The following is a 55,139-nucleotide window of genomic DNA, read 5'->3' on the forward strand; positions in this document are numbered from 1 at the left end:
CCGCTTTACGATCGCGACGCTTGGTGACAAAGGCATCGAGAACCTCGCCTTCGTGGTCGACAGCCCGCCACATGTAATGGGTTTCGCCGTTGATCTTCACAAAGACCTCGTCCAGATGCCACTGGTGGTTGGAGTAGCAGCGCATCCGTTGGATCCTGGCTTTGCGGATTTCAGAGGCGAAAAGCGGGCTAAACCGCATCCACCAAAATCGGACGGACTCATGGCTGACATCGATGCCGCGCTCGTGCAGGAGGTCTTCGACATTGCGTAACGAGAGCGGAAATCTGACGTACATCATTACCGCCAGCCGGATGATTTCACGGCTTGTTCGAAAGTAGCGAAACGGATTGGGCTTACTCATTCAGGAAGGGTAGGGGCCAGCGAGGTCGCTCGCAAGCTCATCCCTCTGACACTGCCTTTCGAGAGCTTTTCGAACTCGGCGCGGTGCGTCTTTGATTTTGTCAATCTCGACCCAAACAACTTCCACTGGCGGGAAGGGATCATTTGTGCCGTGGCTCGGCGTCGAGTATTTGATGTGAACAGACATGGTCTCTCCGTACGCGATGTTGATTTCTGCGATGGAGAGAAGCGCCCTGGACGGCATGCTTCGACCATCGCGTTCAGGGCGATGAAGTCGGAAGCTTGCTGTATTCGAGCTTCGAGTTTTGTACCTTTTCAATCGCAAGATTGCCCGAAGATGTCAACAGCTAAAAATAGCGTAACTTATTGAACATAGTAGACAAACGGCCTGAAGGTCCTTAGTAATGTCCTCACAGTTTGGGCTGGACTTGGCGCGCGAACAGAGCGTCATTGCCATCAGGGCGATGCGGTTCGAAGGGCGGTTGTGAATGGTCGGAACAGGTAGGGTCTGTGCCTTGGGCGGCTCGCTTCTGGCAGATGCCGGCGTGCGACACGGCGCATGCGCTGAGGTATAAAGAATGCTAATCGCCGGCAAGGGCCCGACACGGAAACCGGTCATAAGCGCGCTTCGGCGGCCCGCCGCAATCTGTCAAATCGGCAGAATGGTGATCTTCGATCTGCCGAGGTTCGCGACGTGCCTGCGCCAAGAGTACTTGAGAGGAAGGCCGGCGTCCACCTTGGTTGACCTTCAAAGAGCTCCAGAAAGTAAGCCTTGACCATTCCCTGCAAATTCCCTGCTCGGACAGCCAGGGAATTTCTCGTAACTGCCTGATATCACGAAGCGTTCCTCGGGTTTTTTCTCGTTGTTCGATGAAATTTGAGAAATTTCCCTGCAAAATTCCCTGCGACCAGGGAAATCTCAGCAAAACCGAAGCGCGCCATTTGGCCGACTGAGACGCGGCCCGATGTTGCGCGGGAAATCAGGGAAACGGTGCGTCTCTGTTTTCAGATGCCGTCTGCAAGACCCGGAAAACACACGGGAATTCACAGGGGAAATGCACACGGGAAATGAGACTGGTCTGGGTGGCGGTGCTGTCAGACGGATTCGAACTCGTCTCGCCTTGGACAGTAACGCTGCCCTTTATGCGACGCAGAGTTGCCGCCACTCGGCGAGAGCGGCGGCTCGGTTCCGTTTGAAATTCTGTCTGCTGTAGAGGCTTCGCTCCGAATTGAACAAGTTGTGGATTGAAGAGTGAACGGCGGCAAATTTCTGTAGATTTCGCATGCGCCGGAAGCGGGACATGGCACGCTCTCTTCGTCGGAAGGGTAGGTGTGAGTTCTCGATCCTATTGTTCAGCCAGCGCCCTGTACGCTGCCGATCGGCGTTTCCGATTTCTTTCATCGCCGCCCCATAAGAGCGCAACTTATCGGTGACGATGCGGTCTGGCTGCCCGTAGCGTTTCATCAATTTTCTGAGGAATTTCAATGCGGCCTTGCGATCGCGACGCTTGGTGACAAAGGCATCAAGAACCTCGCCTTCGTGGTCGACGGCCCGCCACATGTAATGGGTTTCGCCGTTGATTTTCACGAAGACCTCGTCGAGATGCCATTGCCAATTCGAGTAGCAGCGCATCCGTTGGGCCCTGGCTTTGCGGATCTCAGAGGCGAACAGCGGGCCAAACCGCATCCACCAAAAGCGGACAGACTCATGGCTGACGTCGATCCCGCGCTCGTGCAGAAGGTCCTCGACATTACGTAACGAGAGCGGAAATCTGACGTACATCATTACCGCCAGCCGGATGATTTCACGGCTTGTTCGAAAGTAGCGAAACGGATTGGGCTTACTCATTCAGGAAGGGTAGGGGCCAGCGAGGTCGCTCGCAAGCTCATCCCTCTGACACTGCCTCCACAGGCCCTAGAAGAGCTGTTCAGCCGAGACAGAGATCAGTTTCCGCTCCGTCAACGTAAGCAATCGGCAGTGGTCATCATTTACCAGGATCATGTCCTCGAGCTTTATCATCCCGGATTCAGCGTCGCAGACGTGGAGTTCGATGGCGAGAACCATGCCGGCAGTGATATCGTCTTCGCCTCCGCGGGACAAAAAAGGCGGTTCGTTCAAGTCAAGGCCGACACCATGACCGACGAAATGCGCCATACTGCCATCAGAAAACTTGAGGAATGGGTCGAGTATGCCCGCACATTCTGCGTGATAGCGGGCACGTTCAAAGACTTCTCCTGAGGTCATGCCAGGCGAGATATCTGAAATTAGCTCATCCGAAACCCACAGGAGGGCTTGGTGTAACTCAAGGGTTCTTTGCGATGGTTGCCCCACGCAATATGTACGTGTTTGATCCCCATGATATCCCCCGACGCAAGTAGGGATATCAACTATGACCAAGTCTCCAGATTGAATTGTACGGTGCGACGCCCCGACTGGGATTGCTGGAGTCAATCCACATCCCGAAACTGTAAATACGACTCCGCTCATTTCTTGACGGTTTTGTCCGGAAGCTAACGGTCCCCGTCCCATCGTGAAGTCCGTTTGTCGAACAAAATACACGCCTTCGTGTCCCGCACGGCGTTGTCCGTCCTCTACGATTGCCGACGCTTCGAGTTCGGTCATCCCTGGCCGCCATAATTCCAACGCCGCTCTATGACCCGACTCCAGCGCTTGAGCAGCTCTTTCAATGTACGCTATCTCCAGTGCGTCTTTGCTCATTCTCTGTTTGAGGATGTCGGACGAAACATCGACGATCTGAGCCGGTTTTAGGACTTCGCGGATTTTTCTATAATCCGGAACAGTCATTACATCGAGCTCAGCGCCGATTTCCATGTCGCGTGTGATCTCTCCGAGGCAGTCGTGCGCAATATCGGCAAATCTGCTTTTCTTGGAAATTCGGTCGCGTGGAAGGGTGCAGTGTCGCTGGGCGAAATCTAGTCCGGATCGAAGGAAGAAATGAAAAGTACTCGGGGAAACGAAGAGCCATCCCGGCTGAGAAGTCCCTGTGAAATAGAAAATGTCTCTGCTCAAGTGAAGGAAGGCGGCTGCCAGGCCTCGCTGCCGAAGTCTCTGCTGTAGTGCGGTAATCCTCTCACTATGGGCGGTCATTCTTCTCTCCTTCATCGGCGTTGAACTTTGAGAGTTTTGTTTCTCCAAGCAGCACCAGATTGTCGTCATGCAGAATTGAAAGGCAACTGTACCGGTAAGAACGTGAGCATTGAGGTGGCAGGCGCTGTTGGCGCAGCATAGGGCCGCCCAGCCTGCGACTTGTTAAGGCGTTGCCACATGGATTTCTCCAGAAAGTCGTTCCTGAATTTCATCGCAAAGTAAGCGTTGACTTAATCTAGGAGCCGACTTAAGAAAACATATGTTTGTTTAGTTAGGCTTGTCAAATGACAATCGCGACACGCTCCAATAATCGTCTCGAGTTTCTGCTCGAAAGTTCGGCTGAGCTTTTTTCGAAACGCGGGTATCAAGCTACGACGATGCGGGACATTGCTAAGAAATGCGGAATGCTTCCGGGTTCGACCTACTACCATTACCCAAACAAGGAGGCTTTGCTCGTAGCAGTCTATGAAGAGGGCGTGAGGCAGTTGAGCGAACGCGTTCAACGCGAGATTGCACCAGCTTCCGACCCATGGGACCGGTTGGAGCTTATGCTCGCTGCGCATATAGACATGATTATCGAGCCGACGGCCTATGCCAGTGTGATCATCCGCATCTTGCCAGACGACGTGCCCTCGGTGCGTGATGATCTCGTCCGGCTGCGTGACAAGTACGAAGTTGTCCTTCGTGATCTCTTGGGTGCGCTTCCGTTGGCCGAAGATGTGGATAGTCACCTGCTGAGACTTATTCTGATCGGGGCGGTCAATCACATCCCTGTCTGGCACAAGCCGGGCGGGGAGAGCCCTAGACAAATCGCGCGGCAACTAATTCGGGTTCTTTGCGGCCCCATTCAAACACATCTGGGGGAGAACAATGATGTCCTATCCTGAACGCGTTCTGGTTACGAAAATCGGATTTGACGGGCATGACAGAGGCAGTCGAGTTGTGGCGGCGTATCTGCGCGACGCGGGGATGGAGGTGATTTACACCCCGCCGTGGCAGGAGGTCGCGGCAGTGGTGAAGCTCGCGATGCAGGAAGATGTCGATGTCGTGGGCGTAAGTTCGCTCGCGACCGATCATCTTATCATGCCGGATCTGATCGCCGCGCTACGCGAGGCGGGCCTAGGACATGTTCGCTTGATCGTGGGCGGAATTGTCCCGCGAAACGAACAGCCCGAACTGTTATCCGCTGGTGTCAGCGCGATTTTCAGTCCCGGCGCAACTAGCGAAGAGATTGTCAACACTGTCCGCACATTGGCCGTTGAGGCACGTGCGGCGCGCGAAGACGCGGAGGTCGTGTAATGCCCAAAACAGCTTCAAACACCAATGCTGCAAGCCTGGAAAAGATGCAGGCAGGCTGGAAGGTTCGCTACGACGGCGAGATCGGTCGGGATCGAACTGTCGTGAACCGATCAGGCATCGAAGTGCGTCCGCTCTACACGCCGCTTGACTGGTCAGATTCACGCTACGTCGAGGACCTCGGCATGCCGGGCGAGCTACCCTACACGCGGGGCATTTATAACACCATGCACCGGGGACGCACGTGGACGCAGCGGCAGCTCATCGGGCTGGGTACTCCGCAGGACTACAACAAGCGCGTCCGCATGTTGCTTCAACAGGGCGCGTCAGCGATTAGTCTTCTGCCTTGCAACTCCGGATTCCGCGGGATCGACTGCGATGAGAGCCCGGTTCCGCTGCTCGGTACCTGCGGTACAGTCATCAATACGGTCGACCACATGGACGCCGCGCTTGACGGTGTGCCGATCGACGAGATCTCTACAGCAATGAACGATCCCACGCCCTTCACGCTTTTCGCCTTCTTGCTTGGCGTTGCGAAGCGCCGTGGCGTGCCATTCGACAAAATCACCGGCACTGCGAACCAATCCGACTACATCTCGCATTTCGTAGCCAATCACATGTTCTACCGTCTCAGCCAGCCCGGTGCACGGCGCGTGTTCGTGGATCACGTCAAGTTTTGCCGTGAGCATGTTCCTAACTGGAACCCGGTGTCGGTAGTGGGTCAGCACATGCAACAAGCCGGCGCGACGCCAGCGGAAACCATGGGGCTGACGCTATCGACCGCGATCCAGTACGCAGACGATTGCATCGAAGCCGGGATGGATCCCGACAGAATCCTGCCGCGCTTCACCTATTTCTTCGACATCTCCATTAGCTTTTTCGAGGAGGTGGCGAAATTTCGAGCTGGACGACGCATCTGGGCGCGTATTGCACGTGAGCGCTATGGCGCTAAGGATCCTCGATCGTGGAGGTTTAAGTTCCATGGTCAGACCTCCGGCGTGGATCTAACGCAACAACAGCCCCTTAACAACATTGCGCGAGTGACTGCGCAGGCGATTGCAGGAATCTTCGGAGGTCTGCAATCCATGCACACCGACGGGTTCGATGAGGCGATGGCTTGTCCAACAGAAGACGCAGCGCGTATCGCCGTCGCAACCCAAAACATCCTGCGCGAGGAAGCGCATCTGTGCGATGTGATCGACCCTTTGGGCGGCTCTTATTATGTAGAGTCGCTTACCAACGAAATGGAAGAGAAGATCCTTAAAGTCATGGATGTGATCGAGGATGCGGGGGGCATGTATAAGGCCTCGGACGCCGGGATCGTGCAACGCATGATTGGCAAGTCCGCGTTGGAATATCAGAACCGGATCGAGACTGGTGCTGAGGGCGTGGTAGGCGTGAATTGTTACAAGTCCGAGATCGAGGACCGAGAGGTTGAGACATATCGGCCGAACCGCAAGGCAATGGAGGCCCAGGTCGCGGCGTTTAAGGCGTTCAAAGCTAACCGAAACCAAGCTGCGGTAGACATGGCGCTGAACAAATTGGCACGCGCAGCAAACGGCACTGAGAACGTTTACGAGAAAGTTGTGGAAGCTGCAGATATCGGTGTGACCCACGGTGAGATCATTGCGTGCCTTCGCGGTGAGTTGGGCTTTGGCCACCCGCTGATGGTCGCCTGATGGCAGACAACCGCAAGGCAAAGCTTGAGGCGCTTGTTGAAAGGCTCCGCGCGGGCGATCCGCGTGCTCTGGGTAGGGCACTGACAATAGTTGAAAATGGCGGTGCTGCTGCCATGGCCCTGACCGAAGCGCTTTCCGGTTCATTTGGTAAGGCTCTCATCGTGGGTTTCACTGGTCCGCCGGGCGCCGGAAAGTCGACGCTTGTCGATACTTTGATCCATGAATGGCGAAGAGAGGGGCGTTCAGTAGCTGTGCTGGCCGTGGATCCGGTGAGTCCGGTCTCGGGTGGCGCCGTTCTGGGAGACAGGACGCGCATGGGCGCGCATAGCCTCGACGATGGCGTTTTCATCCGTTCAGTCTCCGCGCGCGGCCATCTCGGTGGCCTATGTGCAGCGGCCCACGACATGGCAGACGTCATGGATGCCGCAGGTTGGCCATTGATCCTGATAGAAACGGTCGGGGCAGGGCAGTCGGAGACCGAGATTGCTCAGGTCGCTGACTTAAGCGTTGTGGTCTGTGCGCCCGGTCTTGGTGACGAACTGCAAGCGATCAAGGCGGGGATCCTGGAAATTGGGGATATTCTCGTGGTGAATAAATCGGATCGGGAGGATGCGGACGAGACTGCCAAGCACCTCGAGGGGATGCTTTCGCTCCGTTCCGGCCCAAAGAGAGAGGTTTCCGTACTGAGGGTTTCCGCGTCAACCAGAAGTGGCGTTTCTGCCCTAAAGGATGCGGTTGATCAGCGCCTCACTACAGCCGGTGCCGATAGACAAAACAAGCGCACCGCACGTAAGAGAGTGCTCGCCGTTCAACGATTTGCAAACCGTATTACTGCCGGAATCCCTGACGAGGATTTCGCGGCGATGGGGGCAGTAGAGGTGGATCGGGCCATAATGCGTGCGATCGGTTCAATGTCCATAGAGACGGAGGAATGAATGACACTTGAAAATGATTGGACGCTCCGGGCTACGGGCCATCATGTCCTTGATTTTCCGGCATCTGTATCGGGACGGGGTCGTGCGCAAAAAACTGGTCTGCAGGAAAGTACACTTTGGAAGTTTCGATTTGTGGGAGTTGATTGGTGCTATGTGCCGCCTAGGAGACGGCATCTCGAGCAAGACCGTGCGCACGAGACCGATAGTGGCGATGTCGGAGCTGTGATCTCTACCGGGTCCGGCCGTGGTGAGGAGACCGGTTGGTGCTTTTTTGAAGAAATTGGTCAGACACTACGTGGTACTGCAAAGCGCGGTCCTTGTGGCGGTGGGGACAGCCCAATTCTGGTCAATGGCCGAAAACGGGCGCGCACAAGGAAATGAATTTGGCAACATCGCTTAAGGAAACCGGAGAGCTCAACTCTCTTTCGGCGCTACTGCATCGCAATGCGCGTCTTTTTGGTAACAAAGTAGCCTATCGGGAAAAGGAATTCGGGATCTGGCAAAGCTGGACCTGGGCTGAAACCGAGAAGGAAGTCGAAGCACTGGCGCTTGGGCTTCTGAATCTCGGCGTGAACGAGGGTGACTTTATCGCCATTGTCGGACGTAACCGGCCATATTTTTATTGGGCGGTAGTTGCCGTTCAGTCTGTAGGTGCTGTGCCAGTACCACTCTATCAGGACGCCGCGGCCGACGAGTTGGCCTATGCTCTTGAACATTGCGGCGCGCGGTTTGCCATCGTCGAGGACCAGGAGCAGGTCGACAAGATCATCGACATCCAGGACAAGCTCCACCAGTTCGAGCACATGATCTATGTCGATCCGCGAGGCCTGCGGAAATACGATCACAGCAAGCTGCACCAGTATGCCCGCGTGCAGGAGCAGGGCCGGGCGGCGCGCGAGGACCATATCGAGACGCTGAAGGCGCGGCGCGAGAAGCTGGATTATGCCAGCACCTGCGTGATGCTTTATACCTCCGGCACCACGGGCAAGCCCAAGGGCGTGGTGCTGTCGAACCGCAATATCATCGAGGCGTCGAAATCCTCGGCCGAGTTCGACCATTTGCGCAAGGAGGACGAGGTTCTGGCCTACCTGCCGATGGCATGGGTGGGCGATTACATCTTCTCGATCGGGCAGGCCTATTGGTGCGCGTTCTGCGTGAACTGCCCGGAAAGCGCCGATACGATGCAGACCGACCTGCGCGAGATCGGGCCGACCTATTACTTCGCCCCGCCGCGGGTGTTCGAGACGCAGCTCACCAACGTGATGATCCGGATGGAGGATGCCAGCCGGCTCAAGCAGCGGATGTTCCGCTACTTCATGGAGCATGCCCGGAGGGTGGGCCCGGCGATCCTTGACGGCAAGAAGGTCAGCGGCTGGGACCGGTTCAAGTACTGGCTGGGCGACCTGTGCGTCTATGGCCCGCTGAAGGACACAATGGGGTTCGGCCGGGTGCGCGTGGGCTATACCGCGGGCGAGGCGATCGGGCCGGAGATCTTCGATTTCTACCGCTCGCTGGGGATCAACCTGAAGCAGCTTTACGGGCAGACCGAGGCCTCGGTCTTCATCACCGTTCAGCCCGATGGCGAGGTGCGGTCGGACACGGTGGGCGTGCCCGCGCCGGGGGTGGAGATCCGGATCGCCGAGAATGGCGAGGTGTTCTATCGCAGCCCGGGCGTGTTCGAGGAATATTACAAGAACCCCAACAGCACCGCCTCGACCAAGGATGCCGAGGGCTGGGTCGCGACGGGCGATGCCGGGTTCTTCGAGGAAGGCACCGGGCATCTGCGGATCATCGACCGCGCCAAGGACGTGGGCAAGATGGCCGACGGCAAGATGTTCGCGCCCAAGTACGTGGAAAACAAGCTTAAATTCTTCCCCAACATCCTCGAGGCCGTGGTCTTTGGCAATGAACGGTCGGAATGCACCGCCTTCATCAACATCGACCTGACGGCGGTGGGCAACTGGGCCGAGCGGAACAATATCGGCTATGGCTCCTACCAGGAGCTGGCCGGGCATCCGCGGGTGCTGGAGACGATCCGCGAGCACGTGGAGGAGGTCAACCGGAGCCTGTCGGAAGACCCGATGCTGGCGCATTGCCAGGTGCATCGGTTCCTGGTGCTGCACAAGGAGCTGGACGCCGACGATGGCGAGATGACCCGGACGCGCAAGGTGCGGCGGGGCGTGATCGGCGAGAAGTTCGAGGACCTTCTGGGCGCGCTCTATGACGGATCGGACGAGATCAGCACGCGGACGGAAGTGACCTACGAGGATGGCCGCAAGGGCTATATCAGCGCCACGCTGAAGATCATCGACGCCAAGGTCGTGCCGGTCGACACGGCCGAGAAGGTGGCGGCGGAATGAGGTTAACAAAAGGTTACGACCGGTGCGTTTCCTGTGCCTTTGCCCTGCCGGGTGAAGACACCGCTGCGGAGACGGCGCGGGACCAGATTGGGCGCAAAACCACTAACCGCCGATGCATCGACCGTGCGCAGCCCGCGCGGCGCGCCATCCCGGCAGGGTTTATCGAGGGATATCAACATGCTTGACGCGACCGAGGGATTTGTCACCGAGGACGGCCGCAAGATCGGCGGGGTGGTGATGGAGATGAAGAACATCACGCTGCGCTTTGGCGGCGTGGTGGCGATCAAGGATATCAGCTTCGACATCCGCGAAGGGGAGATACGGGCGATCATCGGGCCGAATGGCGCGGGCAAGTCGAGCATGCTGAACGTGATCAGCGGCTTCTACAACCCGCAGGAGGGCGAGGTGTTCTACAAGGGCGAGAAGCGCCCGCAGATGAAGCCCTACCAGGTGGCGCAGCAGGGTATCGCGCGGACTTTCCAGAACATTGCCCTGTTCGAGGGGATGACCGTGCTCGACAACGTCATGACGGGCCGCATCCGGCAGATGAAATCGGGCCTGCTGGCGCAGGCGATCTGGAAGGGCAAGGCCGAGCGGGAAGAGGTCGAGAACCGGGAGGTCGTGGAGAAGATCATCGACTTCCTTGAAATCCAGTCGATCCGCAAGACGCCGGTGGGCCGCCTGCCCTATGGCCTGAAGAAACGGGTGGAGCTGGCCCGCGCCCTGGCGGCCGAGCCGTCGATCCTTTTGCTGGACGAGCCGATGGCCGGCATGAACGTCGAGGAGAAAGAGGACATGAGCCGCTTTGTCCTTGATGTGAATGACGAATTCGGAACGACCATCGTGCTGATCGAGCATGACATGGGCGTCGTCATGGACCTGTCGGACAGGGTCGTGGTGATGGATTACGGCAAGAAGATCGGCGACGGCACGCCCGACGAGGTGCGCAACAACCAGGCCGTGATCGACGCCTACCTGGGGGTGGCTCATGACTGATTTCGCAACGTCGGTATTACGTCGGTATTTTGTCGGTATTGCGTCGGTGCAAGCCGGCGGCATGAAGGGGGAGAGCACCAATGCCTGATCAGCTGGTATGGGGAATGGAGGTCTTCCTGAACGGCCTGATGGCCGGGGTGCTGTATGCGCTGGTGGCGCTTGGCTTTGTCCTGATCTTCAAGGCGAGCGGCATCTTCAACTATGCGCAGGGCGTGCTGGCCCTCTTCGCGGCGCTGACGCTGGTGGGGATCATGGAGGGACAGGTGCCCTTCGCCCACCTGATCAACGCCATCTTCGGGACGGAGGTGCATCACTTCGGCTGGCACGTGCCGGCACTGGCGGCGATATTGCTGACAATGCTGGTGATGATCGCGCTGGCCTGGGCGGTGAACAAGCTGATCTTCAACCACCTCGTGAACCAGGAGCCGATTATCCTGTTCATGGCGACGATTGGCCTTGCCTATTTCCTCGAAGGGTTCGGCGACATCATGTGGGGCGCCGATATCAAGACGCTCGACGTGGGCCTGCCGCAGGGGATCAACGGCGTGATCGACGAGGTGACCTATCAGATCTTCGGCTACGGCTTCTTCATCGACAATCTGGACCTCGTGGCGACGGGCGTGGCCGCGCTTCTGGTGATCGCGCTGGTGATCTTCGCGCAGTACACCAAGCAGGGCCGCGCCATGCGGGCCGTGGCCGATGACCACCAGGCGGCGCTGTCGGTGGGCATCAGCCTCAATTTCATCTGGGTGATGGTCTGGTCGCTGGCGGGCTTCGTGGCACTGGTCGCGGGGATCATGTGGGGCACCAAGTCGGGCGTGCAGTTCTCGCTGTCGCTGATTGCGCTGAAGGCGCTGCCGGTGCTGATGCTGGGCGGGTTCACCTCGATCCCCGGCGCCATCGTCGGCGGGCTGGTGATCGGCGTGGGCGAGAAGCTGTTCGAGTTCGCCATCGGCGCGCCCTACCTGGGCGGGGCGACGGAAATCTGGTTCGCCTACGTACTGGCGCTTCTGTTCCTCGTGTTCCGGCCGCAGGGCCTGTTCGGGGAGAAGATCATTGAACGGGTGTAACGGATCATGACCCACAAATCGCGCATCAGCGTTGTCTGCATCGACTGCAAGACCGACGACCTTTCGGAGGCCACGGCCTTCTGGTCGGCGATGCTGGGCAAGGAGGGCCGGATCGACGAGCGGGGCAAGTACACCCAGTTCGACGGGCATACCGGCCACCCCAAGGTGCTGCTTCAGGCCGTGGATCACGAGCCGCGCGTGCATCTCGACATCGAGACCGACGACAAGGAGGCCGAGTGCGAGCGGCTGAAGGGGCTGGGCGCGAAGGAGATCGCCCGGCTGAAGACCTGGATCGTCATGGAGGCGCCCACCGGGCACCGGTTCTGCCTTGTCGGGCCGCAGGGCGAGGACTGGCCCGGCGACGCGGCCGAGTTCGAGGGGGGCACGGCATGAAACAACTGATCGCCATTGCCAATGTCGTGGCGTGGTCGGGGTTCTGGGCCTTCGGCTACCTGGCGCTGACGGCGGAGGCCGCGAGCCAGATGGTCATCGCCGCGCTGCTGGCCGCGGCCGGCGGCGGGGCGGGCATGCTGGCCTACCTGTGGCTGGTGCGCCATTCGGAAGAAACGGGCTATGCCAAGGCCCCAAACCGCGCGGTCAAGCGCGACGAAATTCTCGGGGAGAGTGTCTGACATGTTCTATCGCGAAGCGGGTGACTTCAAGACGTCCTACCAGGACGACGCGCAGACCTTCCCGATCAAGTTCGACCGGTACCGGTATTACGTGGTGCTGCTTGTGGCCTTTGCCGTGGTGCCGTTCCTGATCAATGATTACTGGCTCAATGCAGTGTTCCTTCCCTTCCTGATCTATTCGATCGCGGCAATCGGGCTGAATATTCTAACCGGCTACTGTGGCCAGGTTAGCCTTGGGACTGGCGGGTTTATGGCTGTGGGCGCTTATGCATGCTACAAACTGATGACAGTTTTTCCGGACACTAGCATCATACTACATATCATCTTGGCAGGTGGCATTGCCGCAGGTGTAGGTATGTTGTTCGGCCTGCCGTCATTGCGCATCAAGGGGTTCTACCTTGCTGTAGCGACGCTGGCGGCGCAGTTCTTTCTTGTCTGGCTTTTCAACAGGGTGCCTTGGTTCTACAACTACTCGGCCTCGGGGCAGATAAATGCTCCTGAGCGTACGGTGTTTGGGGTGCCGGTCACAGCGGCAGAAACCCAGCCTTGGGCCGCCTACCTGATTTGCCTTGTCTTCGTGTTCGTTTCCGCGCTGATCGCACGCAATCTAACGCGTGGCACGGCCGGGCGGAAATGGATGGCGATCCGCGACATGGATATCGCGGCCGAGATTATCGGGGTTAACCCTTTGCGCGCTAAGCTCAGTGCCTTCGCGGTCAGCTCTTTTTTTGTGGGCATCGCCGGTGCGCTTTTCTTCGCAGTTTATCTCGGTGCGGTCGACGCGGGTGAATCATACGGCATCGATAAGTCTTTCCTTGTCCTGTTCATGGTTATCATCGGCGGGCTTGGGTCGATCTTCGGCTCGTTTGCCGGCGCCGCGTTCCTCGTGCTGCTTCCGGTGTTGCTTAAGAACGTCGTTGTGGGGGTGCTGGGCTGGCCCACCGATCTGGCCGCACATTTCGAGTACATGATCGTGGGTGCATTGATCGTTATCTTTTTGATCGCGGAGCCGCACGGGCTAGCGCAACTTTGGCGCGTAGCGAAAGAGAAGCTGAGGCTTTGGCCGTTCCCGCACTAGGGAAGGCTAAAGTGGTGAGGTGGTTTGCCACTCACCCTGAAAGACCATCGGAGAAACCAAGGGAGGATACGAACCGATGAAAACCAAATTGGTAACTGCAATCGTGGCTGCGGCGATTGCCGCCGGACCGGCGCTGGCGGATCTGAAGATCCCGTTGATCAGCTTTCGCACAGGACCTTATGCAGCGAACGGCATACCTAACGCAGACGGCTACACGGATTATTTCACGTTGATCAACGAACGTGACGGTGGCATCGGCGGAATAAAAATCAACATGCCGGAATGTGAAACCGGATACAATACGGAGAAAGGTGTTGAGTGCTACGAAGCAACAAAGGAAGATGCGATTTTGTATCAACCCGTCTCAACTGGGTTGAATTATCAGCTAATTCCAAAAGCCAGCGTAGACCAGATCCCGATTCACTCGATAGGACATGGTCGGACTTCAGCGGCTAATGGAGCGGTCTTTGAGTGGATTTTCAACTACCCGACCAATTACTGGGCTGGTGCCAGTGTTGCTGTCAAATACCTTCTTGAAGAGAATGGTGGCGACCTAAAAGGTAAGAAGATCACGCTGGTCCACCACAACTCAGCATTCGGCAAAGAACCGATTCCGACCTTGGAGATTCTCTCCGAAAAGCACGGTTTCTCGTTCAATTCCCTCGCCGTCGATCACCCGGGGCAGGAACAGAAATCTCAGTGGCTGCAGATCCGGCGAGAAAAGCCGGACTACGTGCTGTTGTGGGGATGGGGCGTTATGAACCCTGTTGCCATCAACGAAGCAGCTAACGTGCGCTTTCCATTGGAAAACATGATTGGTGTCTGGTGGTCTGGGTCTGAGTCCGACGTTTTGCCGGGAGGCGAAAGTTCTGACGGCTATAAGGCGCTGGCGATGCATGCCCCGGGGTCGGACTTTGGTGTGTATGATGACCTGAAAAAATATGTATATGATACGGGTCTTGCTGCCGGAAACGGTGACCAAATGGGAACTGTCCTTTACAATCGTGGCCTTTATTCTGCAATGCTTGCAGTGGAAGCCGTGAAGAAAGCGCAGGAAATACATGGGGTTGCGCAAGTCACGGGGGCGATGGTTCGTGACGGCATGGAAGCGCTAGTTGTGACCGAGGAAAAAATGGCAAGTTTGGGCTTCGCCAATTTCGCCCCGGAAATCGAAATCACATGTTCCAATCACGGCGGCCAAGGCTTGGCGGCCGTCCGCCAGTGGAATGCGCAAACGAAAAGCTGGACCATGCTAACCGACTTCATCGCGCCGGACGCGGAGGTCGTCGACCCTCTGATAACCGCAGATTCTGAGGCTTACGCGGCGGAGGCAGGCTTAGAACTTCGCTGCAACTGATCGCAATTCGAGAAGACAATGGGAAGTGGCGGCGTGGCTGCCACTTCCATCCCCAAGATACAGGGTTCGCAGAGTTCATGAAAATGGTACGGAGAAATACATGCTCGACACGGGACGAACCGAAGAGACCCTTCTCGAGGTCAACAACATCGAGGTGATCTACAACCACGTGATCCTCGTGCTGAAGGGGGTCAGCCTGTCGGTGCCCAAGGGCGGGATCACCGCCCTGCTGGGCGGCAACGGCGCGGGCAAGACCACCACGCTGAAGGCCATCTCGAACCTGCTCAAGTCCGAGCGGGGCGAGGTGACCAAGGGCAGCATCCGCTATCGCGGCGAGCGGGTGCAGGACCTTGTGCCGTCGGACCTGGTGAAGAAGGGCGTCATCCAGGTGATGGAGGGGCGGCATTGCTTCGAGCACCTGACGGTCGAGGAGAACCTGCTGACGGGCGCCTATACGCGCGGCTCGTCGCGGGGCGAGATCGAGAAGGATCTGGAGCTGGTCTATACCTATTTCCCGCGCCTGAAGGAGCGCCGCCGCAGCCAGGCGGGCTATACCTCGGGCGGGGAGCAGCAGATGGTGGCGATCGGCCGCGCGCTGATGAGCCGGCCCGAGACGATCCTGCTGGACGAGCCCAGCATGGGGCTTGCGCCGCAGCTGGTGGAGCAGATCTTCGGCATCGTCAAATCGCTCAACGAGGATCAGGGCTATACCTTCCTGCTGGCCGAGCAGAACACCAACGTCGCGCTGCGCTTCGCGCATTACGGATATATCCTCGAGAATGGCCGCGTGGTGATGGACGGGCCGGCCAAGAACCTGCGCGAGAACCCGGATGTCAAGGAGTTCTATCTCGGCATGTCCGAGGAGGGCCGCAAGAGTTTCCGCGACGTGCGCAGCTATCGCCGCCGCAAGCGTTGGCTGAGCTGAAGGTTTACCAGTTCCGCAGGGATGGCGCCCGGATGTTGCCGATCGTCGCCCTGCCCTGTTCCCCCGTCACGCTGTCGCGCCCCCGGGCGCAACCCAGAGGATGCCGTCATGACCCGCTATTTCGATGATCTCGAAACCCGCCCGGCCGAGGATCGCGCCGCGGATATCGCCCGCGCCCTGCCCGAGCAGATCGCCCGCGCGCAGGCCCTGCCCGGCTATGGCGACGCGCTGGCGCCGGTGGATGCGCGCAGCATCACCAGTGTCGAGGCGCTGTCGGTCCTGCCGGTGCTGCGCAAGAGCGACCTTGGCAAGGCGCAGGGCGGGCAGCCGCCCTTTGGCGGGCTGACGACGCTGGCGCCGGAGGGGTTCGCGCATATTTTCCAGTCGCCAGGCCCGATCTACGAGCCGGGTGGCATAAGCCATGACTGGTGGCGCGTGGGCCGTTTCCTGCATGCCTGCGGCGTGGGCAAGGGCGATATCGTGCAGAACTGTTTCGGCTATCACCTGACCCCGGCGGGGATGATTTTCGAGAGCGGGGCAAGGGCCGTGGGCGCCGCCGTGCTGCCCGCGGGCACCGGCCAGACCGAGCTTCAGGCGCGGGCGGCGCATGATATCGGCGTCACCGCCTATGCCGGGACGCCCGATTACCTGAAGGTGATTCTGGACAAGGCCGACGAGATGGGGCTGAGCCTGGGGATCACGAAAGCGGCGGTCGGGGGTGGGGCGCTGTTCCCGTCACTCCGGCAGGAATATGCCGAACGGGGGATCACCTGTCTGCAATGTTATGCCACCGCCGACCTGGGCAATATCGCCTATGAAAGCGAGGCGGCCGACGGGATGATCGTCGACGAGGGTGTGATCGTGGAGATCGTGAGGCCGGGCACCGGCACGCCCGTCGCCCCCGGCGAGGTGGGCGAGGTGGTGGTGACCACGCTGAACCCGGACTATCCGCTGATCCGGTTTGCCACCGGTGACCTGTCGGCGGTGATGGAGGGCGCAAGCCCCTGTGGCCGCACGAATATTCGCATCAAGGGCTGGATGGGCCGGGCCGACCAGACGACCAAGATCAAGGGCATGTTCGTGCGCCCCGAGCAGGTGGCGGCGCTGGTGTCGCGCCATGACGAGATTTCCCGCGCCCGGGTGATCGCCAGCCGCGAGGGCGAGATGGACGTGATGACCGTGCAGATCGAGGCCGATGGCGGAGAGCCCGAATCCTATGCCAACGCGCTGGCCGATACGCTCAAGCTGAAGGGCCGGATCGAGATCGTCGCCAAGGGCAGCCTTCCAAACGACGGCAAAGTCATAGAGGATCAGCGCACCGGATATCGAAGCCTTGTCAGCCACTGACATACGATGCCCGATCGTTTCAGGTAAGCACTGTGGAGTTTTGCTTCGCGTCGCGTCGAGGCCTTGGCGTTCACCATGTGCTGCGGCATACTCGGGCTATCATTGTGTCGTGACCCGAGGCTCTTAATCGGTTCTACAGGTTCAGTATAGGGGTGCGCATGTCACATGCGTGTTTTCCGTGGGACCACTTGTTCTTGCCTTCGAAATGGTGATCTCGAACTTTCGTTACGGTGGGGAGCAGTATCGAACCGTCGGTCCGGATGTCAGATCGGCACACAAATCGCAAACGACGGTAAACAAGGCTCGATTATCCGCTCTATGGTCCAATGGTTTACACTGAATGACCATCCTTTGTTCAAGTGAGCAAGACGGGTGCCACTCTTTGACCGCCGCTACTGGTTAGTCAGGCGCCAGAACCCATGTTTGCGCGGGTGTTTCTCTTTGAGTGCCGTGACGAATTCCGCGTGGGTTGGGGCGTCTCCATGGTCTTCAATGGCGGCATCGCATGACTGGCATTCTTCAAGATGCCGCGCCGCGTGACGATAGCGTTTGGATTTCGCGCCATCGAGGCTGTCTTCAATCATTGCGCGCCGCATCAACGTTGCCGAGAGCGGGTGCTCCGCCTCAATCGCATCGGCGGTAGTCGAGAGAGTGTGATAGGAATTACCGTCCAATTCGTCGGCCCGAGCCATCACAACGCGAGCCGCGCGTGCGTGGGCTGACCAGTCAACGAGGAAACCAACGGCGGCCTCCACGCGGGGATATGTTTCCGCGAAGTCCAGGGCTGGAGGAAGCCGGTATCGAACGCTCGGTCCTGTATCCTGCAGATCACCCGTTTCGTGTGCCGTCGTGGTGTCTCAGTGCCGTGGCGACCAGTTCTGCCAGCCGACGTGCCTCGCCTTCACTCTGGGCGGCCGCTTGGTCAAAACCACGAGCCAGGTCTTCGCGTGCATTCGGGCCGTTTGTGACGGCCTCTGCCATTCCCATGACCATTGCCACTGCCGCGTGTTGCACCTCGATCACTTGATCCTCAAGTGCTTTGATTTTTTCTTCCGGCGTCATGGTGCCCTTTCGATATGCATCCGAGTTTATTGACAGTGGCAGCCTGTAAAGGCTCGCGACCTATGCGTAGTCCAATCGCTGAGTAGTGGTAAAGAACCCATCTGATTTTGAGCTGGGTAGAATTCTGGTTATATCTCGTCTTTGTCATCTGACGCCATCACGAGGGATGTTTTGCTCAACTTGCAAAACATTGACGCGTTTTCTCCGAAACGTACTGGACTGTCGCGCCGTTTCGAGCGTTGCTGTCCATGCGCCCGACAGAGTTTCGGGCTGCTCTCGGTGACAGGGCCGGCATTCGGCTGGCCCGCAACACGGGAGACCAACATGACGAAGACGAAGGCAAAGCTGGCAGGCAATAAGACCAGGAGCGCGGCACACAAACGGCAAGCCTCCAAACCGAAGACGCCGAGGAAGACCAAGGCCACGCTCATGCGCGAGATGCTGGAAGTCGAGGGCGGCGCCAGCCTTGACGATCTCTGCAATGCGACGGGCTGGCAGCCGCACACCGTGCGGGCGGCGCTCAGCGGCCTGCGCAAGGCGGGACACGTTATCGACCGCACCAGGGACGACGCAGGCAAGTCGATCTATCGGGTCACGGCCACAGGTGCTGTCAGACGGATTCGAACTCGTCTCGCCTTGGACAGAAACGCTGCCCTTTATGCGACGCAGAGTTGACGCCACTCGGCGAGAGCGACGGCTCGGTTCCGTTTGAAATTCTGTCTGCTGTAGAGGCTTCGCTCCGAATTGAACAAGTTGTGGATTGAAGAGTGAACGGCGGCAAATTTCTGTAGATTTCGCATGCGCCGGAAGCGGGACATGGCACGCTCTCTTCGTCGGAAGGGTAGGTGTGAGTTCTCGATCCTATTGTTCAGCCAGCGCCCTGTAAGCTGCCGATCGGCGTTCCCGATTTCTTTCATCGCCGCCCCATAAGAGCGCAACTTATCGGTGACGATGCGGTCTGGCTTGCCGTAGCGTTTCATCAATTTCTTAAGGAATTTCAATGCGGCCTTGCGATCGCGACGCTTGGTGACAAAGGCATCAAGAACCTCGCCTTCGTGGTCGACGGCCCGCCACATGTAATGGGTTTCGCCGTTGATCTTCACGAAAACTTCGTCCAGATGCCATTGCCAGTTCGAATAAGATCTCATCCTCTGGATCCTGGCTTTGCGGATTTCAGAAGCGAAAAGCGGGCCAAACCGCATCCACCAAAATCGGACGGACTCATGGCTGATATCGATGCCGCGCTCGTGCAGGAGGTCTTCGACATTGCGTAACGAGAGCGGAAATCTGACGTACATCATTACCGCCAGCCGGATGATTTCACGGCTTGTTCGAAAGTAGCGAAACGGATTGGGCTTACTCATTCAGGAAGGGTAGGGGCCAGCGAGGTCACTCGCAAGGGCGTTGTCACGGTAACTTCGGGTTGCCCGAGAAGTTGCTTCAGTCCGCATTCATGCGGCAACGATTTGATGCCAGGCGGCCATCGCATTGGCGCGTGTCTGACGGAGGGTCCGGCGGGAGATCAGGTGGCGTTGCAAATTGAAATGGTTGTAGATGGCATCGTGGACGGACAGAAATCGCTGCATCGAGTTGGGCGATTTGAATCGACCCATTCGCCGTTCTCGTCGGCGTGTTGGTTGATGTGAGACTTCAGCCCGATTGTTCGATCGAGCTCCTGTGACATGAAGGTGGGTCAGGCCGAGTTCTCGAAGCGCCGCGGAATAAGAACCCAGTTTATCGGTGACGATCCTGTCCGGAACGTAGCCCTGCTTTTTCAGGAGTTTACGCATGAGGTTCAGGGCAGCCTGCTTGTTTCGGCGTGATTGGGCGAGGACTTCAAGAACCTCGCCTTCGTCGTCAACGGCGCGCCACAGGTAAACCCGCTTGCCACGTATACGGACAAAAACCTCGTCAAGATGCCAGGTTCCCGAAGGCTGAACTCTGCGAGACCTGACCTTTGCCGCGATCGTCGGCCCGAACTTCAGTATCCAGCGGCGGATGGTTTCATAGCTGACATCGATCCCGCGCTCTGCCAGCATTTCCTCAACATCCCGAAAGCTCAGCGGAAAGCGAAAATAGAGCCAGACCGCCCGTTGGATTATTGACGATGGAAATCGGTGGCGGGCGTAGGAAATCTTGCTCATTCAAGGACCAATACCGGCCAGCGCGCCAACGGTCGAGTTAATGTGTCAACGCCCTCCCCGCCCACCGCGCTGGCGTGTTCCGTCATCAGGCGCGCCATCAGCCGTGTCAGCGCTTGCCGCGTGTCGGCGGGCAGGCTCTGCCAAGGCGGGATTGGTGTCGCAGCTGTGGATCGGGTCTCCGGGAACAGCTCGAGTTGCGTCTTTATCGTTTTGCGCGGCATTGGCCGACCTCCGAATCGTGGGTTCAGAGTCCAATGCTGCGCCAGCGCGCGATGAGGAGTCGGATTTATCAAGCGAGGTAAAGCCAGCATCGCGGACCAACTCCGCAAGGCTCGTCAGGGTGTCCAGGCCCACATGCGCCACATCGACCCGACGGCAGGCCACACATGCGGCCCGGTCAAACATCCATGCCGGGACTTCCAGAAGCCGGTCCGACCGGCGGCCGGTAAGATTGCACCGAAACACCGCATCGCCGGGCTTGTCGATCGCCTGATGGACATGAACAAATCGACCAAACCAGGGATGCCATCGATAAAGAACCTCGCGGCACTCAGTAACGTGGGTGTTCTGACGTTTAGTTGTACAACACCGAACGCCCTCATTCTTCCCTTGTGCGCAGAACGCCGAAGGAGGCATATTGGCGCGGTCGAAACGAGAAATTGGCGGCATGAAACCCAAACCGGATACACCTTAGATCAGCCGCTGAGCTGTCCGGAAAACCGGGACCACTTCAGGACACAGCATCATCGGGGGGCGCATGGGTTAACCCCTGGATGTCGTATGAGTTCTATTGATGTTCTTTTGACAGCATGTCAGAATAATTCCCAGAGAAACGAGGGCAGCATGAACGAATTTTCCAGACTGAGGCAGGAAGCGGGTTACTCCATCGCGCAGGCGGTCGAGAAGCTGGGCTACTGCGAGCGCACGATCTACAGATGGGAGACCGGCGAGAGCGCGCCGCGCAAGGCCGCACTGGAGACGCTACGCGCCATCGCGAAGAGCAAGCCGCCCGCAGAGGGCGACTTCCGCTTTATCGATCTGTTCGCGGGCATTGGCGGGATGCGCAAGGGCTTCGAGTCCATCGGTGGCAAGTGCGTATTCACGTCTGAACGCGACCGCTTCTGCGTCGAGACATACCTCGCGAACCACGAGTGCGACCATGACGTCGCCGGAGACATCACCACTGTTCCGGTTGGCGACATTCCCGAACATGACGTGCTGCTTGCGGGCTTCCCCTGTCAGCCCTTCTCGATTGCGGGCGTGTCGAAGAAGAACTCGCTCGGTCGGCTCCACGGCTTCCGGTGCGATGCGCAAGGCACGCTGTTCTTCGATGTTGCCCGCATCATCGAGTATCACCGCCCGAAGGCGTTTCTGCTCGAAAACGTGAAAAATTTAGTCAGCCACGACAAGGGCCGCACCTTCGAGGTGATCCGCCGCGCCTTGTCGAAAGAGTTGGGCTACCACATCCAGACGCGCATCATCGATGCGAAGTCGTTCGTACCGCAACACCGCGAACGGATATTCATTGTCGGGTTCCAAGAGAACAACGGCTTTTCGATGGATGATCTTGTCCTGCCGGATACGGCACAAGGCCCGAAGATGAGCACGATCCTGCATCCGGAGGATGGCAGCGAGGAGGCCGAGCTTCGCTACACAGCAGGACCGAAGGCGAAGGTGTTGGATAAATACACCCTCTCGGATCATTTGTGGGGGTATTTGCAGGGCTATGCCGAGAAGCACCGCGCCGCCGGTAACGGGTTCGGCTTCGGCCTCGTCGGGCCGGACGATACCGCACGGACGCTCTCGGCGCGCTACTACAAGGACGGCTCGGAAATTCTGGTCAGTCAGGGGGCGCGCAAGAACCCACGCCGCCTGACACCCCGCGAATGCGCGCGCCTGATGGGCTTCGATGGCCGCGACGGAAAACTGGTGAAGATCCCGGTGTCGGATACGCAGGCCTACAAGCAGTTCGGCAATGCTGTCGTCGTGCCGGTTGTCGAGGCCGTCGCCCGCCACATGCAGCCCTTCATCGCCGGATCAGCTGAAGCGGACACGATGGCAGAGCCGTCAAAAGCAAAAACTGCGGAGGAGGAAGAGAAGGTCGTTGCCTGATATCGTAGACAGGGATACGCGCAGCCGGATGATGTCCGGTATCAGGGGCAAGGACACAAAACCGGAACTGATGATCCGTAAGGCGCTACACGCGCGCGGCTATCGGTACCGGCTTCATTCCCCTGCCATTCCCGGCAAGCCTGATCTGTTTCTGCGTCGCTACCGCGCGGCGATCTTCGTGCATGGCTGTTTCTGGCACGGACATGACTGCCATCTGTTCAGGATGCCCTCAACCCGCACCGAATTCTGGCAGCAAAAGATCGACCGCAACCGCGCACGCGACGCGGAAGTCGAAACCGCCCTGCGCGATCAGGGTTGGCGATGGCTCGTGATCTGGGAGTGCGCGCTCAAGGGCAAATTCCGTAAATCCCTCGATGGCGTGCTGGATGAGGTCGTGACGTGGCTTGGGGGTAATAACCAGAACCTGGAAATCAGGGGGTCAGGCTAACATATGGCGGCACGACAGGAACTACTGCCCGATCTGACGATAGAACAGTTGCGCGGAATGATGTCCGAGCTCCGGGTCAATCGCCTTCTGGTCAAGGAGCTGGCCCCGAACGACAACTCCAAGAACCAGCCCTATCTCTCGGGCAGCATGGAAGTCACCAATATCTTGCCATCCGGCGAACCCTATGTGGACGAGACCAAGGACGGAAATCGGATCATGAAGGCGGCGCTGCCGCTTGAATGGCTACAACCGGACGGCAGTAGCGTGCCAGCGCCGCACGCAAAGCTGATCCTGTACCCTCAATATCCGGAAGTACGGTTCTCCGGTTTTCTGAAAGGCGCACGTAACGCGCCTTCAGACCTGCTGACAACCCGTCAACCCGGACGGCTACTGTTCTTCGGGATCACTTTTGACCGCCGGATTATCGGCTGGTGCGCAGGGCATGACAGCAGCCTCGCGCGCGCCTTGCCCGCCCTCGGAGATCTGGAAGCGGTGGGTGTGTTCCGCCGCATTCCGTTAGCGGTCAGGGCAAAAAGCACGCGCGACATTCTGCTCGAACAGCTTCTACGGATTCACCGTGAGGACTGGATTGTGTCCAAAGCCTTACGGGCCGATGGCAGCCTGGTGCCGTGTAGAGCTTCGAACTGCATCGGCTACACGCTCGAAGCCGAGCTTGGCGTTGCCCGTAACGGGCGCGCGGAGCCCGACTTCGAGGGCTGGGAGGTCAAGGCGAACCAAGTCGGAAACTTTGTTCGCGTGCCGCCGTCCAAAGTCATCACGCTGATGACGCCGGAGCCAACCGGGGGCGTTTACAGAGATGAAGGCGTCGAAGCATTCATCCGGCGCTTCGGTTATCCGGACAAGCGCGGACGCGCTGACCGACTGAACTTTGGTGGCGTTCACCGCGTCAATGAACGTCACAAGGGTACGGGCATGACGCTCGTGCTCGACGGTTATGATCACGACACCGGAAATGTCACCAATGCTGACGGCGCGCTCCTGCTGATGGATGACGCTGCCACTGTTGCCGCATCATGGAGTTTTTCCGCTCTGCTGGGCATCTGGAGCAAGAAGCACGCGCAGGCCGTCTATGTACCAGGCGAGGTAAAAAAGGTCCCGCAGCGTGAATACCGGTACGGTTCTGTAGTTCGGCTGGGCGAAGGCACGAGCTTCAATCACCTCGTCGGGGCGCTCGCGAAAGGCGATGTCTATTACGATCCTGGCATCAAGCTGGAGGATGAAGCGAGCGACAACCCCACGACGAAAAGGCGTAGCCAGTTCCGGATCAAGTCCGGCAACATGGTCGACCTTTATGATCGTATGGAAGAACACGATTTGGCGGGGACGAAGTAATGGCGCGGATCAAGAACCCCGTCGGTGCGCTTCTCACCGAGATGCGTCTCCCTCTCGGGTCCGTGCGCCTTCTGCCAGCATCGAACGGCTTTCCAGCCATGAAGTTGCGCCACCCATTTTAAATCAAATCCACACCACACTTGGCCCCTCGAGGTACTTGTACCCGAGCGCCTGGATGATGGAGTCGACCTGATCGTCATGACGGCCGGCCGGGAAGGCCAGGAGTTCGGCTTCGAGATCTGATAACCAGGGGGCCGCGGTCGGGAAGAGAACACGGCGCGCCTGGAACTTGGGCGTTTGGAAGTAAGCTCTTGTCTCCTTTGACTGCGTCGGATTGACCTCAACTGCGTCGAGGCCTTCATTCCTCAGCTCTTCCAGTAGACCTGTGCCAACGCCGGTGTCCTCGACGAGTATGACCCAAGGGTCGTACCGACCTGCCATTTGGATCATCCTGGACTTGAGATCCGGGTAATTTAGTTTTTCACGGCAGACATCCAGAAGGTAATAGTAGCCCTCCATGTAGAGCCACGTGGTGCACACGGACCAGTCGTTTTCCAGGCCGGTTTTCGATGCGGTGTCCCAGCTCTGGAATACCGTGGCGTCGTCAGACACCTCGGGCACACGATCGTAGTAGGAAAGCCACTCCCGCTTGATCATGTTGCCGCCTGGCGGCACCGGTTGTTGTTGATACTGGGCTTCGAAGGCCTCGCCACCGATATTGGCTCGCAGCTCATCGAGGACCGCTTGATCTTCCCGCTCGGCATGGAGAAGGTCGCCTTTCTGGCGAACGTGATAGCGGTCATTCCCGATTTGGATGGTCTGCTTCTCGGTTGCAATGGCAGGCAGGTTTAGCACGGTCCAGGTTTCGTCAAACTCGGTGACATGGCCGACAAGGTCATCGACATGAAGCCGCTGCGTGACGATTACGATGGCTCCATCTTTCTTCTGATTGAGCCTGGAGAGTAATGTGCCGCCGTACCAGTTATTCACCGCGGTTCTGCGCGCTTCCGACATGGCCTCATCGGGTTTCAGAGGGTCATCGATGATGATGATATCTCCCCCTCTCCCGGTTATCACGCCGCCCACTGACGTCGAGAAGCGATTACCACGCCGTGTCAGGCAGACTTCCTGTTCGTTGTCTTTGCGGGGCTCTATGCGCGTGCCAGGGAATAGGTTTCGGTACCTCGTGGACGAAACAATGTAACGGTATGCGTTGTGGTGATTTGAGGCGAGGTTCTGGGCGTAGGAGACGGTGATGATCTGTTTTGTCGGATCATGGCCGTGCACAAAGGCGGGAAAGGCCACCGAGGCCGATATTGATTTGGCCGACCTTGGTGGCATGGTGATGATCAAGCGCTTGATTTTTCCGAGGCGGACCTGTTCGAGGTGCCAGGCGATCGCTTCAATGTGCCAGTTCGGAAGATACGCCGTGCCAGGATTCAGATCCCGGAAGCACCTTTCGATGAACTTGGAAAATTTGGTCCTCAGGAGTTCATCTAAAACCAGCTTTGGGTGATCGGTTGCCCATTGAAGCATCGCCTCATCGAATTTCACGTTAGTCTTCATCGGACCTCTCCTCGTCTTCCGGCGCGTGCGGTAAAGGCCGGCTTTCTTCTTTTTCCTCCCGAGGTGGGATCTCGGCACTGTGTGGATCGATGCCACTATCCGATTCTGAAGGCTGGGTGTCCTCCGATCCCATGAGCTCCCGCAACACCTTGTCGAACATGGCCTGATCGTCGGGCGACAAGCTGCCTTGATCGATAGTGTCTGTATCAGCATGCTCGGGTGAGCAGACGAGGTTGAAGACGAAGGCCGCGGCCTTCAAATCGCCCTTGGCAGCCTTGTTGGCGAGACTGATCAGGATGATCTGCTGGCGTGGTAACTTCTTTGTTTTTCCGCCTTCAGTGATGGGTATCTTCTGTGCCAGCACGTCTTTGATCTGCTCGCGGACGGATTTAGGCTTGCGCTTTCGCCCCGTGGGATTTGGGCTCTGGCCCTTCTTGAACTGTTTGTCCTTGGGGGGGCGGCAATACCCAACCTCGTAGTCCGGCTTCGGGGTTTCGTCATCGTCGCGATGCGTCATTTCTCCGCCTCCTCTTTCGAACAGGCGCTGGCGCGCAACTCATCGAAGCTGGAGCCTATGCACGCGTCTATCTCGCCTGCCCCGCCGAGGCGGTGCGCCAGCACGGCGTCCTTGCCTGTCATCTCTTGCCAGCGCCGGATGGCGACATCGACATACCGGGGCTCATACTCAACGCCATAGCACTGCCGTCCGACCTTCTCGGCGGCCAGAAGCGTGGTCCCTGAGCCAAGGAAAGGGTCGAACACGGACTCGCTGCGCCTGGAGGCATCCTTGATCGCCTCTGCGATCATCGCCACGGGCTTCACTGTCGGGTGAAGCGCCAGATCGCCCCCTTTGCCGGCCTGGAATGAATTCACGCCTGGGTAGGACCAGACATTTGTTCGGTTTCGCCCGTACCGGCCAAGCTGCACGTTGTTTGTGGTCGGCTGCCCGGGTTTGGCAAAAACCGCCACGAGCTCATGCGCCGAGCGATAGAAGGATCCCTGCCCCGGCGTGGTCTTACTCCAGACGCAGATATTCTTGAGAGAAAGGCCAAGCTCGCGTCCGACGGAAAGCAACAGCTCGATGTGACGCCAGTCCATAAAGAGGTACAGCAACGCACCATCTTTCGAATGGTCTGCCATCACGCTGATGCTGTCGTGCAGAAACTTCCGAAACTCGTCTTCGGACATTTCACCCGAGGCGAAGGCAAACTCGGAATGCTTGGTCTTGCCACGGCCGCCGACATGCCCTTGGACTCTCACGTTGAATGGCGGATCAGTGATGACCAGGTCAGCACGTTCTCCTGCGCAAAGTACCGCGACCCCCTCGGGGTATCGGACATCGTCGCACAGCACCCTGTGAGGACCCATTTGCCAAATGTCCCCGTGGCGCGAGACGGCTGTTTCCGAGGGGGTCGGAACATCGTCTTCTTTGTCAGGCGAAGACTCCAGATCGTCGAAATCCGTCAAGATGATGTCGACCTCGCCTGGGTCAAAACCGGTGATTTCGAGATCTAGATCGATGTCGGGCAAAAGCACAGCCAGGTCGCCAAGCTCTGCCGCCAGCAATTCGCCATCCCACCCCGCATGGAGCGCGATCTTGTTGTCGGCCAGCACATAGGCGCGTTTTTCCGCCTCGCTCAGATGACTGAGCCGCACGACAGGCACCTCAGTGATCCCAAGCTCTTGCGCGGCCAGCAGTCGACCATGGCCGGCGATCACCTCATACGCATCATCGACCAGAACCGGGTTGTTGAACCCGAACTGCCGCACGCTTTCAGCGATTTGACGGATCTGCTTTCTTGAATGGGTGCGAGCATTGCGCGCATTGGGCGTGAGCTTTTCCGTGGCAACGTATTCCAGGTGCCTGTGCACCGAGGTATCGTTCCGGGGCCCGTCGGTAGCGCCATCAGATTTATGGCTTCGGGATTTCTTAGACGTCATTTTCAAAGTCCTGGTTCTTGGAGGAAACCAAGAGCTATGAAATTCTGAGCCTCTAGATCAGTATCCCGAAATAGCGAATTCGTTCACATTTCTCAGATTCTCGGCAGCCATTGCACCGACCACATGAATAATCTTCGTCGCTTTCTTCGATATGATGGCGAATTGTGCGTTTGAAATTGGAATTCATGTCAACGCCGACAAAACCACTGTCCCAACACGCCACCACAAATTTCGCGAAATTTGTTTCCGGACCCTTTGAGATCGGTTTGCCCGTCAAATCGTTCCAAAGATTGGCCATCTCTGCCGCGAACACGATCTTCTGATAGTCTGTCGGACGTCCTTTGCTTCGGAGCCGGCTGTCGGCAAGATCTTCATCAATCCATTTTTTAAGTTGTGCCAGATCGGTCTGCTCACATGGAACGGAATAACCAATATTGCTGATGGTCTGGATACGGGTCCGCCTTCTGTCTTTCAAAATCCCTTTCGAAAACAACAGAGCCGTTTTCTGTACAAAGTGGAGTGGTACCGGCCGGCCGGGATCTTTCTCCTGTCGCTCGACCCAAGTTTTCAGTTTCCGCAACTCGCCTTTATGCCCGGATCGTTGGCCTCCTCGAAGGCGCCCTGCCATTGCAAAGGCCCATTCAATTCGCGCGTATACGTAGGTCGTGGTGCTTTCGGTCCAAATTTCGTCGTTCAAAGGTTTCGGCTCGAATATAACTCTTGGAGCATTCTTCCTCTTGCTCATCTCTTCCAGAAAATTATCGACCGGCAGTGGATTGTTCGGCGCAACGCTCGGATCCTGTAATCGTTTTATTTCTTTGGCAAGAGCCATCAGTTTTCTCTGAACTTGCTCAGCCGCGATCAAGCAAGCTTCCCCTTTGTCAGTTTCCTGGCGTGATTTGCCCATTTGATCCGGTCCGATACCTGGAACTCTAAAACGATGTCGCGGGTATAAGAATTGGTGCTTGTTCCCCGCAAACGCTAAAATTCCCCGCTATGTTGAGAGTGGCAAATATCCACCGGATGGTTTCGTCGCAGACATCGATTCCGCGTTTGATGCCGCCTCTCCCAAATCTTTATTGCCGCAAGGCGTGGCGCCTGGCCACCCAAGAGGGTAGTACCCGGCGCAGCGTTTCGCCGCCGGCGCCCTGGGCGGCGTTATCAATGTCATTCAGAACGCGCTTGTCCTCGGCGCTGAGATGCTTTGACGGCCAGCAGCGTCGCGTCGCCGTTACGAAGTCGTTGAATCCCGTCGCCCAGTTCGTCACATCGTCTGCGTTCAGCGCGTCAAACGTGGCGGCTACCGTCTTCGGGTCACCGGCGTCGTCATTAAACTGGTTGGCGTGTATCATCACCAAGCCCATCAGGTGGTTGATCGCGCCCTCGTCGGAGACTTCGATCCCGCCGAGCAGCGATCCCAGCCAGTCCTGTGGCGACGGCTCAAGTGGTGCAATTGCCAGCGCCGTGAGGTAGCCCTGCAGATAGGCCTCGGTTATCCCGGCCTGTGCGGCCAGAGAACCGACCTCGCCCGGAGCACTGGTTTGAGAGACCGGCGCGATATCCCCGTCGCGTGCGTCGGCGGCGTCCAGGGTCATGTCCACGATCTCGGTCATGATCGGGATCCGTTTCAGAGACCGGCCGTCGAGAAGGGCCTGCGCCACCGCGGCAAAGGATAGCCAGAGCGTCGGGTCGACCTCCGTTGCGGATTTCAGCGTTGCCGCAGAGACCGCGAACTGCCGCGCCCACCAGTCCCGGCGCGCCACGAGATGCTTCCAGACAGCGGTTTCACGCCCCTTCTCCGTTCCGGCGCGGGCAATGGCTGCGCGCAACGCGCCGGTGTCCTCGAACCAACTGTCAGCCTGGTCGAAGCGTTGGGTCCAGTCGGCGCTGGCCTTGACAAGCGCGGTGCGGCGAGCGGCCGGAAGATCGGCGAGGGCCTCCGCTGCGCCGATGGCCTCGAGAATGGCCTCGCCGCTTGATGCAACGGGACTCAACGTATCGGGGCCCAGGATTTCGGCAAGATCTACTTTGCCCGGGGCAGGCAAGAGCCCCAATTCCTGTCCTTCGCCTAGACCGTGCGCCAGCGCCTCGGCAAGCCTGTCTTGGGAGATATCGAAGGTTTCGACCTCGTCCAGGATGCGGGCGAGCATGTGCTTCTGTTCCGTCGCGCTTGAACAGTGGATGACGAAGGCGTCCTTCACGCCGTGGCCCTGCTTCAACATGGCCATGGCAATTCCGCGACGGCTGCCGATCTGGAAGACGGCGAGCAGGCTCTGGGCGCCGACCCCGTCCGGCAGGCTGGCAGCGGCTCGGTGGATGTTGGCAATGGGCGGCGCCGTCCGGGATATGCCGCTTCGCATTTGTCGCCGTATCACCCCGTCGAGGGCGGCGCGCGCGTCGTCCTCCGGCAACCACTTGCGCAGGGTGGGCAGCAACGCTCCGAGGTCGGCAGCTTGCGTGCCCGTCTCGGCGCGGGACAATAGCGCCGATGCTGCGGAAAGGCGAAGGATGGGCTGCGGGTCGAGCAGCCAGTAAAGGCCGAGCCGTGCTTCCACTGCGCCTGAGCGCGCGATTGTCATGGTGACCAGCATAGCAGCCAGGTCCGGCGGCAATCCCGCCAAGAGTTCGGTCAGCGCGGCATGCGCCTCCTGTGGGGCATCGCCGGCCTTCTCCAGGACCGGGTCGAGCCACGCGTCGAGGCCGGGCACCTCTGCGGGCCCGGAATCGGTATTTGCCATGACATCAGCGGTCAGCATGGCGAAGGGCGGCGGCGGGAGGCCCGCACGGGAATAGATCTGGGCGAGGCGCAGGCGGAGCGTCGGCGAAAGCGCATGAGCGGCGTCCTGCGCCGACAGGGCCTCTTCGAGGGTATCGATCAACGCAGAGCCCTCGGGCGCACCATTCTCCGAGGCCATCCGTGCTTCGTCGAGCGCTCTGGACAAAAGCAAAGCGGCCGCCTGCATCGCGTCATCGTCCGCTGTGGTTACCGCAATGGCAGCGACATCTGATATGGCAGAGGGGTCGATCAGCAGTTCCCGGGCCCCATCGTGTAACAGGCGGGCCAGTGCAGTGTCATCTGGTGCGGCGACGATAGCATCGATCAAGGAATTGGGCGCGCGGATCATGTCAGCATGGTTACGGTATCGGCACGCTCCTGCCAACCGGGACGGCGCACCTCTGTCCAGCGGCGATGTCCTGCACCAGCTCCATGATCAATGCAGCGAGCTTGTCCGCTCCCAGTTTTTCGAGGTTGGTCTTGTTCAGGGTCCTTTCGACATGGTGAAACTTCTGAATATTCTTAGATACGTACTGCGGACGATGCCCGACACGGCGCGTTGCAGCAATCAGGAATGTGGGCGACTCTGCGGCACTTGATCCGTTGACCAGTGCCGAACCGGTGCCTCGCGGTGGGTGGTTATTTACACTGTGCTGCCGCGCCGGTTCGAGCGTTGCTGGTGAGGTGTCGACGCCGCCGTCCTCAGGGGGAAGGCGATAGAGGATCAACTATGAGACCGCACCATATGCGGGCAAGAGGCTACTCATTTTATGTGTCTTCGGTGCGTCTCAGGGCCTCGGCGACCAGTTCCGCCAGTCGCCGTGTCTCGCCGTCACTCTGAGTGGCCGCTTGGTCAAAACCACGCGCCAGATCTTCGCGTGCATTCGGGCCGTTTGTGACGGCCTCTGCCATCCCCATGACCATCGCCACTGCCGCGTGTCGCACTTCCATCACTTGATCCTCAAGTGCCTTGATTTTTTCTTCCGGTGTCATCTTGCTCTCTCGATATTTATCCGCGTCTTTTGATAGTGGCGACCTAGAATGGCTCGCGCCCCCATGCGTAGTCCAATCGGTGAGCGGTGATAAAGAACCCATCTGTTTTTGAGCTGGGTAGAATTCTGGAAGTTGTATCGTCTTTGTCGTCCGACGCCATCAGTTTGGATGTTTTGCGCATCTTGTAAAACATTGACTTATACTCCGGAACGTACTGGACTGTCGCGCCCGTTCGAGCGTTTCTGTCCATGCGCCCGACACATGTTCCGGGCTGCTCTCGGTGACAGGGCCGGCATCCGGCTGGCCCGCAAACCGGGAGAGGTTAATGACGAAGATGAACGCAATGGCGGCGGGCATTAAGGCCGGGAGCGCGGCGCACAAACGGCAAGCCCCCAAACCGAAGATGCCTAGGAAGACGAAATCGGCGCTTGTGCGCGAGATGCTGGACCGCGCGGGCGGGGCAAGCCTCGACGATCTCTGCAAGGCGACGGGTTGGCAGCGGCACACAGTCCGCGCGGCGTTGAGCGGGCTGCGCAAGGCCGGCCACGTGATCGACCGCACCAAGGATGGCGATGGTACGTCTGTTTACCGCACCACATTGACGGACGAGGCCCACCAATGATCTCGGTAGCGGAGATCGAGGTGATGGACCGCCCGCAGCTCGTGGCTTTCTGGCGGGACGTCTTTGACGCCTCGCCGCCAAAGAATCTCAGCCGGCCCTTTCTGCGACGGACGCTCGCCTTTGAGGTGCAGGCCCGCGCCATAGGCGGCTTGCCCAAGGGCTTCATGAGTAAACTGAACCGCGCCGCGGGTGAGGACGCGCCGAAGCGCAGCCCGGGTCTCCAGCCAGGCGGCCGGCTCCTGCGCGAGTGGAACGGCGTGACCCATGTTGTCGACGTCACCGAGCAGGGCTTTCGCTGGCGGGATCAGACCTGGCGTTCGCTTTCGGTCATAGCGCGCGAGATCACCGGCGCGCACTGGTCCGGCCCGCGCTTCTTTGGGCTTGCTGGAAGGGCAGGGCGGTGAGCCGAAAGATCCGCTGCGCCATCTATACCCGCAAATCGACAGAGGACGGGCTCGAGCAGGAGTTCAATTCGCTCGATGCGCAGCACGAGGCCTGTGCCGCTTACGTCACGAGCCAGCGCGGCGAAGGCTGGAGCCTGCTGCCTGCTCGCTATGACGATGGTGGTGTCTCGGGAGGCACGCTGGAGCGCCCGGGCCTGCAGCGGCTGATGGACGACATCGATGGCGGGCGCATCGACATGGTGGTGGTCTACAAGATCGACCGGTTGACGCGGTCGCTCTCGGATTTCGCGAAGATTGTCGACCGGTTCGAGGCAGCGGGATGTTCCTTCGTTTCGGTGACGCAGGCCTTCAACACCTCGTCGTCGATGGGCCGGCTCACGCTCAACATGCTGCTGAGCTTTGCCCAGTTCGAGCGGGAGGTGACGGCCGAACGCATTCGCGACAAGATCGCGGCTTCGAAGAAGCGGGGCCTCTGGATGGGCGGCGTCCCGCCGCTGGGCTATGATCCCCACCCCGATACCAATACCCGCAGCCTGGTCATCAATGAGGTTGAGCGCGAGACGATCGAGACGCTTTACACCCTCTATGATGACCTCGGCTGCCTGCGCGCCGTCGAACAGGAAGCCGAGCGCCGCGGTTTGCGCTCCAAGCGGCACAGCTTCTCGACCGGCAGAGCCCAGGGCGGCGGGCCACTCTCACGCGGCCAGATCCACCACATTCTCTGCAACCCGGTCTACACGGGGCGCATTCGCCACAAGGACAAGGTGTTCGACGGGCAGCACGCGGCCATCATCGACGCCGATCTCTGGAACCGAGTGCAGGTCAAGCTGCAGGCGGCGAGCGCACGGCCGAGGTCGAAAGCTACGGTGCGGGGCGGCGCGACCGGTTCCGCGCCGCTGATGGGCAAGTTCCGCGACCAGACGGGCGATCGTCTGACGCCGAGCCACACGTCCAAGGGCCGCAAGCGGAGACGGTACTATGTCTCCAACCGGTTGCTAACTGGCGGGCCGGACGCGAGTGGCTGGCGATTGCCGGCGGGCCGCTTTGAGATCTCTGTCGCCCACCTCGTCGCGGACCACCTCGACCAATTGGCCCGGCGCCATGCGCTTCTCACCACACCGGATTTGGCGGCGTCTGAGGAAACGATGCGCATGGTGACCAGTTTGACCGAGCGCTTGCGGAATGGCGAAACACAAATCCTGACGGGGCTGGTCGCCAGCGGCCAACTCGGTGCCGAGAGAATCTCGGTGACACTCGATCGTAACGCGCTTGCGGGAAGTTTGGATCAAGTGCCTGCCAAGCTGTCCGAGCGGTCGGTCTCCATTGATGCCCAGTTCACGGTGCGGCGCCGGGGCGTGGAAAGCCGGATCGTCGTCGGGGACATGACGCCGGCCCCGGATCGCACACTCTTGCGCGGGCTGGCCAAAGCGCACAAATGGGCGTCGGACCTTCAAGGGGGTATGCCGATTTCGCAGATCGCCCGGCGCGAACAGGTCACTGAGGCGTATATCCGAACCCGGGCTCAACTGGCCTTCCTTGCGCCATCGATCCAAACGGCGATTCTGGATGGCCAGCAACCGGCCAGCCTGACCCTCGAAAAGCTTGTGCGCATGCAACTGCCGCTTGACTGGACAGAGCAGGAGCGGTGTGTGGAATGCGCCACATAAACGGTTCCCTGTTCTGCCAGTCGCGTTCCCTGAATTTCCCAGAAAATTCCCTGTTGGCCTGAAAAAATTCCCTGCGTCGAATCCCGGGAAACTGAACTGTAAGTCCCTGTTGTCGCGTGGATTTCCATGAGGCTTATAGGCCGGAAATCAATAATTTCCCTGCAAATTCCCTGCAAGCAGGGAAATTTCGGAAAACCGAACCGTCTCTGATGACCACTTGAGACGCGGGCCGTGATACTCAGGATTTTGGGGAATACGGTGTGTCTCAGTTCACATACCCTGCTCGCAAGCCGCGGAAATTGCGGCCGAAAACAAGGGAAAAACGTACACGGGAATTGAGACGGGTCTGGGTGGCGGAGGAGGTGGGATTCGAACCCACGGTACGCTTTCACGTACGCCGGTTTTCAAGACCGGTGCAATCGACCACTCTGCCACTCCTCCGGGTCCGCAACTCCTTAAGGGGGCGCGTGCGATTCTGAAAGGTGGCAAATCACGGGGAATTTCGCCAAGGGGCGCGCGGCGCACTTTTCTTGTGCCGTAACTGGCGCTAGACTGCGGGAGGCGAGGCCCGCGCGTCGGGTTTGCGCGTGGGGCAACAGCGGAAAAATCCGGGTCAACCGGTAGGGCGCAGGGCAACGCGCCGCGACAGGCAAGGAACTTGGGATGGCGTATCACAATTCAGGGCGCAGTTTGTTGAAGGCGGGCACGGCGATCGCGCTGGCGGGCGGGCTGGCTCTTGGCGGCTGCGGCGAGGGCACCGAGGGCGGGGCCTTCGGGTTCCTCAAGCCCAAGGCGGGCGAGGAAGAGGTGGCCGACATGCAGGACACCTCGACCACCAAGCTGGTCGAGCGCGATGTCGAGGCGCCGGAGGTCTTCCAGGTCACCGACAGCGGGTTGTGGGACGGGCGGCCGTCTCTGGGCGGGGTCTGGGTGGCGCACCCGGACGTGAAGGAGCCCGAGCGGGTGATCATCCGCAACGACAAGAATTCCAAGTTCGTGATCGGCGCGCTGTTCCGGCGCGAGCGCAGCAACCCGGGCCCGTCGATCCAGGTCTCGTCCGATGCCGCCTCGGCGCTGGGCATGCTGGCAGGCGCCCCGGCCCAGCTCAACGTGACCGCGCTGCGGCGCGAGGCGCAGCCCACGGCCGATGACGTGGCCGCCGCGCCGGCCGATCTGACCGCCCCCGATGCCGTGGAGGAGACCGCGCTCGACCCGGTCGACACCGCCGCCGCCACGACCGACCAGATCGCCACGCCGGTGCCCGCGCCGGAGCCCGCGCCCAAGCCGGCGCAGAGTTCGTCGCTGGAAAAACCCTATCTGCAGATCGGCATCTTCTCGGTCGAGGAGAACGCCCAGAACACCGCCGAGGCCATGCGCCAGAACGGCATGGTGCCGACGGTCAAGAAACAGAGCGCCAAGGGCAAGACCTTCTGGCGCGTCATCGTCGGCCCCGCCGCCAACACCACCGAGCGCAACGCGTTGCTGCGCAAGGTCAAGGGTGTCGGGTTCGACGACGCCTATCCCGTAACCAACTGAAGCTGATCCCTATGCCCCGACTTCTTCCCCTCCTGGCGCATATCGTGCTGATCCTCCTGCTGGCGCTGCCGGCCCGTGCCTTCGACACCAATGCCAAGGCCGCCTTCGTGCTCGACATGACGACCGGCACCGTGCTTCTGGAAAAGAATGCCGACACGCCGCTGCCGCCGGCCTCGATGTCGAAGCTGATGACGCTCTACGTGGCGTTCGAGGCGATCCGCGACGGTCGGCTGTCGCTGGACGAGAAGCTGCCGGTGTCGGAGCACGCGATGAGTTATGGCGGCTCGACCATGTTCCTCGACACGACCGACCGGGTGACCGTCGAGGACCTGCTGCGCGGGATCATCGTGCTCTCGGGGAACGACGCCTGCGCCGTGATCGCCGAGGCGCTGAGCCCCAACGGCACCGAGGCCGGCTTTGCCCGCTACATGACCCAGCGCGCCCAGAAGATGGGGATGACCAACTCGACCTTCCAGAATTCCAACGGCTGGCCCGCTGCCGGCCACCTGATGAGCGTGCGCGACCTTGCGCTGCTGGCCCGCCGGATCATCGCCGACTTCCCGGAATTCTACCCGATGTTCGCCGAGACCGAGTATTCCTTCGACGGGCGCGCCCCGCAGAACACCCAGAACCGCAACCCCCTGCTTCGGCTGGGGATCGGCGCTGACGGGCTCAAGACCGGCCATACCGAGCGGGCGGGCTACGGCCTGGTCGGTTCGGCCGAGCAGGGTGACCGGCGGGTGATCGTGGTGGTCTCGGGCCTGCAGACCGCCGCACAGAGGGCCGAGGAGGCCGAGGCGCTGCTGACCTGGGCGTTCCGCCAGTTCGTGCAGAAATCAGTGGTCAAGGCCGACACGCAGGTGGCCGCCGCCGATGTCTGGATGGGACAGGCCGACCGGGTCGGGCTGGTGCCGGGCGAGGATGTCTCGGCGTTGCTGCCTGTGCTGTCGGACGAGGAAGTGCAGGCGCAGGTGGTCTATACCGGCCCGGTGCGCGCGCCTGTGGCCAAGGGCGACGAACTCGCGCAGCTGGTCTTTGCGCCAGAGGGCCTGCCCGAGCGAAGCGTGCCGCTTTACGCCGCCAACGACGTACCGTCGGGCGGTTTCCTGGTGCGGCTGAAGACCGTGTCGGGGCTGTTGCTGAAACGGCTGCGGCAGGGCCCCGAGGGCCAGCTTTGAAGGGCGGCGCCCGGTTCATCACGCTGGAAGGGATAGACGGCTCGGGCAAGTCGACGCAGGCGCGGCTGCTGGCCGAGGCGTTGCGGGGGCAGGGGCACGAGGTGCGGCTGACCCGCGAGCCGGGGGGCAGCCCCGGGGCCGAGGAAATCCGCAAGCTGGTGCTGGAGGGCGACACGGATCGCTGGTCGGCCGAGACGGAAATCCTGTTGTTTACCGCCGCGCGGCGGGACCATCTCGAACGGGTGATCGCGCCGGCGCTGGAGCGCGGGGAGGTGGTGATCTGCGACCGGTTCGCCGACAGCACGCGGATGTACCAGGGCCTGCGCAGCGCCGAGGGGCGGGCGATGGTCGACCAGCTTCACGACCTGATGATCAAGCGCGAGCCGGACCTGACGCTGCTGATCGATCTCGACCCGCAGGCCGGGCTTGACCGGGCGCTGTCGCGCCAGGGCAGCGAGGAGCGCTTCGAGAGCTTCGGCACCGACCTGCAGGCACGGATGCGGGCGGGATTCCTGGCGCTTGCCGAAGATTTCCCCGACCGGATCACGGTCATAGACGGGGGCCGGGCGCCCGAACAGGTTGCGCAGGATATCCTGGGCGTCGTAACCTCGCGCCTCAGATGAGCGACGATCTTACCGCCAGACCAGACCAGATCGCCGGCGCCCCGCACCCGCGGGAGACGCCTGAACTCTATGGGCAAAAGCCCGCGGAGGAGGCGTTCCTGACCGCCTTCACCTCGGGCCGGATGCATCACGGCTGGCTGCTGACGGGGCCGCGCGGGGTGGGCAAGGCCACGCTGGCGTGGAAGATCGCGCGGTTCCTGCTGGCCACGCCCGAGGCCGACGATGGCGGTCTGTTCGGGGACGCGCCGCCCGCGCCCGACACGCTGGACATCCCCGAGGATCACCCGGTCGCCCGCCGCCTGCTGGCGGGGTCGGACCCGGGGCTCTACCACATCACCCGCCGGGTCAACGAGAAGACGGGGCGGCTGCGCGACATGATCGTCGCGGAAAATGTGCGTGATTTGAACCGCTTCCTGCACATGTCGGCGACCGAAGGGGGGCGGCGCGTGGTGATCATCGACAGCGCCGACGAGATGAACACGCAGGCTGCCAACGCCCTGCTGAAGATGCTGGAAGAGCCGCCGGGGCGGACAACCCTGCTGCTGATCAGCCACCAGCCGGCACGGCTTCTGCCGACGATCCGGTCGCGGTGCCGCGACCTGCGGCTGGTGCCGCTGGCGACCGACGACATGGCGGTCGCGCTGCGGCAGGCGGGGGTGGAGCCGGGCGAGGCGACCGAGGCGATTGCCGAGCTGTCCGGAGGGTCGGTGGGGGAGGCGGTGCGGCTGCTGAACCTCGATGGGTTAAAACTTTATGAAGAACTGGTCGGATTGGCGGCAAGCCTGCCGCGGCTCGACCGTCCGAAAGCCAACGCGCTGGCACAGGCCGCCGCCGCGCGGGGGGCCGAGGAGAAGCTCGACCTGCTATTCGGCCTGACCGAACTGATGCTGGCGCGGCTGGCCCGAACTGGCGCCACCGGCGCCCCGCCGCCCGAAGCCGCGCAAGGCGAGGCCGAGATGCTGGCCCGCCTGTCGCCCGGTCCGCACCAGGCGCGCGCGTGGGCCAGCCTCGCCGTCGAGATCGGCGAACGGGCGCGGCATGGCCGGGCGGTGAACCTTGACCCTGCCGCTCTGGTGCTTGATACGGTCTTCAAGCTGCAAAACTGTGCCAGAGCCTGAGGTTTCATGTCAGACCCCGTCGCGATTACCGACAGCCATTGCCATCTCGATTTCGACACGTTCGACGAAGAACGTGACGATATCGTTAATCGCGCGGTCGAGGCCGGGGTCACGAAGATGGTGACGATCTGCACCAGGCTGCGGCTGGAGCCGCAGGTGCGCGCCATCGCCGAGGCCTACGCACCCGTCTACTACGCCGCCGGCACCCACCCGATGAGCGCCGCCGACGAGCCGATGGCGACGGTCGACGAGCTGGTGAAGCTGGCCGAGCATCCCAAGTTCGTGGGCATCGGCGAGACAGGGCTCGATTACCATTACACCGCCGACAGTGCCGAGGTGCAGAAGGAAAGCCTGCACATCCATATCGACGCTGCGCGCGAGACCGGGCTGCCGCTCATCATCCATGCCCGCGATGCCGACGAGGACATGGCGAGCATCCTGACCGACGAGTACAGGAACGGCGCCTATAGCTGTGTGATGCATTGCTTTTCTTCCGGCGCCGCGCTTGCCAAATCGGCGCTTGAGCTAGGGTTCTACCTCTCCATGTCGGGCATCGCCGCCTTTCCGAAAAGCCAGGAGCTGCGGGATATCTTTGCCGCCGCCCCGGCCGACCGGATCCTCGTGGAAACCGACGCGCCCTACCTCGCGCCGCCGCCCTATCGCGGCAAGCGGAACGAGCCGGCCTATACCGTCCATACCGCCAAGGTGGGGGCCGAGGTCTTCGGCATGGACTGGCCCGAGTTCGCCGCACAGACGCAGGCCAATTTCCGGCGGCTGTTCTGGAAGGCCGCCGCATGACCGAAACGCGCTTTACCATCCTCGGCTGCGGATCGTCGGGCGGGGTGCCGCGGCTGGGCAACCACTGGGGCGATTGCGACCCCCAGAACCCGAAAAACAACCGCCGCCGCTGTTCCATGCTGATCGAGCGGGAAGGCGAGGGGGGCACGACGCGAGTGCTGATCGACACGTCGCCCGACCTGCGCAGCCAGTTGCTTGGCGCGGGCGTGGGCGAGCTTGACGCGGTGGTCTATACCCATGATCACGCCGACCATGTGCACGGGCTCGACGACCTGCGGATGATCGTCTTCAACATGAAGCGGCGGGTGCCGGTCTGGGCCGATGGGGACACGCAGAACACGCTTTATTCCCGGTTCGGATATGCCTTCATGCAACCTGATGGCTCGCCTTATCCACCGATCCTCGAGATGCACACCATCAAAGGCGACATCACGATCGAGGGCGCGGGCGGGGCGGTGACGCTCAGCCCGTTCAAGGTGAACCACGGCTCGATCGATGCGCTGGGCTTTCGCGTGGGCGACCTGGCCTACCTGCCGGACGTGGCCGAGATCCCGGAGGAGACATGGGGCGCGCTGGAAGGGCTGGATTGCTGGGTGCTCGACGCGCTCCGTCGCACGCCGCACCCGACCCATGCGCATCTCGAACGCTCGCTGGAATGGATCGCCCGGGCCGCGCCGCGCCGGGCGGTGCTGACCAACATGCATATCGACATGGATTACCAAACCGTGGCGGACGAGACGCCCGAGCATATCACCCCCGCCTATGACGGCATGGTGATAACCTATACGGAATAGGCCCTTGCAGGCTCTTCTTGACGTCATCCTTCCGGTCTTCCTGGTGATCGGGTTCGGCTATGTCGCGGTCTGGCGCGGCTGGTTCAGCCAGGCCGGCGTGGACGGGCTCACCAAGTTCTCGCAGAACTTCGCGATCCCCTGCCTGCTGTTCACCGCCATCGCGCGTCTGGACCTGGGGCAGAGCTTTGACTGGCGGCTTCTGGTCAGCTTCTACACCGGGTCGCTGGCGGGGTTCGTGCTGGGAATGTTCGGGGCGCGCTACCTGTTCGGGCGGGACTGGGAGGATTCGGTCGTCATCGGCTTCTGCTGCCTGTTCTCCAACTCGGTCCTGCTGGGGCTCGCGCTGACCGAGCGGGCCTACGGGGCCGGCGCGCTGGAGGCGAATTTCGCCATCATCGCGGTGCATTCGCCGTTCTGCTACGGCATCGGCATCTCGGTCATGGAGATCGTGCGCGCCAAGGGGCAGGCGGGTATCGGCACGGCCAAGAGGGTGCTGAAGGCGATGTTCTCGAACGCGCTGATCATCGGGATCGGGGCGGGATTTATCGTGAACTTCTCGGGCGTTACGCTGCCCGGCGTGTTCAACGACGCGCTTGACCTGATGGTGCGGGCGGCGTTGCCGGCGGCGATCTTCGGGATGGGCGGCGTGCTGGCCAGCTACAAGGCCGAGGGGGATTTCCGCATCGTGCTCTATGCCTGCCTGATCTCGCTGGTGGTGCACCCGGCGATCACCCGCAGCCTGGGCGTGGCGCTCAGCCTGCCGGTCGAACCCACGCGCTCGGCCGTGCTGACGGCGGCGATGGCGCCGGGGGTGAACGCCTATATCTTCGCCTCGATGTATGGTCGCGCAACGCGCGTTGCGGCGACGACCGTGCTGGTGGCCACGGCGTTAACCATTCTGACGGCCTGGGTATGGTTGAGCTTCCTTCCCTAAGCCCCGGGGAAACGGTCTGGAACACCAACCTTAAGAAATTGCAAACGCCCCGCGATCACTCTTCCGGCGGCGCGCCCCCGGCAAAGCTGTTGCCGTTGACGTAGTCGCAGGGCGCCTCCTGCATCTGCAGGTGCAGCCCCTCGCCGGTATAGGGGTGGGCGCGGGCGAAGGCCTCGTCGACCTCGATGCCGAGGCCGGGCGCCTCGGGCGGAGTGACGAAGCCCTGTTCGACGCGGATCGAGCCCTTGATCAGCCGGTCGTGGAACCCGGTCTCGATCGTCTCGCACATCAGCAGGTTGGGGATCGAGGCGGCGAGGTTCACGTTGGCCGCCCATTCCACCGGCCCGGCATAAAGGTGCGGGGCGAGCTGTGCGTTGTAAACCTCTGCCATTGCTGAGACTTTCTTCATCTCCCAGATGCCCCCCGCGCGGCCCAGGGCGGGCTGCAGGATGGCCGCCGCACCCTCTCGCAGGATCGGCGCGAACTCGGCCTTGGTGGTCAGGCGCTCGCCGGTGGCGATGGGGATGCGGACCTTGGCCGCCACCTGCGCCATCTGGCCGACGCTGTCGGGCGGCACCGGCTCCTCGTACCAGAGCGGCGAGTAGGGCTCGATCGCCTGGCCGAGGCGGATGGCGCCGGCGGTGGTGAACTGGCCATGGGTGCCGAAGAGCAGGTCGGCGCGGTCGCCCACGGCCTCGCGGATGGCCTTGCAGAAGGCCACGGACATCGAGATGTCGGACATGGCCGGCATATGCCCGCCGCGCATGGTGTAGGGGCCGGCGGGATCGAATTTTACCGCGGTATATCCGCGGTTTACGCAGTCCAATGCACTCTCGGCGGCCATCTCGGGCGAGGTCCAGAAATCGGCAATCTTGTGGTGCGGCAGGGGGTAGAGATAGGTGTAGGCGCGGATGCGGTCGTTCATCTTGCCGCCCAGCAAGGCCCAGACGGGCCGGCCACGGGCCTTGCCGAGGATGTCCCAGCAGGCGATCTCGAGGCCCGAGAAGGCCCCCATCACGGTCAGGTCGGGGCGCTGGGTGAAGCCCGAGGAATAGGCGCGGCGGAACATAAGCTCAATGTTTTCAGGGCTTTCGCCCATCATGTGCCGTTCGAACACGTCGCGGATGACGGGCTTCATCGCCTCCGGCCCAATGGTCGAGGCATAGCATTCGCCCCAGCCGGTGATGCCGTCATCCGTGGTCAGCTTCACCAGGATCCAGTAGCGCCCGCCCCAGCCCGGCGCGGGGGGCGAGGTGACGATGATGTCGAGGTCTTGCAGCTTCATGGCGGGGCTCCGGAAAGGGGCATTTCCAACGTCGGTATAACGTCGGTATTTTGTCGGTATTGCGTCGGTGCAGGATCGGTCCGGCCTAGCGCAGCATGATCACGTTGCGCCGTGCGCCACCCGCCTTGGTGTCGGCGAAGGCCTCGTTGATCTGGTCCAGCGTCCAGCGGTTCGAGATCAGCTCGTCGAGCTTGAGCCGTCCCTGCGCGTAGAGGTCCATCATCCACGGGATATCGCGCTTGATCACCACCTCGCCCATCTTCGAGCCGATCATGCCCTGGCCGGCGGCGGCGAAATTGGCGGGCTCATAGGTCGAGGCGGCCCCCGAGTGGGGCATGCCGACCATGATCACCCGGCCGCCCCCGGCCAGGTAGCGCGGCGCCTGGTCATAGGCGGGCACGGCGCCCACGGTGACGAAGACCGCATCGGCCCCCCGGCCCATCGCCGCCTTCGCCGCGCGCCAGGGCTTCGCCTCGGTCGCCAGCACGCCGTCGGTGGCGCCGAAGGCGCGGGCGTCCTCCAGCTTGGCCTCGCTCATGTCGACGGCGACGATGCGGCGGGCGCCGGCGATGCGCGCGCCCTGGATGGCGTTCAGGCCCACGCCGCCCGCGCCGATCACCACCACGTCCTGCCCCGCGCGCAGGCCGGCGGCGTTGACCACCGCGCCGATGCCGGTGATCACCCCGCAGGCCAGCAGGCAGGCGGCGTCCATCGCCATGTCCTCGGGCATCTTCACCACCTGGCTGTGATGCACGACGACCTTCTCGGCAAAGGCGCCGCAGGCCATGGCCTGGTGCAGCACACCGCCATCCGTCGTGGTGATCGGCCCGTGATCGCCGTCGATGGGGGTTTCGCAGCCCGTGGGCCGGCCGCCGCCGCAGCTGGGGCATTCACCGCAGGCGCGGATCAGCGTCACCACCACCGGATCGCCCTCGGCCAGCCCGTTGACCCCGGCGCCGACGCCCGTCACGCGCCCCGCGGCCTCATGCCCGTAAACCGCCGGCAGCGTGCCGCCCCAGGCGCCCTCGGCATAGGAAATGTCGGAATGACAGATCGCCACGGCGTCGAGCGTCACCTCGATTTCGCCCATCCCGGGGGCGCGCAGGTGGATATCCTCGATCACGAGCGGTTTGCCGAATTCGTGGCAGACGGCGGCCTTGATGGTTTGCATGTGCGTCCCTCCCGCAGGTTTTGATGCGCAGCCTGACCCGGATTCTTTCCGGGGTGCAAGCCGGAAAACGGGCCACAGGCCGGTGCCGGGCGGCAGGCCGCGCCCCCTGCTTCTTCTTGGGTAAAATATCCCGGGGGGAGCGTTGAAATCCCGCAGGATTTCAACGTGGGGGGCTGGCCCCCCCCTTGCGCCGGGTCAGATATGCCCGGTCTCGCGCAGGAAACCCGTCAGCAGCCCGGCGTATTCCTCGGGCTTCTCGACGCAAGGCAGGTGCCCCGCCCGGCGCATCAGGTGAAAGGACGAGCCCGGCACCAGCTCGACCGTCTCGCGCACGAGGTCGGGCGGGGTGGCGCCATCCTCGGACCCGGCGATGCCCATGACCGGCAGGCGCAGCCCGCTGGTGGGGGTATAGAAATCGGTACCGGCGATGGCGGCGCTGCAGCCGATGTAGCCTTCGTCGGGCTGGCTGACGAGCATCTCGCGCCATTGGGCGAGCTGGTCGGAGGCGAGGAAATCGCGCGAGAACCAGCGCTCCATCACCGCGTCGGCCAGCGCCTCGATGCCGCCCGCGCGCACCGCGTCGATCCGGTCCTGCCACATCTCCTGCGTGCCGATCTTGGCGGCCGTGTTCGACAGCACCAGCGCGCGGACCTGGTCGAGCCGCTTGACCGCCAGCCCCTGGCCGATCAGCCCGCCGATCGACAGGCCCACGAAGACCGCGTCACGCACCTCAAGGTGGTTGAGAAGCTGCTCGGCATCCCGCACCAGCGCGCCCATCCGGTAGGGCGCGGGCGGGACGGTGCTTTGGCCATGGCCGCGCTTGTCGTAGCGGATGATCCGCAGGCCCTGGGGCAGGTGGGGCAGGATGGAATCCCACAAATGCAGGTTGGTGCCGAGCGAGTTGGCGAAGACCACGGGCGCGCCGGTTGGGTCGCCGTCTTCGCTATAGTGCAGGGTGACGTCGTCGAGGGGCAGCTCGGGCATGGGGCCTCCGGTGGTCTTGTGGTTCGCGCCCCGGGCCGGGCCCGGGGCCTTGTTGTCGGCCGCGCGAGCTCCCGGGTCAAGCCCGGGACGGGGGGCGTCAGTAGGGCAGGCCCACGTAGTTTTCCGCCAGCGCCCGCTGGGCCGCCTCGTTCTCCGCCAGGAAGGCCAGTTCGGCCGCCTGCACGTGCAGGTCGAATTCCGACTGTTCAGGGAAGCGGTGGAGCAGGTTGGTCATTGACCAGCTGAAGCGCTGGGTTTTCCAGATGCGTTTCAGCGCGGTCTCGGAATAGCGGTCGAGCCCTTCGCTCTCGCCGTCCCGATAATGGGCGACCATGCCGTGGTAGAGGTAATGCACGTCGCTGGCCGCGGTGTTGAGGCCCTTGGCGCCCGTGGGCGGCACGATATGGGCGGCATCGCCGCAGAGGAACAGCCGGCCCCAGCGCATCGGCTCGCAGACGAATGAACGCAGCGGCGCGATGGATTTCTCGATGGACGGGCCGGTGACCAGTTTTTCTGCCGCATCTTCGGGGAGGCGGCGCTTGAGCTCGGTCCAGAAGGCGTCATCCTCCCAGTCTTCGGGGCGGTCGGAGAGGGCGCACTGGATGTAATAGCGGCTGAGGTTCGCGTTGCGCATCGAGCAGAGGGCAAAGCCGCGCTCGGAATTGGCGTAGATCAGTTCGTGGTCGACGGGGGGCGTTTCCGACAGGATGCCGAGCCAGCCGAACGGGTAGGTTTTCTCGTATTCGGTGCGCACCGCTTCGGGGATGGCCTGGCGCGAGGGGCCGTGGAAGCCGTCGCAGCCGGCGATGAAGTCGCAGTCGAGGCGGATGGTCCGGCCGCCCTGCTGGAAGGTGACATGGGGTGTGTCGGTGTCGAGGTCATGGGGGGTGACGCCGGCGCACTCGAAATACGTTGTGCCGCCCGCAGCGTCACGCGCGTCATAGAGGTCGCGGGTCACCTCGGTCTGGCCGTAGACGATGACATGATCGCCGGTGAGCTTCTCGAAATCGATGCGGAAGAGGCCGCCCTCGTGGGCGATGCCGGTGCCCTCGTGGATGATGCCTTCCTTGTCCATCCGCGCGCCCGTGCCGGCCTCGCGCATGAGCCGGGCAAAGCCGGTTTCCAGCACGCCCGCGCGGATGCGGGCCAGCACGTAATCGCGGGTCTGGCGTTCGAGCACCACCGTGTCGATGCCGTGTTTCAGCAGTAGCTGACCCAGCAGCAGGCCCGACGGCCCCCCGCCGATGATGGCGACCTGCGTGCGCATCGCGGTTCTCCCTTCCCTTCCTTGCCGGCCCGTTTCGGGGGGCCGTTATCCCCTGTATAGGTCCATATGCGCCATCACCTGTCCATGGTCCGACGCCAGCTTGTTATAGGGCGCTTCGGGGTGCGATCCATCGGTGAGGTGGTCGTTGAAGGCGCTGAAATAGGTCATTTCGCCGATCCGGTCGTCGAAATCGGGGTGGAAATGGCGCGACAGGAAGATCTGGTCGATCGATTCGAAGACCCCGCCGAAGGCCGCCGTGTAGACCATGTCGCGCAGGGATTTGCGGACGAAGAGCTTTTCGGCGGAATGCAGGCGGACGCGCTCGATATCCTCGGTGATCTGGAGGTTTTCCTGTTCGCTGTAGCGGTCGGTGGGGCTTTGGGCGTCGTGGCGCAGCATCCAGGCGTAGTTGCGGAAGGGGGTTTCGCCGGTGATGATTTCCGAGCTGACGGCGTCTTCGCCGTCGTTGAAATCGCCCATGGCCATCACCGGGTTGCCGGCCTGAAGCTCGGCCACGATCTCGCGCCGGAGCACCCAGGCCTCGGCCATGCGGCGCAGCGCTGAGCGGAGGGAGCCCATGGCGCGGCCGACGGGATCGTACCTGGTGAGGTCTTCCTCGGGCGCATAGGCGGCGCCGTCGGGCTTGATGTATTCGCCCAGCTTGGATTTCAGGTGGCAGTTGAAGACGGTGATGGTCTGACCGCCGATGGGGATGCGGGCCTTGAGGATCGGGCGCGAGAGGCGGCGGAGGGTGTAGTGGCCGGCGTCCTGCGCGTCGAGCCCGCGGAGGGGCTGGAAGGGGATGTGGAGCGGTTGGAGCAGGTCCTGGATGATCTCGGGCGGCTCGGCGAAGCCGAAGCGCGACAGCAGCGCCAGGCCGGGGCGGCGCTTGCCCGGCTGGCCGGTATCGGCGGAATTGGGGGCGAAGGCCAGCTCGGCCTCGCCGTAAGGGTCGACGCGGATGCGGTCGAAGATGACCTTGCGGTGATAGCGCTTGGACTTGTCGGGGACCGTCGCGGCGTTGAGCACCTCGGCCCGCTCGGAGGCTTCCTCGATCACGTCGATCAGCGGCTCTTCCTCGAAGATCTCCTGAAAGCCCACGATATCGGCGTTCATGGTCAGAAGCTGATCCGCCAGCCAGTCGGTCTTCCAGGCGTATTCCTCGGGCGTGTATTTCTGGAACTGGTAATATTCCTTGTCGGCGCCGATGAGGTTCTTGACGTTGAAACTGGCGATGGTGAAGCGGGGCATGGCGGGCCTTTGGATTTCTTGCGGTCAGTTGGATAAGTGAAAGGAATTGGCGGAAAACTGTGGATAAGCTGCGCGATTTGGCGCTGTGTGGGAAAGGCGGCACCGTTTTCCGCGCGGAAAACGGGGTGGAAAATGCGCATTTTCCAGCCCGGAACTTGCGCAAATTCCGGGGCGGGACGTCAGGCCATCCATGCGCTCAGCCCTTCTTGTCCGGCAGGACGACGAGGGCATGGTCCTGCCCCTCGAGCGCGGCGTCGATGATCGGGGCGATCTCGTCCCAGTCGCCGCCGGCCATTCCCGCGCCGATCAGAGGATAGCCGACGCGGGCGTCAGGAAACTTCTTGGCGATCGCCTCGAAGGCGGATTTCACAGCGTCGTAATCCACCTTCTTGCCACGGCCGCGATAGTCGAACTGGGTGTAGGCGTTGACCACGGTCAGCTCGTGGCCATCGCACTCGACCGTGGCATGGGTGATGGTGCCCAGCTTGTCGCGGTCGCCCTTTTCGGTTTGCTTGTCGGCCTTTTCCGCCTCGGGAAATTCCTTCGCGATGATCTTGGCGATGCCCGCCCCCATCTCGTTCTGGCAGTTGCAGCCATGCACGATGACATCGAACCGCCCGGATTTGCCGAGCTCCACCAGGTCGCCCTCGATGGTTTTCATGGGCCCTCCTCGAGCGTTGCCAGCGCCCGGCGAAAGACCTCCGTGTCGACATTGCCGCCGGAGATGGTGCAGATCACCGTGTCGCCCTCGATCTCGTCGCCGTGGTAGAGCGCGGCGGCCAGCGCCGCGGCGCCGCCGGGTTCGGCCACCAGCTTCAACCGCTGGAAGGCCACGCCCATGGCGCGCAGGCAGTCCTCCTCGCTGACCGCGATGCCGGGGCCGCAGAGGCGTTGCAGGATCGGGAAGGTGATCTCGCCTGGCGACGGCGTGAGGATGGCGTCGCAGATATTGCCCGAGGCGCGGGCGTTGCCCTCGCGCTGGCCGGATTGGAGCGAGCGGGTCACGTCGTCGAATCCTTCCGGCTCGACCGGGCGGGCGCGGAGGCCGGGCGCCTCGGCCTCGCAGGCCATGGCGATGCCCGAGGTCAGCCCGCCGCCGCCGCAGCAGACCAGCACGTCGCCGCTCTCGATGCCTTCCTCGCGCGCCTGTTCGACGATCTCGAGCCCGCAGGTGCCTTGCCCCGCGATGACCAGCGGCTCGTCATAGGGCCGGATGAGGGTCAGGCCCCGCTCGGCCACCAGCGCGTCGCCCACCGCCTCGCGGCTTTCGCCGCCGGCACGGTCGTAGAGCACGACCTCGGCCCCCAGGGCGCGGGTGTTGTCGATCTTCAGCTTCGGCGCGTCGGCGGGCATGATGATGATGGCCGGCACGCCGTATTCGGCGGCCGCCTTGGCCACGCCCTGGGCGTGGTTGCCGCTGGAATAGGCGATGACGCCCTTGGTGCGGGTTTCGGGGTCGAGCCCCGACAGGGCCGAGCGGCCGCCGCGATACTTGAAGCTGCCGGTATGTTGCAGGCATTCGGCCTTCACGAAGACGCGGCGGCCAGCAATCTCGTCAAGGAAGGGGGAGGAGAGCAGGGGCGTGCGCCGGGCGTGGCCTTTCAGGCGCTCGGCCGCGGCGCGGATCATGGTGATGTCGCTCAAGTGGTTCTCTCCAGCAGGGCGCGGATCGCGGTGAGGGATTCGGGTTCGTCGAGGAAGGGCACGTGGCCGCGGTCGGGGACGACGGCGGTGATCATCTCGGGGTGGCGGGCGTTCATTCCGGCTTGCGTCTCGGCGGTGAAGAGGTCGGAATTCTTCCCGCGGATCGAGGCGAGCGGCTGGTCTTTCAACCCGTCGAAAAGCTGCCAGAGGTCGGGCGCGTCGCCCGCGCCGGCCTGGCCGATCATGGCGTCGCGCAGGCGCGAGTCGTAGCGGATGCCGATGCCGCCATCGTCGGGCTTTTCGAACCACATGAATTCCGCCTGCTCGCGCCAGCGGGTCAGCGGCACGCCGGGAAAGGCGGCCTCGTTGCCCGCTTTCAGCGCCTCGGCGGCGCTGTCGAGATCGGGGAAAGGGGGCGTCTTGCCCACGTAATCCATGATCCGCTCGATGCCGATGGGGGCGACCTCTGGCCCGATATCGTTGAGGACCACGCCATTGAGGCGGTCGGGATGGGTGTGGGAGAGGGCCATGGCGATCAGCCCGCCGCGCGAGGTGCCGATGATGGTGGCCTTGTCGAGACCGAGGTGATCGAGCAGTTCGACCGCATCCTGCCCTTCGCGCAGGATGTTGTAGGTCATGTAATCCTCGGCGTAATCCGATTGCCCGCGCCCGCGGTAATCGAGCCGGATCAGGCGGGTCCCGGCCATGTGCGGTACGAGGTAGGTGAAATCGGTGGTGTTCCGGGTGAGCCCGGCAAGGCAGAGGACGGGCGGGCCGTCGCCCTGGTCCTCGTAATAGAGCGACAGGCCGTCGGAGGTGGTGAAGCTGGGCATCAGGTCGCGATCTCCGGTATGCCGGTGAGGTCTTTCATGACGGTGTCGGGCCGGGCGGGCAGGCGGTCGATGGGCTGGCCGGCGCGGTTGACCCAGGCGGTGCGGAAGCCGTAGCCGGCGGCGGCCGCGGCATCCCAGCCGTTGGAGGAGACGAAGAGCACCTCCTCCTTCGCGCAGCCGAAGCGCTGGCCGACGAGGTCATAGACGGTGCGGGCGGGCTTGAAGATGCCGACGCTTTCGACCGAGAGCACGTCGTCGAGCAGCGCGCCGATGCCCGCCGATTGCACCGCGCCGTCCAGCATGGGGGGCGAGCCGTTGGAGAGGATGGCGGTGGCTTTTCCCTGATCCTTCAATGTCTTGAGCATGCCCGGCACTTCCGGAAAGGCCTCGAGCTCCCAGTAGAGCTGGAGCAGGCGCTCGCGCAGCTCCGGGTCGCCCGCCAGCCCCTCGGCCTCGAGCGCCCAGTCGAGCCCGTCCTGGGTGACCTGCCAGAAATCGGTATGCTCGGCGGTGATCGCCCGGAGCCAGGTGTATTGCAGCTGTTTGCTGCGCCAATGCTCGGCGATGGCGGGCCAGTGATCGCGGAACGCCTCGCGCCCCGGTTCCTCGGCGGCGGTGCGGGCGGCGGCGGCCACGTCGAAGAGCGTGCCGTAGGCGTCGAAGATGCAGGTGGTGATGGCCATGACTTTCCCTCCCCCTCACGGGCGGCAGGTTGGCATGTCTGGCGGGCGGGTGAAAGGCCCATTTCCCGTCGTGCAGGGGCGGGCCGGTCGCGCGCGTGCGCGCGGCTGTTTGCAATCTCGTGTCGGCGTTGCTACGTTGAGGTTTGTCGAGACAAGCACCCGCGGCGCACGCGGCCTTGTAAACCCATCCCAAACGATCGGATCCCATATGACCCAGGCAAAGACGGGCGACACCGTACGTATTCACTATACCGGCACCTTGACTGACGGTTCCACCTTCGACAGCAGCGAAGGGCGCGACCCGCTGGAATTCACCGTGGGCTCGGGCCAGATCATCCCCGGGCTCGATGCCGCCCTTCCGGGCATGGAAGAGGGCGAGAAGAAAACCGTCGAGGTTCCGGCGGACGAGGCCTATGGCCAGCCCGACCCGAACGCCAAGCAGGCCGTGCCGCGCGCCGACATTCCGGAAGATATCCCGCTGGATATCGGCACCCAGCTTCAGGTGCAGACGCCGCAGGGGCAGGTGATGCCGGTGACGGTGGCGGAAGTGACCGAGGAGCAGGTGATCCTCGACGCCAACCACCCGCTGGCGGGCAAGGACCTGACGTTCAACATCGAGCTGGTCTCGGTGGCCTGAAGATATACGCCGGATTGTCCGGTAAGTTGAAACGCGCGCAAGGCCGAGGGGCCTTGCGCGCGTTTTTCGTGTGGGGGTGAGGAGCCGGGAGATGGGCTGCCCGTGGGTGTGACACCGCCCGGAATCAAGCCGCGCCTTGGCGCGGCGCCGGGCGAGCGCCCGTCCGCCCCGAGGGCGGGCGCTTTGGCAACGGTGCCAAGCAGAGTATTCGTCGGAAGTAGGCTGAACCATAAATCAACCATCACACCCGTCGGAGCGCCCACCCGCGGACGGCCGCTCGCCCGGCGGGTTGCTGCCTTAACCGAGGTCCAGCAGAACCGCCCCGGCGCGGCCCGGTTCCAGCACGATATCCTGTGCCTCGGCAGCCTTTTCCAGCGGGAGAACATGCTCGACCTCCGGTTTCAGCGACCCGTCGGTCAGCGCCTTGTGCAACCTTTCGATCGCCTCGAAACGGGGGGCGTCGGGCAGAATGTAGATCAGCGTGATATCGAGTTTCAGCGCCTTGAACAGGAACGGCCCGAATGGCAGTTCCGGCGTCATGTTCTTGACCGAGCCATAAGCGGCGACGGTGCCGAGCGGTTTCATCACCTCGGCCAGGAGCGCGGCGTTCACGCCGAATTCCACCTCGACGGCGCGGTCGACACCGACGCCGCCGGTCAGCTCGGTGATCTTCGCGGCAAGCTCGGGGTCGGCGTAGTCGAGCACGTGGTGGGCGCCTGCCGCCTTGACCCGGTCGGCGCCGCCCGATGAAGAGGTGGCGATGACCGTGGCGCCGCCCGACCTGGCGAGTTGCACCGCGTTGTGGCCCACGGCCCCGGCGCCGCCGCTGACCAGCAGGGTCTGCCCGGCCACGTCGCCGCCGCCGAAGACGGTCTGCGCCGCTGTCAGGCCGGGGATGCCCAGCGTGGCGCCGGCCTCGAGCGAGACGCCCTCGGGCAGGGGGACGGCCTGTGCCTCGGGCAGGGCGATGTATTCGGCGGCGGTGCCGAAGGGGCGCTGCCACTGGCCGTTCCAGATCCAGACGCGCTGGCCGACACGGGAAGCATCGACACCGTCACCCACGGCCTCGATCACGCCGCTGCCGTCGGAATGGGGGATGATTCGGGGGTAGGGCGGCTTGGTGACCCCGGGGCGAGAGCCGGCGCGGGCCTTGGCATCCGACGGGTTCACGCCCGAGAAGGCCACGCGGACCAGCACCTCGCCCGGCCCGGCGGTGGGGGCCTCGGCCTCGCCGGTTTCGAGGACCTCGGCGGCGGGGCCGAAACGGTCATACCAGACAGCGCGCATGGTGCATTCCTTCCTGTTGAATATTCCGGTGAAACATGGGCTTGCGTGGGGTTGTAAAGGTTTCGTTTACCATACGCGCCTAATGCTCGGACCGTGAAAAGTAAACTTGGAGTGGTCAAGGATCATGGAAAAAAGACGAACGCTCGGCATTGCGGCGCTGATGGTGACGGGGGCTTTGGCCGGGTGCGGCACACCCGAAAGCATGACCGAACCGCTGGTCTCCTCCTTCAACGAGGCGAGCGTGGAAATTCAGGTGGGGCAGGGCGACATGGGGTTCATGTCGCAGGAGCTTCGAACCCAGGCGATCGCACGGGCCGATGCGAAGGCGGTGGAGATTTGTGCGCGCGGGCCGAACCGCCGGGCGGAGTTCGCAAGCCAGAGGCGCGTGCCAATTAACCAGTACGTGTCGGTGACGAAAAGGCTTTACCTGTGCCTTAAATAGCGCGGTCGGCGGCCCGTTCGAGAGGCGCCGGGCCGTCGCACTTACCCCTGCCGATTGGTGCGGCGCAGGCGGATGACCACGTCGACGCTGGCCACCTCGGCCCCGTCGGGGGCCTTGGGCAGGCGGGCGATCTCGAGCTCCTCGGCGGGGGCGTCGGTGAGTTTCTGGTCGTCTTCCCAGAAGAAATGCGGGTGATCGTGGGTGTTGGTGTCGAAATAGCTTTTAGAGCCGTCCACCGTGATCTCCTGCACGAGGCCGGCATCACAGAACGCCTTGACCGTGTTGTAGATCGTCGCCAGCGACACTTTCTCGCAGGCGTCCTGGGCCGAGGCATAGAGGCTTTCGGCGGTGAAATGGCGGTGCCGGCCGTCGCCGATGAGCAGCGTCGCGAGGGCGACGCGCTGTCTCGTCGGTCTCAGGCCCGAGCCTGCTAGCCACGCCTTGGCGCGTGCGTTCGCTTGCGTTTCGGTCATTTTCCACCTCTTGGATCGGGTGCAATATAAGCAGTGCCACAGGGGGATTTCAAACAAATTTCATGGCTCTGGCCCCCGGCCAAGGGGGCTGCGCGGGCTTGCAAGGCGCTTTGCCGCGATGGTAAGCAGCGGGGACTGTGCCGTATCCAACATGAAAGGGTCGCCTGAATGGCCGACTACCCGAGCAGCTTCGACAAAGATGACCTGCTGAAATGCGCCCGGGGGGAATTGTTCGGCCCCGGCAACGCCCAGCTGCCCGAGCCGCCGATGCTGATGATGGACCGGATCACCGATATCTCGGCCGATGGCGGGCTGCATGGCAAGGGGCACGTGGTGGCCGAGTTCGACATCACCCCCGACCTGTGGTTCTTCGAATGCCACTTTCCCGGCAACCCGATCATGCCGGGCTGCCTGGGGCTTGACGGGCTGTGGCAATTGACCGGCTTCAACCTCGGCTGGCGCGGCTGGCCCGGGCGGGGCATGGCCGTGGGCGTGGGCGAGGTGAAGCTCAAGGGCATGGTGCGGCCCGACCGCAAGAGGCTGACCTATTACGTCGATTTCACCAAGGCCGTGCAGACCCGCCGCCTGACCATGGGCGTGGCCGATGGCCGGGTCGAGGCCGATGGCGAGGAAATCTACCAGGTCAAGGACATGAAGGTGGCCCTCAGCGAGGGCTGAGCGACTTCGGCGACGGGAGCCGCCCCTGCCATCTTGCACCACCCTTCCCCAATGCCCTACAAGGCACTGAGACAGCTAGGGAGGCAATATGCGCCGCGTCGTCGTCACCGGGCTGGGGATCGTCTCCAGCATTGGCAACAATGCCGAGGAAGTCCTTGCGTCGCTCAAGGGCGGTAAGTCCGGAATCACCGCCAACGAGGAGATGGCCGAGCACGGCTTTCGCAGCCGGATCGCGGGCGATCTGAAGATCGACGTGTCCGAGCATGTCGACAAGCGGACCCTGCGCTTCATGGGCCCGGGGGCGGCCTACGCCCATATCGCCATGCAACAGGCGATTGCCGATGCCGGGCTCGAGGAAAGCGATATCGTCAACCCGCGCACCGGCCTTGTGGCGGGGTCCGGCGGGCCGTCGACCTCTGCGATGCTGAGCGCGCACCAGACGGTGCTGAAAACCGGCGGGACCAAGCGGATCGGGCCCTTCGCGGTGCCGAAATGCATGTGCTCGACCGTGTCGGCGAACCTGTCGACCGCCTTCAAGATCAAGGGCATCAACTATTCCATCACCTCGGCCTGCTCCACCTCTCTGCATTGCATCGGCAACGCGGCCGAGCAGATCATGATGGGCAAGCAGGACGTGATGTTCGCCGGCGGCGGCGAGGAGCTGGACTGGACGCTCAGCTGCCTCTTCGACGCGATGGGTGCGATGTCGTCGAAGCGCAACGACACGCCCGAGGCGGCGAGCCGGGCGTTCGATGCCGACCGCGACGGGTTCGTGATTTCCGGCGGCGGCGGGATGCTGGTGTTGGAGGATCTCGAACACGCAAAGGCCCGCGGCGCCAAGATCTATGCCGAGGTCACCGGCTATGCCGCCACCTCGGACGGGCATGACATGGTGGCCCCCTCGGGCGAGGGCGGCGAGCGGGCGATGCGGCTGGTGCTCGACCAGCTGGGCAACGAGCGCAAGGTGGGCTACATCAACGCCCACGGCACCTCGACCCCCGTGGGGGATGCCGGCGAGGTGGCCGCGGTACGGCGCATCTTCGGCGAGGGCCACGTGCCGCCGATCAGCTCGACCAAGTCGATGACCGGCCATGCGCAGGGCGCGGCCGGCGCGCTCGAGGCGATCTTCTGCCTTCTGGCGCTCGAGCATGATTTCATCATCCCGTCGATCAATGTCGACACGCTGGATCCGGAGATCAACGAGGGCGAGATCGCCACGGCCTGCGTCGAGAATGCCGGTCTCGACACGGTGATGACTAATTCCTTCGGCTTCGGTGGCACCAACGGCTCG

At 62.0% G+C, this 55,139-nt stretch carries 57 protein-coding genes and 1 tRNA gene (2 of these 58 only partly in view); 31 read left to right on the top strand and 27 right to left on the bottom strand.

Annotation, left to right across the window (positions count from 1 at the left end):
• From ACO07J_RS04410 to ACO07J_RS04420, 3 genes are all read right to left on the bottom strand, one after another.
• Positions 1-361, bottom strand: partial view of an IS6 family transposase gene (locus tag ACO07J_RS04410; RefSeq protein WP_422026694.1) — the 5' portion only. It extends 347 nt beyond the left edge of the window; the window shows 361 of its 708 coding nt (coding positions 1-361); it begins with the start codon at positions 359-361; its stop codon lies off the left edge, out of view.
• A 1,140-nt stretch (positions 362-1,501) separates the two neighbouring features.
• Positions 1,502-2,209 carry an IS6 family transposase gene (locus ACO07J_RS04415; protein WP_370276453.1) on the bottom strand — a complete coding sequence of 236 codons (708 nt, stop codon included), beginning with the start codon at positions 2,207-2,209 and terminating at the stop codon, positions 1,502-1,504.
• Between the two features lie 66 nt (positions 2,210-2,275).
• A complete protein-coding gene (locus tag ACO07J_RS04420) occupies positions 2,276-3,469 on the bottom strand; it encodes a M24 family metallopeptidase (protein WP_350130215.1) in 1,194 nt (397 codons plus the stop codon).
• Positions 3,470-3,753: 284 nt separating this feature from the next.
• Here ACO07J_RS04420 and ACO07J_RS04425 point away from each other — a divergent pair, with 284 nt between their 5' ends.
• From ACO07J_RS04425 to ACO07J_RS04485, 13 genes are all read left to right on the top strand, one after another.
• On the top strand, positions 3,754-4,356 hold the full coding sequence (locus ACO07J_RS04425) for a TetR/AcrR family transcriptional regulator (RefSeq protein WP_422026696.1): 603 nt from the start codon (positions 3,754-3,756) through the stop codon (positions 4,354-4,356).
• On the top strand, positions 4,343-4,768 hold the full coding sequence (locus tag ACO07J_RS04430) for a cobalamin B12-binding domain-containing protein (RefSeq protein ID WP_350130219.1): 426 nt from the start codon (positions 4,343-4,345) through the stop codon (positions 4,766-4,768). The genes ACO07J_RS04425 and ACO07J_RS04430 overlap by 14 nt, the downstream gene beginning before the upstream one ends.
• Positions 4,768-6,444 (top strand): acyl-CoA mutase large subunit family protein, encoded by a 1,677-nt coding sequence (locus ACO07J_RS04435; protein WP_350484799.1) that lies wholly within the window; start codon positions 4,768-4,770, stop codon positions 6,442-6,444. Before ACO07J_RS04430 ends, ACO07J_RS04435 begins: the two co-directional genes overlap by 1 nt.
• On the top strand, positions 6,444-7,379 hold the full coding sequence (gene meaB, locus ACO07J_RS04440; protein ID WP_350484797.1) for a methylmalonyl Co-A mutase-associated GTPase MeaB: 936 nt from the start codon (positions 6,444-6,446) through the stop codon (positions 7,377-7,379). Before ACO07J_RS04435 ends, meaB begins: the two co-directional genes overlap by 1 nt.
• A 377-nt stretch (positions 7,380-7,756) precedes the next feature.
• Complete coding sequence (locus tag ACO07J_RS04445; RefSeq protein ID WP_420423130.1) at positions 7,757-9,739, top strand: AMP-binding protein; 1,983 nt, start codon at positions 7,757-7,759, stop codon at positions 9,737-9,739.
• Between the two features lie 177 nt (positions 9,740-9,916).
• A complete protein-coding gene (locus ACO07J_RS04450; RefSeq protein WP_420423131.1) occupies positions 9,917-10,735 on the top strand; it encodes an ABC transporter ATP-binding protein in 819 nt (272 codons plus the stop codon).
• An 80-nt stretch (positions 10,736-10,815) separates the two neighbouring features.
• Positions 10,816-11,805: a branched-chain amino acid ABC transporter permease gene (locus ACO07J_RS04455; RefSeq protein WP_350127928.1), complete on the top strand. Its 990-nt coding sequence runs from the start codon at positions 10,816-10,818 to the stop codon at positions 11,803-11,805.
• A 6-nt stretch (positions 11,806-11,811) separates the two neighbouring features.
• Positions 11,812-12,198, top strand: a complete 387-nt coding sequence (locus tag ACO07J_RS04460; RefSeq protein ID WP_350127925.1) for a VOC family protein — start codon at positions 11,812-11,814, stop codon at positions 12,196-12,198.
• Positions 12,195-12,437, top strand: coding sequence for a hypothetical protein (locus tag ACO07J_RS04465; protein ID WP_350127922.1), 243 nt, complete (start codon positions 12,195-12,197; stop codon positions 12,435-12,437). Before ACO07J_RS04460 ends, ACO07J_RS04465 begins: the two co-directional genes overlap by 4 nt.
• Position 12,438: 1 nt before the next feature.
• A complete protein-coding gene (locus tag ACO07J_RS04470; protein WP_350484722.1) occupies positions 12,439-13,515 on the top strand; it encodes a branched-chain amino acid ABC transporter permease in 1,077 nt (358 codons plus the stop codon).
• 76 nt (positions 13,516-13,591) lie between these two features.
• A complete protein-coding gene (locus ACO07J_RS04475) occupies positions 13,592-14,872 on the top strand; it encodes an ABC transporter substrate-binding protein (RefSeq protein ID WP_350484721.1) in 1,281 nt (426 codons plus the stop codon).
• Positions 14,873-14,972: 100 nt separating this feature from the next.
• The gene (locus ACO07J_RS04480) at positions 14,973-15,797 is read left to right on the top strand and encodes an ABC transporter ATP-binding protein (RefSeq protein WP_350484720.1); all 825 of its coding nucleotides are present in this window, start codon (positions 14,973-14,975) and stop codon (positions 15,795-15,797) included.
• Positions 15,798-15,905: 108 nt separating this feature from the next.
• On the top strand, positions 15,906-17,144 hold the full coding sequence (locus ACO07J_RS04485) for a phenylacetate--CoA ligase family protein (protein WP_370276445.1): 1,239 nt from the start codon (positions 15,906-15,908) through the stop codon (positions 17,142-17,144).
• 392 nt (positions 17,145-17,536) lie between these two features.
• Here the strand turns inward: ACO07J_RS04485 and ACO07J_RS04490 are convergent, their stop codons facing one another.
• Together ACO07J_RS04490 and ACO07J_RS04495 are read right to left on the bottom strand one after the other, a co-directional pair.
• Complete coding sequence (locus tag ACO07J_RS04490) at positions 17,537-17,971, bottom strand: DUF6880 family protein (RefSeq protein WP_366914644.1); 435 nt, start codon at positions 17,969-17,971, stop codon at positions 17,537-17,539.
• Position 17,972: 1 nt separating this feature from the next.
• Entirely contained in the window at positions 17,973-18,206 is a 234-nt protein-coding gene (locus tag ACO07J_RS04495) for a hypothetical protein (RefSeq protein WP_300893809.1), read from the bottom strand.
• Positions 18,207-18,530: 324 nt separating this feature from the next.
• On the opposite strand from ACO07J_RS04495, the gene ACO07J_RS04500 reads away from it, so the two are divergent.
• Complete coding sequence (locus tag ACO07J_RS04500; RefSeq protein ID WP_422026703.1) at positions 18,531-18,881, top strand: DUF3489 domain-containing protein; 351 nt, start codon at positions 18,531-18,533, stop codon at positions 18,879-18,881.
• Here ACO07J_RS04500 and ACO07J_RS04505 read toward each other — a convergent pair.
• From ACO07J_RS04505 to ACO07J_RS04515, 3 genes are all read right to left on the bottom strand, one after another.
• Positions 18,863-19,570, bottom strand: coding sequence for an IS6 family transposase (locus ACO07J_RS04505; RefSeq protein WP_422026705.1), 708 nt, complete (start codon positions 19,568-19,570; stop codon positions 18,863-18,865). The genes ACO07J_RS04500 and ACO07J_RS04505 overlap by 19 nt on opposite strands.
• Positions 19,571-19,657: 87 nt before the next feature.
• Complete coding sequence (locus ACO07J_RS04510) at positions 19,658-20,350, bottom strand: IS6 family transposase (protein WP_350484032.1); 693 nt, start codon at positions 20,348-20,350, stop codon at positions 19,658-19,660.
• Positions 20,347-20,571 carry a hypothetical protein gene (locus tag ACO07J_RS04515; RefSeq protein WP_422026707.1) on the bottom strand — a complete coding sequence of 75 codons (225 nt, stop codon included), beginning with the start codon at positions 20,569-20,571 and terminating at the stop codon, positions 20,347-20,349. Before ACO07J_RS04515 ends, ACO07J_RS04510 begins: the two co-directional genes overlap by 4 nt.
• A 622-nt stretch (positions 20,572-21,193) precedes the next feature.
• Here ACO07J_RS04515 and dcm point away from each other — a divergent pair.
• From dcm to ACO07J_RS04530, 3 genes are read left to right on the top strand one after another with little or no spacing between them, the layout of a single operon-like run.
• The gene (dcm, locus tag ACO07J_RS04520; protein ID WP_422026709.1) at positions 21,194-22,462 is read left to right on the top strand and encodes a DNA (cytosine-5-)-methyltransferase; all 1,269 of its coding nucleotides are present in this window, start codon (positions 21,194-21,196) and stop codon (positions 22,460-22,462) included.
• Positions 22,455-22,910 (top strand): very short patch repair endonuclease, encoded by a 456-nt coding sequence (locus ACO07J_RS04525; RefSeq protein WP_350484546.1) that lies wholly within the window; start codon positions 22,455-22,457, stop codon positions 22,908-22,910. Before dcm ends, ACO07J_RS04525 begins: the two co-directional genes overlap by 8 nt.
• A 3-nt stretch (positions 22,911-22,913) precedes the next feature.
• The gene (locus ACO07J_RS04530; protein WP_350484545.1) at positions 22,914-24,263 is read left to right on the top strand and encodes an MvaI/BcnI family restriction endonuclease; all 1,350 of its coding nucleotides are present in this window, start codon (positions 22,914-22,916) and stop codon (positions 24,261-24,263) included.
• 123 nt (positions 24,264-24,386) lie between these two features.
• Here ACO07J_RS04530 and terL read toward each other — a convergent pair whose 3' ends face one another.
• The 7 genes from terL to ACO07J_RS04565 form a co-directional block, all read right to left on the bottom strand.
• Positions 24,387-25,829, bottom strand: a complete 1,443-nt coding sequence (gene terL, locus ACO07J_RS04535; protein WP_350484544.1) for a phage terminase large subunit — start codon at positions 25,827-25,829, stop codon at positions 24,387-24,389.
• Complete coding sequence (locus ACO07J_RS04540) at positions 25,819-26,346, bottom strand: DUF5681 domain-containing protein (RefSeq protein WP_422026712.1); 528 nt, start codon at positions 26,344-26,346, stop codon at positions 25,819-25,821. Before ACO07J_RS04540 ends, terL begins: the two co-directional genes overlap by 11 nt.
• Positions 26,343-27,770 carry a DNA methyltransferase gene (locus ACO07J_RS04545; RefSeq protein WP_350485215.1) on the bottom strand — a complete coding sequence of 476 codons (1,428 nt, stop codon included), beginning with the start codon at positions 27,768-27,770 and terminating at the stop codon, positions 26,343-26,345. The genes ACO07J_RS04540 and ACO07J_RS04545 overlap by 4 nt, the downstream gene beginning before the upstream one ends.
• 52 nt (positions 27,771-27,822) lie before the next feature.
• The gene (locus tag ACO07J_RS04550; protein ID WP_350485216.1) at positions 27,823-28,677 is read right to left on the bottom strand and encodes a hypothetical protein; all 855 of its coding nucleotides are present in this window, start codon (positions 28,675-28,677) and stop codon (positions 27,823-27,825) included.
• 169 nt (positions 28,678-28,846) lie between these two features.
• Complete coding sequence (locus tag ACO07J_RS04555; RefSeq protein ID WP_350485217.1) at positions 28,847-30,895, bottom strand: UPF0149 family protein; 2,049 nt, start codon at positions 30,893-30,895, stop codon at positions 28,847-28,849.
• 10 nt (positions 30,896-30,905) lie between these two features.
• Complete coding sequence (locus ACO07J_RS04560) at positions 30,906-31,274, bottom strand: hypothetical protein (protein WP_350485218.1); 369 nt, start codon at positions 31,272-31,274, stop codon at positions 30,906-30,908.
• Positions 31,275-31,314: 40 nt separating this feature from the next.
• A complete protein-coding gene (locus tag ACO07J_RS04565) occupies positions 31,315-31,539 on the bottom strand; it encodes a hypothetical protein (protein ID WP_350485219.1) in 225 nt (74 codons plus the stop codon).
• Between the two features lie 325 nt (positions 31,540-31,864).
• Between ACO07J_RS04565 and ACO07J_RS04570 the strand changes: the two genes are divergently transcribed.
• Genes ACO07J_RS04570 through ACO07J_RS04580 form a run of 3 tightly spaced genes read left to right on the top strand, consistent with a single transcriptional unit; the run spans position 31,865 to position 34,232 of the window.
• Positions 31,865-32,161 (top strand): DUF3489 domain-containing protein, encoded by a 297-nt coding sequence (locus ACO07J_RS04570; RefSeq protein ID WP_350485220.1) that lies wholly within the window; start codon positions 31,865-31,867, stop codon positions 32,159-32,161.
• On the top strand, positions 32,158-32,565 hold the full coding sequence (locus ACO07J_RS04575; protein WP_350485221.1) for a DUF2924 domain-containing protein: 408 nt from the start codon (positions 32,158-32,160) through the stop codon (positions 32,563-32,565). Before ACO07J_RS04570 ends, ACO07J_RS04575 begins: the two co-directional genes overlap by 4 nt.
• Positions 32,562-34,232, top strand: a complete 1,671-nt coding sequence (locus ACO07J_RS04580) for a recombinase family protein (RefSeq protein WP_350485222.1) — start codon at positions 32,562-32,564, stop codon at positions 34,230-34,232. Before ACO07J_RS04575 ends, ACO07J_RS04580 begins: the two co-directional genes overlap by 4 nt.
• 351 nt (positions 34,233-34,583) lie before the next feature.
• Here the strand turns inward: ACO07J_RS04580 and ACO07J_RS04585 are convergent.
• Positions 34,584-34,673 (bottom strand) — tRNA-Ser (locus ACO07J_RS04585).
• Between the two features lie 222 nt (positions 34,674-34,895).
• Here ACO07J_RS04585 and ACO07J_RS04590 point away from each other — a divergent pair.
• From ACO07J_RS04590 to ACO07J_RS04620, 7 genes are read left to right on the top strand one after another with little or no spacing between them, the layout of a single operon-like run.
• A complete protein-coding gene (locus tag ACO07J_RS04590) occupies positions 34,896-35,768 on the top strand; it encodes an SPOR domain-containing protein (protein WP_422026716.1) in 873 nt (290 codons plus the stop codon).
• 11 nt (positions 35,769-35,779) lie between these two features.
• On the top strand, positions 35,780-36,946 hold the full coding sequence (locus ACO07J_RS04595; protein ID WP_422026718.1) for a D-alanyl-D-alanine carboxypeptidase family protein: 1,167 nt from the start codon (positions 35,780-35,782) through the stop codon (positions 36,944-36,946).
• Positions 36,943-37,569, top strand: coding sequence for a dTMP kinase (gene tmk / locus ACO07J_RS04600; protein WP_422026720.1), 627 nt, complete (start codon positions 36,943-36,945; stop codon positions 37,567-37,569). The genes ACO07J_RS04595 and tmk overlap by 4 nt, the downstream gene beginning before the upstream one ends.
• Positions 37,566-38,687, top strand: coding sequence for a DNA polymerase III subunit delta' (locus tag ACO07J_RS04605; RefSeq protein ID WP_422026722.1), 1,122 nt, complete (start codon positions 37,566-37,568; stop codon positions 38,685-38,687). Before tmk ends, ACO07J_RS04605 begins: the two co-directional genes overlap by 4 nt.
• A 6-nt stretch (positions 38,688-38,693) precedes the next feature.
• Positions 38,694-39,485 carry a TatD family hydrolase gene (locus tag ACO07J_RS04610; protein ID WP_422026724.1) on the top strand — a complete coding sequence of 264 codons (792 nt, stop codon included), beginning with the start codon at positions 38,694-38,696 and terminating at the stop codon, positions 39,483-39,485.
• Complete coding sequence (locus tag ACO07J_RS04615) at positions 39,482-40,279, top strand: MBL fold metallo-hydrolase (protein ID WP_422026726.1); 798 nt, start codon at positions 39,482-39,484, stop codon at positions 40,277-40,279. The genes ACO07J_RS04610 and ACO07J_RS04615 overlap by 4 nt, the downstream gene beginning before the upstream one ends.
• Positions 40,280-40,283: 4 nt before the next feature.
• Complete coding sequence (locus tag ACO07J_RS04620; protein ID WP_422026728.1) at positions 40,284-41,213, top strand: AEC family transporter; 930 nt, start codon at positions 40,284-40,286, stop codon at positions 41,211-41,213.
• A gap of 55 nt (positions 41,214-41,268) precedes the next feature.
• Here ACO07J_RS04620 and ACO07J_RS04625 read toward each other — a convergent pair whose 3' ends face one another.
• The 9 genes from ACO07J_RS04625 to ACO07J_RS04665 form a co-directional block, all read right to left on the bottom strand.
• Positions 41,269-42,498: a mandelate racemase/muconate lactonizing enzyme family protein gene (locus tag ACO07J_RS04625; RefSeq protein WP_422026730.1), complete on the bottom strand. Its 1,230-nt coding sequence runs from the start codon at positions 42,496-42,498 to the stop codon at positions 41,269-41,271.
• Between the two features lie 85 nt (positions 42,499-42,583).
• Entirely contained in the window at positions 42,584-43,669 is a 1,086-nt protein-coding gene (locus ACO07J_RS04630) for a zinc-binding dehydrogenase (protein WP_422026732.1), read from the bottom strand.
• A 195-nt stretch (positions 43,670-43,864) separates the two neighbouring features.
• Complete coding sequence (gene pcaD / locus ACO07J_RS04635; protein ID WP_422026734.1) at positions 43,865-44,653, bottom strand: 3-oxoadipate enol-lactonase; 789 nt, start codon at positions 44,651-44,653, stop codon at positions 43,865-43,867.
• Positions 44,654-44,750: 97 nt separating this feature from the next.
• Complete coding sequence (pobA, locus tag ACO07J_RS04640) at positions 44,751-45,920, bottom strand: 4-hydroxybenzoate 3-monooxygenase (protein ID WP_422026736.1); 1,170 nt, start codon at positions 45,918-45,920, stop codon at positions 44,751-44,753.
• Between the two features lie 45 nt (positions 45,921-45,965).
• Entirely contained in the window at positions 45,966-47,171 is a 1,206-nt protein-coding gene (locus ACO07J_RS04645; protein ID WP_422026738.1) for an endonuclease/exonuclease/phosphatase family protein, read from the bottom strand.
• Between the two features lie 196 nt (positions 47,172-47,367).
• Positions 47,368-47,832 carry a macro domain-containing protein gene (locus tag ACO07J_RS04650; RefSeq protein ID WP_422026740.1) on the bottom strand — a complete coding sequence of 155 codons (465 nt, stop codon included), beginning with the start codon at positions 47,830-47,832 and terminating at the stop codon, positions 47,368-47,370.
• Positions 47,829-48,815, bottom strand: a complete 987-nt coding sequence (locus ACO07J_RS04655) for a threonine ammonia-lyase (RefSeq protein WP_422026742.1) — start codon at positions 48,813-48,815, stop codon at positions 47,829-47,831. The genes ACO07J_RS04650 and ACO07J_RS04655 overlap by 4 nt, the downstream gene beginning before the upstream one ends.
• Positions 48,812-49,648, bottom strand: a complete 837-nt coding sequence (locus ACO07J_RS04660; RefSeq protein WP_422026744.1) for an alpha/beta fold hydrolase — start codon at positions 49,646-49,648, stop codon at positions 48,812-48,814. The genes ACO07J_RS04655 and ACO07J_RS04660 overlap by 4 nt, the downstream gene beginning before the upstream one ends.
• Positions 49,648-50,331, bottom strand: coding sequence for a haloacid dehalogenase type II (locus ACO07J_RS04665; RefSeq protein ID WP_422026746.1), 684 nt, complete (start codon positions 50,329-50,331; stop codon positions 49,648-49,650). The genes ACO07J_RS04660 and ACO07J_RS04665 overlap by 1 nt, the downstream gene beginning before the upstream one ends.
• Before the next feature lie 208 nt (positions 50,332-50,539).
• Between ACO07J_RS04665 and ACO07J_RS04670 the strand changes: the two genes are divergently transcribed.
• Positions 50,540-50,968 carry an FKBP-type peptidyl-prolyl cis-trans isomerase gene (locus ACO07J_RS04670; RefSeq protein ID WP_300893833.1) on the top strand — a complete coding sequence of 143 codons (429 nt, stop codon included), beginning with the start codon at positions 50,540-50,542 and terminating at the stop codon, positions 50,966-50,968.
• 297 nt (positions 50,969-51,265) lie between these two features.
• Here ACO07J_RS04670 and ACO07J_RS04675 read toward each other — a convergent pair whose 3' ends face one another.
• The gene (locus ACO07J_RS04675) at positions 51,266-52,255 is read right to left on the bottom strand and encodes an NADPH:quinone reductase (protein ID WP_422026749.1); all 990 of its coding nucleotides are present in this window, start codon (positions 52,253-52,255) and stop codon (positions 51,266-51,268) included.
• A 124-nt stretch (positions 52,256-52,379) separates the two neighbouring features.
• Between ACO07J_RS04675 and ACO07J_RS04680 the strand changes: the two genes are divergently transcribed.
• Positions 52,380-52,697, top strand: coding sequence for a hypothetical protein (locus ACO07J_RS04680; protein WP_422026751.1), 318 nt, complete (start codon positions 52,380-52,382; stop codon positions 52,695-52,697).
• A 41-nt stretch (positions 52,698-52,738) separates the two neighbouring features.
• Here ACO07J_RS04680 and irrA read toward each other — a convergent pair whose 3' ends face one another.
• On the bottom strand, positions 52,739-53,170 hold the full coding sequence (gene irrA, locus ACO07J_RS04685; protein ID WP_422026753.1) for an iron response transcriptional regulator IrrA: 432 nt from the start codon (positions 53,168-53,170) through the stop codon (positions 52,739-52,741).
• Positions 53,171-53,338: 168 nt separating this feature from the next.
• Here irrA and fabA point away from each other — a divergent pair, with 168 nt between their 5' ends.
• Together fabA and fabB are read left to right on the top strand one after the other, a co-directional pair.
• The gene (gene fabA / locus ACO07J_RS04690; RefSeq protein ID WP_422026755.1) at positions 53,339-53,848 is read left to right on the top strand and encodes a bifunctional 3-hydroxydecanoyl-ACP dehydratase/trans-2-decenoyl-ACP isomerase; all 510 of its coding nucleotides are present in this window, start codon (positions 53,339-53,341) and stop codon (positions 53,846-53,848) included.
• Positions 53,849-53,936: 88 nt separating this feature from the next.
• Positions 53,937-55,139 carry the 5' portion of a beta-ketoacyl-ACP synthase I gene (gene fabB / locus ACO07J_RS04695; RefSeq protein WP_422026757.1) on the top strand. The gene runs 27 nt beyond the window's last position, so 1,203 of the gene's 1,230 nt are visible here — the first part of the coding sequence; it begins with the start codon at positions 53,937-53,939; its stop codon lies beyond the right edge, outside the window.

This window comes from Roseovarius sp., assembly GCF_965228755.1.
GTDB lineage: Bacteria > Pseudomonadota > Alphaproteobacteria > Rhodobacterales > Rhodobacteraceae > Roseovarius.

Excerpts from the sequence above, each read along its gene's own strand:
- ACO07J_RS04540 (WP_422026712.1), bottom strand. The coding sequence starts at position 26,346 with ATGACGCATCGCGACGATGACGAAACCCCGAAGCCGGACTACGAGGTT.
- ACO07J_RS04460 (WP_350127925.1), top strand. The coding sequence starts at position 11,812 with ATGACCCACAAATCGCGCATCAGCGTTGTCTGCATCGACTGCAAGACC.
- ACO07J_RS04465 (WP_350127922.1), top strand. The coding sequence starts at position 12,195 with ATGAAACAACTGATCGCCATTGCCAATGTCGTGGCGTGGTCGGGGTTC.
- ACO07J_RS04610 (WP_422026724.1), top strand. The coding sequence starts at position 38,694 with ATGTCAGACCCCGTCGCGATTACCGACAGCCATTGCCATCTCGATTTC.
- ACO07J_RS04455 (WP_350127928.1), top strand. The coding sequence starts at position 10,816 with ATGCCTGATCAGCTGGTATGGGGAATGGAGGTCTTCCTGAACGGCCTG.
- ACO07J_RS04615 (WP_422026726.1), top strand. The coding sequence starts at position 39,482 with ATGACCGAAACGCGCTTTACCATCCTCGGCTGCGGATCGTCGGGCGGG.
- ACO07J_RS04470 (WP_350484722.1), top strand. The coding sequence starts at position 12,439 with ATGTTCTATCGCGAAGCGGGTGACTTCAAGACGTCCTACCAGGACGAC.
- ACO07J_RS04415 (WP_370276453.1), bottom strand. The coding sequence starts at position 2,209 with ATGAGTAAGCCCAATCCGTTTCGCTACTTTCGAACAAGCCGTGAAATC.
- ACO07J_RS04515 (WP_422026707.1), bottom strand. The coding sequence starts at position 20,571 with ATGCCGCGCAAAACGATAAAGACGCAACTCGAGCTGTTCCCGGAGACC.
- ACO07J_RS04450 (WP_420423131.1), top strand. The coding sequence starts at position 9,917 with ATGCTTGACGCGACCGAGGGATTTGTCACCGAGGACGGCCGCAAGATC.
- ACO07J_RS04480 (WP_350484720.1), top strand. The coding sequence starts at position 14,973 with ATGCTCGACACGGGACGAACCGAAGAGACCCTTCTCGAGGTCAACAAC.
- pcaD (WP_422026734.1), bottom strand. The coding sequence starts at position 44,653 with ATGCCCGAGCTGCCCCTCGACGACGTCACCCTGCACTATAGCGAAGAC.
- ACO07J_RS04555 (WP_350485217.1), bottom strand. The coding sequence starts at position 30,895 with ATGATCCGCGCGCCCAATTCCTTGATCGATGCTATCGTCGCCGCACCA.
- ACO07J_RS04650 (WP_422026740.1), bottom strand. The coding sequence starts at position 47,832 with ATGAAAACCATCGAGGGCGACCTGGTGGAGCTCGGCAAATCCGGGCGG.
- ACO07J_RS04625 (WP_422026730.1), bottom strand. The coding sequence starts at position 42,498 with ATGAAGCTGCAAGACCTCGACATCATCGTCACCTCGCCCCCCGCGCCG.
- ACO07J_RS04670 (WP_300893833.1), top strand. The coding sequence starts at position 50,540 with ATGACCCAGGCAAAGACGGGCGACACCGTACGTATTCACTATACCGGC.
- ACO07J_RS04680 (WP_422026751.1), top strand. The coding sequence starts at position 52,380 with ATGGAAAAAAGACGAACGCTCGGCATTGCGGCGCTGATGGTGACGGGG.
- ACO07J_RS04445 (WP_420423130.1), top strand. The coding sequence starts at position 7,757 with ATGAATTTGGCAACATCGCTTAAGGAAACCGGAGAGCTCAACTCTCTT.
- fabA (WP_422026755.1), top strand. The coding sequence starts at position 53,339 with ATGGCCGACTACCCGAGCAGCTTCGACAAAGATGACCTGCTGAAATGC.
- ACO07J_RS04630 (WP_422026732.1), bottom strand. The coding sequence starts at position 43,669 with ATGCAAACCATCAAGGCCGCCGTCTGCCACGAATTCGGCAAACCGCTC.
- ACO07J_RS04430 (WP_350130219.1), top strand. The coding sequence starts at position 4,343 with ATGTCCTATCCTGAACGCGTTCTGGTTACGAAAATCGGATTTGACGGG.
- ACO07J_RS04570 (WP_350485220.1), top strand. The coding sequence starts at position 31,865 with ATGACGAAGATGAACGCAATGGCGGCGGGCATTAAGGCCGGGAGCGCG.
- ACO07J_RS04595 (WP_422026718.1), top strand. The coding sequence starts at position 35,780 with ATGCCCCGACTTCTTCCCCTCCTGGCGCATATCGTGCTGATCCTCCTG.
- irrA (WP_422026753.1), bottom strand. The coding sequence starts at position 53,170 with ATGACCGAAACGCAAGCGAACGCACGCGCCAAGGCGTGGCTAGCAGGC.
- ACO07J_RS04500 (WP_422026703.1), top strand. The coding sequence starts at position 18,531 with ATGACGAAGACGAAGGCAAAGCTGGCAGGCAATAAGACCAGGAGCGCG.
- ACO07J_RS04590 (WP_422026716.1), top strand. The coding sequence starts at position 34,896 with ATGGCGTATCACAATTCAGGGCGCAGTTTGTTGAAGGCGGGCACGGCG.
- ACO07J_RS04530 (WP_350484545.1), top strand. The coding sequence starts at position 22,914 with ATGGCGGCACGACAGGAACTACTGCCCGATCTGACGATAGAACAGTTG.
- ACO07J_RS04660 (WP_422026744.1), bottom strand. The coding sequence starts at position 49,648 with ATGCCCAGCTTCACCACCTCCGACGGCCTGTCGCTCTATTACGAGGAC.
- ACO07J_RS04575 (WP_350485221.1), top strand. The coding sequence starts at position 32,158 with ATGATCTCGGTAGCGGAGATCGAGGTGATGGACCGCCCGCAGCTCGTG.
- ACO07J_RS04510 (WP_350484032.1), bottom strand. The coding sequence starts at position 20,350 with ATGAGCAAGATTTCCTACGCCCGCCACCGATTTCCATCGTCAATAATC.
- pobA (WP_422026736.1), bottom strand. The coding sequence starts at position 45,920 with ATGCGCACGCAGGTCGCCATCATCGGCGGGGGGCCGTCGGGCCTGCTG.
- ACO07J_RS04605 (WP_422026722.1), top strand. The coding sequence starts at position 37,566 with ATGAGCGACGATCTTACCGCCAGACCAGACCAGATCGCCGGCGCCCCG.
- ACO07J_RS04485 (WP_370276445.1), top strand. The coding sequence starts at position 15,906 with ATGACCCGCTATTTCGATGATCTCGAAACCCGCCCGGCCGAGGATCGC.
- terL (WP_350484544.1), bottom strand. The coding sequence starts at position 25,829 with ATGAAGACTAACGTGAAATTCGATGAGGCGATGCTTCAATGGGCAACC.
- ACO07J_RS04495 (WP_300893809.1), bottom strand. The coding sequence starts at position 18,206 with ATGACGCCGGAAGAAAAAATCAAAGCACTTGAGGATCAAGTGATCGAG.
- ACO07J_RS04550 (WP_350485216.1), bottom strand. The coding sequence starts at position 28,677 with ATGGGCAAATCACGCCAGGAAACTGACAAAGGGGAAGCTTGCTTGATC.
- meaB (WP_350484797.1), top strand. The coding sequence starts at position 6,444 with ATGGCAGACAACCGCAAGGCAAAGCTTGAGGCGCTTGTTGAAAGGCTC.
- ACO07J_RS04565 (WP_350485219.1), bottom strand. The coding sequence starts at position 31,539 with ATGACACCGGAAGAAAAAATCAAGGCACTTGAGGATCAAGTGATGGAA.
- ACO07J_RS04475 (WP_350484721.1), top strand. The coding sequence starts at position 13,592 with ATGAAAACCAAATTGGTAACTGCAATCGTGGCTGCGGCGATTGCCGCC.
- ACO07J_RS04435 (WP_350484799.1), top strand. The coding sequence starts at position 4,768 with ATGCCCAAAACAGCTTCAAACACCAATGCTGCAAGCCTGGAAAAGATG.
- ACO07J_RS04420 (WP_350130215.1), bottom strand. The coding sequence starts at position 3,469 with ATGACCGCCCATAGTGAGAGGATTACCGCACTACAGCAGAGACTTCGG.
- ACO07J_RS04675 (WP_422026749.1), bottom strand. The coding sequence starts at position 52,255 with ATGCGCGCTGTCTGGTATGACCGTTTCGGCCCCGCCGCCGAGGTCCTC.
- ACO07J_RS04505 (WP_422026705.1), bottom strand. The coding sequence starts at position 19,570 with ATGAGTAAGCCCAATCCGTTTCGCTACTTTCGAACAAGCCGTGAAATC.
- ACO07J_RS04545 (WP_350485215.1), bottom strand. The coding sequence starts at position 27,770 with ATGACGTCTAAGAAATCCCGAAGCCATAAATCTGATGGCGCTACCGAC.
- dcm (WP_422026709.1), top strand. The coding sequence starts at position 21,194 with ATGAACGAATTTTCCAGACTGAGGCAGGAAGCGGGTTACTCCATCGCG.
- ACO07J_RS04425 (WP_422026696.1), top strand. The coding sequence starts at position 3,754 with ATGACAATCGCGACACGCTCCAATAATCGTCTCGAGTTTCTGCTCGAA.
- ACO07J_RS04645 (WP_422026738.1), bottom strand. The coding sequence starts at position 47,171 with ATGCCCCGCTTCACCATCGCCAGTTTCAACGTCAAGAACCTCATCGGC.
- ACO07J_RS04665 (WP_422026746.1), bottom strand. The coding sequence starts at position 50,331 with ATGGCCATCACCACCTGCATCTTCGACGCCTACGGCACGCTCTTCGAC.